This window comes from Streptomyces sp. NBC_01635 (assembly GCF_045209715.1).
Lineage (GTDB): Bacteria > Actinomycetota > Actinomycetes > Streptomycetales > Streptomycetaceae > Streptomyces > Streptomyces hirsutus.
Map to the genome: position 1 here is coordinate 5,809,236 of NZ_CP109277.1, position 57,671 is coordinate 5,866,906.

General features: G+C 70.4%; 47 protein-coding genes and 2 pseudogenes (2 of these 49 cut by a window edge). 24 read left to right on the forward strand and 25 right to left on the reverse strand.

The annotated features are described in order from the left end of the window. The 3 genes from OHB56_RS27130 to OHB56_RS27140 all read left to right on the forward strand — a co-directional run. Positions 1-177: the 3' end of a hypothetical protein gene (locus OHB56_RS27130; protein WP_406356136.1), read on the forward strand. It extends 498 nt beyond the left edge of the window; 177 of the gene's 675 nt are visible here — the last part of the coding sequence; its start codon lies off the left edge, out of view; it ends in the stop codon at positions 175-177. Positions 178-187: 10 nt separating this feature from the next. Then, complete coding sequence (locus OHB56_RS27135) at positions 188-1,075, forward strand: LLM class flavin-dependent oxidoreductase (RefSeq protein WP_406356138.1); 888 nt, start codon at positions 188-190, stop codon at positions 1,073-1,075. Positions 1,076-1,260: 185 nt separating this feature from the next. Continuing rightward, positions 1,261-2,040, forward strand: a complete 780-nt coding sequence (locus tag OHB56_RS27140) for a class I SAM-dependent methyltransferase (protein WP_406356140.1) — start codon at positions 1,261-1,263, stop codon at positions 2,038-2,040. 18 nt (positions 2,041-2,058) lie between these two features. Here the strand turns inward: OHB56_RS27140 and OHB56_RS27145 are convergent. Next, a pseudogene (locus tag OHB56_RS27145) lies at positions 2,059-2,292 on the reverse strand (DNA glycosylase AlkZ-like family protein); the annotation flags it as partial. Between the two features lie 977 nt (positions 2,293-3,269). Here OHB56_RS27145 and OHB56_RS27150 point away from each other — a divergent pair. The 4 genes from OHB56_RS27150 to OHB56_RS27165 all read left to right on the forward strand — a co-directional run bounded on the left by OHB56_RS27150 (position 3,270) and on the right by OHB56_RS27165 (position 8,494). Beyond that, positions 3,270-4,043, forward strand: a complete 774-nt coding sequence (locus OHB56_RS27150) for an isoprenyl transferase (protein WP_326757156.1) — start codon at positions 3,270-3,272, stop codon at positions 4,041-4,043. A 354-nt stretch (positions 4,044-4,397) separates the two neighbouring features. Next, the gene (locus OHB56_RS27155; protein ID WP_406356142.1) at positions 4,398-5,723 is read left to right on the forward strand and encodes a PhoH family protein; all 1,326 of its coding nucleotides are present in this window, start codon (positions 4,398-4,400) and stop codon (positions 5,721-5,723) included. Positions 5,724-6,108: 385 nt separating this feature from the next. Then, positions 6,109-6,852, forward strand: a complete 744-nt coding sequence (locus OHB56_RS27160; RefSeq protein ID WP_406356144.1) for a transglycosylase SLT domain-containing protein — start codon at positions 6,109-6,111, stop codon at positions 6,850-6,852. A gap of 145 nt (positions 6,853-6,997) precedes the next feature. Next, positions 6,998-8,494 (forward strand): AI-2E family transporter, encoded by a 1,497-nt coding sequence (locus OHB56_RS27165; RefSeq protein ID WP_406356146.1) that lies wholly within the window; start codon positions 6,998-7,000, stop codon positions 8,492-8,494. Positions 8,495-8,575: 81 nt separating this feature from the next. Here the strand turns inward: OHB56_RS27165 and OHB56_RS27170 are convergent, their stop codons facing one another. The 6 genes from OHB56_RS27170 to OHB56_RS27195 form a co-directional block, all read right to left on the reverse strand. Beyond that, on the reverse strand, positions 8,576-9,124 hold the full coding sequence (locus OHB56_RS27170; protein ID WP_406356148.1) for a carboxymuconolactone decarboxylase family protein: 549 nt from the start codon (positions 9,122-9,124) through the stop codon (positions 8,576-8,578). Positions 9,125-9,303: 179 nt separating this feature from the next. Beyond that, positions 9,304-11,622, reverse strand: coding sequence for an ABC transporter permease (locus tag OHB56_RS27175; RefSeq protein ID WP_406359227.1), 2,319 nt, complete (start codon positions 11,620-11,622; stop codon positions 9,304-9,306). 98 nt (positions 11,623-11,720) lie between these two features. Continuing rightward, on the reverse strand, positions 11,721-12,410 hold the full coding sequence (locus OHB56_RS27180) for an ABC transporter ATP-binding protein (protein ID WP_326754518.1): 690 nt from the start codon (positions 12,408-12,410) through the stop codon (positions 11,721-11,723). Then, a complete protein-coding gene (locus tag OHB56_RS27185) occupies positions 12,407-12,931 on the reverse strand; it encodes a PadR family transcriptional regulator (RefSeq protein WP_055606373.1) in 525 nt (174 codons plus the stop codon). The genes OHB56_RS27180 and OHB56_RS27185 overlap by 4 nt, the downstream gene beginning before the upstream one ends. Positions 12,932-13,240: 309 nt before the next feature. Continuing rightward, positions 13,241-13,576 carry a hypothetical protein gene (locus OHB56_RS27190; protein ID WP_406356151.1) on the reverse strand — a complete coding sequence of 112 codons (336 nt, stop codon included), beginning with the start codon at positions 13,574-13,576 and terminating at the stop codon, positions 13,241-13,243. Continuing rightward, positions 13,573-14,517, reverse strand: coding sequence for an SPFH domain-containing protein (locus OHB56_RS27195; protein ID WP_326754520.1), 945 nt, complete (start codon positions 14,515-14,517; stop codon positions 13,573-13,575). The genes OHB56_RS27190 and OHB56_RS27195 overlap by 4 nt, the downstream gene beginning before the upstream one ends. 291 nt (positions 14,518-14,808) lie before the next feature. Here OHB56_RS27195 and OHB56_RS27200 point away from each other — a divergent pair, with 291 nt between their 5' ends. Further along, positions 14,809-17,106 carry a transglycosylase domain-containing protein gene (locus tag OHB56_RS27200; RefSeq protein WP_406356153.1) on the forward strand — a complete coding sequence of 766 codons (2,298 nt, stop codon included), beginning with the start codon at positions 14,809-14,811 and terminating at the stop codon, positions 17,104-17,106. A gap of 110 nt (positions 17,107-17,216) precedes the next feature. Here OHB56_RS27200 and OHB56_RS27205 read toward each other — a convergent pair whose 3' ends face one another. From OHB56_RS27205 to OHB56_RS27215, 3 genes are all read right to left on the reverse strand, one after another. Further along, complete coding sequence (locus OHB56_RS27205; RefSeq protein WP_406356154.1) at positions 17,217-19,448, reverse strand: SpoIIE family protein phosphatase; 2,232 nt, start codon at positions 19,446-19,448, stop codon at positions 17,217-17,219. A gap of 330 nt (positions 19,449-19,778) precedes the next feature. Further along, positions 19,779-20,534, reverse strand: a complete 756-nt coding sequence (locus OHB56_RS27210) for a DUF402 domain-containing protein (RefSeq protein ID WP_406356156.1) — start codon at positions 20,532-20,534, stop codon at positions 19,779-19,781. Between the two features lie 175 nt (positions 20,535-20,709). Further along, positions 20,710-22,113, reverse strand: a complete 1,404-nt coding sequence (locus tag OHB56_RS27215; RefSeq protein ID WP_406356158.1) for a class II fumarate hydratase — start codon at positions 22,111-22,113, stop codon at positions 20,710-20,712. Between the two features lie 481 nt (positions 22,114-22,594). Here OHB56_RS27215 and OHB56_RS27220 point away from each other — a divergent pair, with 481 nt between their 5' ends. After that, on the forward strand, positions 22,595-23,848 hold the full coding sequence (locus OHB56_RS27220) for an RNA-guided endonuclease InsQ/TnpB family protein (RefSeq protein ID WP_406356160.1): 1,254 nt from the start codon (positions 22,595-22,597) through the stop codon (positions 23,846-23,848). On the opposite strand, the gene OHB56_RS27225 is transcribed toward OHB56_RS27220, so the two are convergent. Then, positions 23,831-24,814, reverse strand: a complete 984-nt coding sequence (locus OHB56_RS27225) for a M28 family metallopeptidase (RefSeq protein ID WP_326754526.1) — start codon at positions 24,812-24,814, stop codon at positions 23,831-23,833. The two genes, OHB56_RS27220 and OHB56_RS27225, sit on opposite strands and share 18 nt — an antisense overlap. A 399-nt stretch (positions 24,815-25,213) precedes the next feature. Next, positions 25,214-26,884 carry a fumarate hydratase gene (locus tag OHB56_RS27230; protein ID WP_326754527.1) on the reverse strand — a complete coding sequence of 557 codons (1,671 nt, stop codon included), beginning with the start codon at positions 26,882-26,884 and terminating at the stop codon, positions 25,214-25,216. Positions 26,885-27,181: 297 nt separating this feature from the next. Between OHB56_RS27230 and OHB56_RS27235 the strand changes: the two genes are divergently transcribed. Together OHB56_RS27235 and OHB56_RS27240 are read left to right on the forward strand one after the other, a co-directional pair. Continuing rightward, on the forward strand, positions 27,182-27,877 hold the full coding sequence (locus tag OHB56_RS27235) for a DUF1707 domain-containing protein (RefSeq protein ID WP_326754528.1): 696 nt from the start codon (positions 27,182-27,184) through the stop codon (positions 27,875-27,877). A gap of 181 nt (positions 27,878-28,058) precedes the next feature. After that, positions 28,059-28,436 carry a WhiB family transcriptional regulator gene (locus tag OHB56_RS27240; RefSeq protein WP_055596343.1) on the forward strand — a complete coding sequence of 126 codons (378 nt, stop codon included), beginning with the start codon at positions 28,059-28,061 and terminating at the stop codon, positions 28,434-28,436. A 171-nt stretch (positions 28,437-28,607) separates the two neighbouring features. On the opposite strand, the gene glpX is transcribed toward OHB56_RS27240, so the two are convergent. Beyond that, on the reverse strand, positions 28,608-29,642 hold the full coding sequence (glpX, locus tag OHB56_RS27245) for a class II fructose-bisphosphatase (RefSeq protein ID WP_055596342.1): 1,035 nt from the start codon (positions 29,640-29,642) through the stop codon (positions 28,608-28,610). A 125-nt stretch (positions 29,643-29,767) separates the two neighbouring features. Here glpX and OHB56_RS27250 point away from each other — a divergent pair, with 125 nt between their 5' ends. Then, on the forward strand, positions 29,768-30,295 hold the full coding sequence (locus OHB56_RS27250) for a DUF4245 domain-containing protein (RefSeq protein ID WP_388284056.1): 528 nt from the start codon (positions 29,768-29,770) through the stop codon (positions 30,293-30,295). Positions 30,296-30,402: 107 nt separating this feature from the next. Here OHB56_RS27250 and OHB56_RS27255 read toward each other — a convergent pair whose 3' ends face one another. Continuing rightward, positions 30,403-30,993 carry a malonic semialdehyde reductase gene (locus tag OHB56_RS27255; RefSeq protein ID WP_326754530.1) on the reverse strand — a complete coding sequence of 197 codons (591 nt, stop codon included), beginning with the start codon at positions 30,991-30,993 and terminating at the stop codon, positions 30,403-30,405. A gap of 236 nt (positions 30,994-31,229) precedes the next feature. Between OHB56_RS27255 and OHB56_RS27260 the strand changes: the two genes are divergently transcribed. Further along, positions 31,230-31,442 (forward strand): DUF4287 domain-containing protein, encoded by a 213-nt coding sequence (locus OHB56_RS27260; RefSeq protein WP_406356164.1) that lies wholly within the window; start codon positions 31,230-31,232, stop codon positions 31,440-31,442. A 59-nt stretch (positions 31,443-31,501) separates the two neighbouring features. On the opposite strand, the gene OHB56_RS27265 is transcribed toward OHB56_RS27260, so the two are convergent. Next, complete coding sequence (locus OHB56_RS27265) at positions 31,502-31,792, reverse strand: exodeoxyribonuclease VII small subunit (protein WP_406356166.1); 291 nt, start codon at positions 31,790-31,792, stop codon at positions 31,502-31,504. Between the two features lie 9 nt (positions 31,793-31,801). Then, positions 31,802-33,010, reverse strand: a complete 1,209-nt coding sequence (xseA, locus tag OHB56_RS27270) for an exodeoxyribonuclease VII large subunit (RefSeq protein WP_326754533.1) — start codon at positions 33,008-33,010, stop codon at positions 31,802-31,804. A 231-nt stretch (positions 33,011-33,241) separates the two neighbouring features. On the opposite strand from xseA, the gene OHB56_RS27275 reads away from it, so the two are divergent. Beyond that, positions 33,242-34,270, forward strand: coding sequence for a 4-hydroxy-3-methylbut-2-enyl diphosphate reductase (locus OHB56_RS27275; protein ID WP_326754534.1), 1,029 nt, complete (start codon positions 33,242-33,244; stop codon positions 34,268-34,270). 122 nt (positions 34,271-34,392) lie between these two features. Further along, a complete protein-coding gene (ppgK, locus tag OHB56_RS27280) occupies positions 34,393-35,139 on the forward strand; it encodes a polyphosphate--glucose phosphotransferase (RefSeq protein WP_326754535.1) in 747 nt (248 codons plus the stop codon). Positions 35,140-35,188: 49 nt separating this feature from the next. Here the strand turns inward: ppgK and OHB56_RS27285 are convergent, their stop codons facing one another. Next, positions 35,189-35,794, reverse strand: coding sequence for a DUF6542 domain-containing protein (locus OHB56_RS27285; protein WP_406356169.1), 606 nt, complete (start codon positions 35,792-35,794; stop codon positions 35,189-35,191). 182 nt (positions 35,795-35,976) lie between these two features. Here OHB56_RS27285 and ychF point away from each other — a divergent pair, with 182 nt between their 5' ends. Then, entirely contained in the window at positions 35,977-37,065 is a 1,089-nt protein-coding gene (gene ychF, locus OHB56_RS27290) for a redox-regulated ATPase YchF (RefSeq protein ID WP_055597478.1), read from the forward strand. Positions 37,066-37,173: 108 nt separating this feature from the next. Here the strand turns inward: ychF and OHB56_RS27295 are convergent, their stop codons facing one another. Beyond that, entirely contained in the window at positions 37,174-38,292 is a 1,119-nt protein-coding gene (locus OHB56_RS27295; RefSeq protein WP_406356171.1) for a tyrosine-type recombinase/integrase, read from the reverse strand. A gap of 24 nt (positions 38,293-38,316) precedes the next feature. After that, positions 38,317-38,817, reverse strand: coding sequence for a helix-turn-helix transcriptional regulator (locus tag OHB56_RS27300; protein WP_406356173.1), 501 nt, complete (start codon positions 38,815-38,817; stop codon positions 38,317-38,319). A 121-nt stretch (positions 38,818-38,938) separates the two neighbouring features. On the opposite strand from OHB56_RS27300, the gene OHB56_RS27305 reads away from it, so the two are divergent. The 4 genes from OHB56_RS27305 to OHB56_RS27320 all read left to right on the forward strand — a co-directional run bounded on the left by OHB56_RS27305 (position 38,939) and on the right by OHB56_RS27320 (position 43,473). After that, complete coding sequence (locus OHB56_RS27305) at positions 38,939-39,133, forward strand: helix-turn-helix transcriptional regulator (RefSeq protein ID WP_406356175.1); 195 nt, start codon at positions 38,939-38,941, stop codon at positions 39,131-39,133. Between the two features lie 508 nt (positions 39,134-39,641). Then, positions 39,642-40,895: a DUF3631 domain-containing protein gene (locus tag OHB56_RS27310; RefSeq protein WP_406356176.1), complete on the forward strand. Its 1,254-nt coding sequence runs from the start codon at positions 39,642-39,644 to the stop codon at positions 40,893-40,895. A gap of 315 nt (positions 40,896-41,210) precedes the next feature. Further along, positions 41,211-41,786, forward strand: coding sequence for a hypothetical protein (locus OHB56_RS27315; protein WP_406359228.1), 576 nt, complete (start codon positions 41,211-41,213; stop codon positions 41,784-41,786). Continuing rightward, on the forward strand, positions 41,776-43,473 hold the full coding sequence (locus tag OHB56_RS27320) for a relaxase/mobilization nuclease domain-containing protein (protein ID WP_406356178.1): 1,698 nt from the start codon (positions 41,776-41,778) through the stop codon (positions 43,471-43,473). The genes OHB56_RS27315 and OHB56_RS27320 overlap by 11 nt, the downstream gene beginning before the upstream one ends. Before the next feature lie 113 nt (positions 43,474-43,586). Here OHB56_RS27320 and OHB56_RS27325 read toward each other — a convergent pair whose 3' ends face one another. From OHB56_RS27325 to OHB56_RS27345, 5 genes are all read right to left on the reverse strand, one after another. Further along, positions 43,587-44,882 (reverse strand): hypothetical protein, encoded by a 1,296-nt coding sequence (locus tag OHB56_RS27325; RefSeq protein ID WP_406356180.1) that lies wholly within the window; start codon positions 44,880-44,882, stop codon positions 43,587-43,589. Between the two features lie 249 nt (positions 44,883-45,131). Next, entirely contained in the window at positions 45,132-45,677 is a 546-nt protein-coding gene (locus OHB56_RS27330) for an HAD domain-containing protein (RefSeq protein WP_406356182.1), read from the reverse strand. 34 nt (positions 45,678-45,711) lie between these two features. After that, positions 45,712-46,443: a class I SAM-dependent methyltransferase gene (locus tag OHB56_RS27335; protein WP_406356184.1), complete on the reverse strand. Its 732-nt coding sequence runs from the start codon at positions 46,441-46,443 to the stop codon at positions 45,712-45,714. A gap of 1 nt (position 46,444) precedes the next feature. After that, positions 46,445-47,356 (reverse strand): phosphotransferase family protein, encoded by a 912-nt coding sequence (locus OHB56_RS27340; RefSeq protein WP_406356186.1) that lies wholly within the window; start codon positions 47,354-47,356, stop codon positions 46,445-46,447. A 75-nt stretch (positions 47,357-47,431) separates the two neighbouring features. Continuing rightward, a complete protein-coding gene (locus OHB56_RS27345) occupies positions 47,432-48,181 on the reverse strand; it encodes a hypothetical protein (RefSeq protein ID WP_406356188.1) in 750 nt (249 codons plus the stop codon). 223 nt (positions 48,182-48,404) lie between these two features. Here OHB56_RS27345 and OHB56_RS27350 point away from each other — a divergent pair, with 223 nt between their 5' ends. The 4 genes from OHB56_RS27350 (at position 48,405) to OHB56_RS27365 (ending at position 56,209) form a co-directional block, all read left to right on the forward strand. After that, a complete protein-coding gene (locus tag OHB56_RS27350) occupies positions 48,405-49,760 on the forward strand; it encodes a tetratricopeptide repeat protein (protein WP_406356190.1) in 1,356 nt (451 codons plus the stop codon). A 1-nt stretch (position 49,761) separates the two neighbouring features. Next, complete coding sequence (locus OHB56_RS27355) at positions 49,762-50,292, forward strand: NUDIX domain-containing protein (RefSeq protein ID WP_406356192.1); 531 nt, start codon at positions 49,762-49,764, stop codon at positions 50,290-50,292. A 221-nt stretch (positions 50,293-50,513) separates the two neighbouring features. Then, positions 50,514-50,876, forward strand: a complete 363-nt coding sequence (locus OHB56_RS27360) for an effector-associated constant component EACC1 (protein WP_406356194.1) — start codon at positions 50,514-50,516, stop codon at positions 50,874-50,876. Then, the gene (locus OHB56_RS27365) at positions 50,873-56,209 is read left to right on the forward strand and encodes a caspase, EACC1-associated type (protein ID WP_406356196.1); all 5,337 of its coding nucleotides are present in this window, start codon (positions 50,873-50,875) and stop codon (positions 56,207-56,209) included. Before OHB56_RS27360 ends, OHB56_RS27365 begins: the two co-directional genes overlap by 4 nt. A gap of 727 nt (positions 56,210-56,936) precedes the next feature. On the opposite strand, the pseudogene OHB56_RS27370 reads toward OHB56_RS27365, so the two are convergent. Then, positions 56,937-57,671 (reverse strand): annotated as a pseudogene (locus OHB56_RS27370) (transposase family protein); it runs 30 nt beyond the window's last position.

Below are 57,671 nucleotides of genomic sequence, written 5' to 3' on the forward strand. Positions count from 1 at the left end.
AGCGGGAGTGGTCTGCCGCAGCGCTCGCTTCTCCAGCTGCACGCCCATCTTCCCCACCCGGACTGCCGGCGGCTCGCTGTCCTCACGCTCACCACCACGGCCCCGGCCCGGCGCGAGGAGTACCGGGCGATCCTGCGGGCGATCGCCGGGAGCGTCAGCTTCGAGAGCCCCGGGTAGGTACGTCGCCATGACCACACTTGGTGCCGTGTTCCGGCCGCAGCTTGCTCCCGAGCGTCTTCGTGCCGTTGTCCGCAGTGCGGAGGACGCCGGGCTGGATGAGCTGTGGGTGTGGGAGGACTGTTTCCGGGAAGGCGGGATCTCCACGGCCGCCGCCGCGCTGGCCTGGACGGAGCGGGTACGGATCGGGGTCGGACTGCTCCCCGTGCCGTTGCGGAACGTTGCCGTCACGGCCATGGAGGCCGCCACGCTGCACCGGATGTTCCCCGGACGGGCCGTCCTCGGTGTCGGGCACGGTGTGCAGGACTGGATGGGGCAGGTCGGGGCCCGGGTCGAGTCGCCGGTGACGCTGTTGCGGGAGCATCTCGTCGCGTTGCGCGCCCTGCTGCGCGGGGAGCGGCTCACCGTCGACGGACGGTACGTCACCCTCGATGACGTCGCCCTCGACTGGCCGCCCGAGGGGGAGGTCGAGGTATTCGCCGGCGCTACCGGGCCGCGTACCCTGCGGCTCACCGGCGAGGTCGCCGACGGCACCGTTCTCACGGCGTCCACCTCACCCGAGGGTGTTCGGCGTGCCCGGCGTCTCATCGAGGAGGGGCGTGCGGCGGCCGGGCGTGAGGCTACGGCGCACACAGTCGTCGTCTATCTCCTCACCGCCACCGGACCCGGCGCCGACGAGCGGCTCCGCGCCGAGCTGATCGCCGAGGGCGTCGGCTCCGAACCCGATCTCGGAGTGGCCGGGGACGCCGGTGCCGTCGCCGAGGCGGTCCACCGGCTGGCCGACGCCGGGGCCGACTCCGTGATCCTTCAGCCGACGGGGGACGAGCCGGACCCCGAGGGGTTCGTGCGGTTCGCCGCGGAGGAAGTGGCCCGGCGGGTGGGGGCCGCGGTGGTGTAGGACAGGCTGCGGGCTGGGGGCCGTGGACTGCGGACCGCGACCGTCTGACCCGGGAAAACCCGGGAGCGGGTTCCGTCGACTTCTGTGAGCATCGAGTGATGTCGTACGGACGTCGCTCGGACTGTTCCTCTTCCTCACCCCCTTCCCCTTCCCTTTCCTCCCCTTCCTCCTTTTCTTTTGACGAGTTGCTGGCCGAAGGCGTGGCCGTTCCCACCGAGGGGTGGGACTTCTCCTGGTTCGCCGGGCGGGCCACCGAGGGTCGGCCCTCGTGGGGATACGCGCGGGCCATGGCCGGGCGGTTGGGCGGGCAGCAGGGCAGGGCGGTCGGGGCCGTGCTCGATGTGCAGACCGGGGGAGGGGAGGTGCTGAGCTTCGCCCTCGACGAAGCCGGACGTGCCGCCCCCGGGAGTCGTCGGCCCGCGCTTGTCGTCGCCACCGAGGGGTGGGCGCCCAACGTCGTCAAGGCCGCCGGGCTCCTCCGGGAGCGGGGCGGCTTCGTCGTCGCCTCCGCGGACGGGCCGTTGCCCTTCGCCGACGGGGTCTTCGATCTCGTCGTCAGCCGGCATCCGGTGAAGGCCCACTGGCGGGAGATCGCGCGGGTGCTGCGGCCCGGCGGCGGTTACTTCGCTCAGCACGTCGGGCCCCGCAGCGCCTACGAACTCGTCGAGCACTTCCTCGGGCCGCAGCCGGAGGAGCAGCTCGATGCCCGGCATCCCGAACGCGAACGCCGGGACGCCGAGGCCGCCGGGCTGGAGATCGTCGACCTGCGGGCCGAACGACTGCGCATGGAGTTCTACGACATCGCCGCCGTCGTGCACTTCCTGCGCAAGGTGATCTGGATGGTCCCGGACTTCACCGTCGAGGCGTATCTGCCCCAACTGCGCCGACTGCACGAACGGATCGAGACCGAGGGCGTGTTCGTCGCCCACAGCAGCCGCCACCTCTTCGACGTACGCAAGCCCTGACCGTCCTCGATCCGGCGCTTACGCGTGCGCGCCGACGGTCACCTTGCCCACGACCGACTCCGGCTTCGCTTCCAGTACTTCTCCCACCCGCTCCGCCTGTTCCGCCGGCTCCCTCCCCTGCCGCGCCGTCAGCGGCTTCAACGGCTCCACCGTGATCGTCGTACGGCGGCCGCTGCGGCGCTGGTGCCGTACGCCCGCCACCACGCCGTCGACGAGCAGCACCGGGTGGTTGCCGGCCTGTCCGCCCACCAGTTCCTGTGCCTGCCCCCTGGGCCCGTGCCCGTGCCTGTTCTCGGCCTCGTCATGTCTTCGACGGCAGAGGCGATCGAGGACAGATTCCGTCCGCAAGGGGTGACCCGGCCCGTGCTTCGGGCCATTCCCGGGCGTGGCTCGCTTTTCAGTCACCTGGCGGGCTCCGTTCAAGCCATGGTCATTCGCCCGAGCGAAGCTGCGCGGACGGCGTCGCGCAGTGGAGGGGACTGTGCGATGTCCGAGGTGTCGTGCCGTCGCCCGGCCCCGACCCATCGGTGGGTCAAGTGGGCGTTCCTCGCGGGATCACCCGTCGGAGGGACGGCCGAAAGGGTGGACATGGCGGGGTTCTGTGGAGGGTGCGCCGATCGCTGCGGGCGAGATGGCCCGCTATTGCCGGTTTCTTCCGGGGGAAACTGTCGCATTTCGGCCACAGGGACGCCCGGAATGTGTGCTTCCGTGACCGCCGGGGCGTTGCCGAGCGATTCCGGAGAGTAGTTGTGGCACGCCGATGTACGCAGCATCACTCACAAAGGGTTATGGTGGAACTCCCCCCCTCGGGCCGGTCCGTATCCCCCCCACGGACCGGCCCGTTTTTCTTTGCCCGCGCCCGGCGGTCCGGCCGAGGCTCCCGGTCCCGGCCTCAGGTGACCATCGGGCGGGTCGGATCCCGGCCCGGCGTGGGAGTCGCCGCTGCCTCCATCCGGGGTGATCCCCGCCTCCATCCGGGTGGACCCGCGGGCAGACTCACGGGCAGACCTCCGTGCGGGCCGCCCGGGCGCCCGGGCGGCCCGCACGGGCCTCCGGACCGTTCCCACCCCCGACGTTGAGGCCCTCTTCCCCCGCAGGGGTAGGCTTCGCCCCCGGGGACTGCCACAGGGAGACAGGGGCCGCCCGTGGCCGAGGAGTACCGGGCCGCATGGCGCGGACCGCGGCGGGTGCCGTCCCTGTCCGATCCGTACGGAGGGGCTGACGATCACGTGAACCTGCGCGACAAGCTGCGCGGCCTGCTGCTCAGGCTGTACACGCGCCGGGTGGGAGGCCGCCTGGACCACGCTCAGGTGCCGAAGCACATCGGCGTCATCATGGATGGCAACCGTCGTTGGGCGAAGGCCTCGGGTTCCAGTACCGTCCACGGCCACCGGGTCGGCGCGGACAAGATCGGTGAGTTCCTCGGCTGGTGCTCCGAGACGGATGTCGAGGTGGTCACCCTGTGGCTGCTGTCGACGGACAACTTCGACCGGCCGAAGGACGAACTCGTTCCGCTGCTCGGCATCATCGAGGACGTCGTCCGCAGTCTCGCGGCCGACGGCCGCTGGCGGGTGCACCACGTCGGTACCCCCGACCTGCTGCCTGCCGGGATGCAGACCACCCTCAAGGAGGCCGAGACGGCCACCGCGCAGGTCGACGGCATAGTGGTCAACGTCGCCATCGGGTACGGCGGTCGCCAGGAGATCGCCGACGCGGTGCGCTCCATGATCCTCGACGCCCACGAGAAGGGCACCTCGATGGAGGCGCTCGCCGAGGCCGTCGACGTCGACATGATCGGACGTCATCTCTACACCCGCGCTCAGCCCGACCCGGACCTTGTCATCCGAACGAGTGGCGAGCAGCGGTTGTCCGGATTCATGCTGTGGCAGACCGCGCACTCGGAGTACTACTTCTGCGAGGTCTTCTGGCCGGCCTTCCGCAAGGTCGACTTCCTGCGCGCCCTGCGCGACTACGCGGCCCGCCACCGGCGTTACGGCGGCTGAGGCCACGGCCTGCGGCACCGTCCGGCGGCCGAGGGGGCCCCGGGTGGGGTCGGTCAGCCGTTCGGAGGAACGGACGTAACGAGGAGTTCACCGGGGTGCCACCGGGTGCTCGGGCATGGGCGCGATGGTTCGAGGGCATAAGTCAGACAGGTCGACACCCGAACCACGGGCGTCGGATCTCAGCGGGCGGCCCGGGGTCGTCCGCCCGGGAGGCCCTTTGCACCAGCCCGACCGTGCGGTCACGGCACGGACGAAGCAGCGGAGGGCCGGTTCTCGGCCCGTGCATCGGCGCCGTCAACCGGTCCAGCTCCGCTCCGTCGCTCCCCGACCTCTTCCGAGGGGGTACGTCCTTCCGTGGTGACCAGCACAAAGCGCCACAAGCCCGACCGGCGCACCTACGTCATCGACACCAGCGTCCTGCTGGCCGATCCCAACGCCCTGAGCCGCTTCGACGAGCACGAGGTCGTGCTTCCCGTCGTCGTGGTGACGGAGTTGGAGGCCAAGCGGCACCATCCCGAACTCGGCTACTTCGCCCGGCAGGCGCTGCGCCTGCTCGACGAGTTCCGGGTGCGGTACGGCCGCCTCGATGCTCCCCTCCCGATCGGGGACCTCGGCGGAACCCTGCGTGTCGAACTCAACCACTCGGACCCCGGCCTGCTGCCCAGCGGCTACCGCCTGGGGGACAACGACTCCCGCATCCTCGCGGTCGCCCGCAACCTGCAGGCCGAGGGATTCGACGTCACCGTCGTGTCGAAGGATCTCCCGCTCAGGATCAAGGCGTCCTCCGTGGGGCTCCTCGCCGAGGAGTACCGCGCCGAGCTCGCCGTCACGGACACCTCCGGCTGGACCGGAATGTCCGAACTGACCCTGCCCGGCGAGCAGGTGGACGTCCTCTTCGAGGAGGGGCACGTCTACGTGCCCGAAGCGGCCGACCTGCCCGTGCACACGGGGCTGACCATTCAGTCGGAGCGCGGCAAGGCGCTCGGCCGGGTCACCCCCGAGGGCAACGTCCGGCTGGTGCGCGGCGACCGGGAGGCGTTCGGCATCAAGGGCCGGAGCGCCGAGCAGCGGATCGCGCTCGACCTGCTGCTCGACCCCGAGGTGGGAATCCTCTCCCTCGGCGGCCGGGCCGGCACCGGCAAGTCGGCGCTGGCGCTGTGCGCGGGTCTGGAAGCGGTGCTCGAGCGCCGTCAGCACCAGAAGGTGATGGTCTTCCGCCCGCTGTACGCGGTGGGCGGACAGGAGCTCGGCTATCTTCCCGGCAGCGAGGCCGAGAAGATGAGCCCCTGGGCGCAGGCCGTCTTCGACACGCTGTCGGCGGTCACCAGCCGCGAGGTCATCGAGGAGGTCACCGCGCGCGGCATGCTGGAGGTCCTGCCGCTCACGCACATCCGGGGCCGCTCGCTGCACGACGCGTTCGTGATCGTGGACGAGGCCCAGTCGCTGGAACGGAACGTACTGCTGACCGTCCTGTCCCGGATCGGCGCCAATTCGCGGGTCGTCCTGACCCACGACGTCGCCCAGCGGGACAACCTCAGGGTGGGCCGGTACGACGGAGTGGTCGCTGTCGTCGAGAAACTGAAGGGCCATCCGCTCTTCGCCCACGTGACCCTGAACCGGTCCGAGAGGTCCCGGATCGCCGCCCTTGTGACCGAAATGCTGGAGGACGGGCAGATCTGAGCGGTCTGTGAGGTCTGATGGTCGGCGCCGTCCGGAAAGGCCGAAGAGCCTAACCGGGCGGCGTCGGCGTGCGTGGGGCTTTCCGGTAATCGCCTGAGCCAAACGGGATGTGAGCTTTCACACCCGCGAGGGAATTGCCTCCCGGCTCCGTATTACGGCAGAGTCTCACTCCTGTCAGGCCCCGCATACGACGCAGCCTTACCCCCAGCGGTAGAGCGCCACACGAGTACCAGCATCAACTGCATAGCGTTGTCGTATGCCGCCCGAGCATCACGCGGCGCTCCCGTTCGGGAGTTGCCCACCGGGCCCGTGCCTCCCGTGACCCGAGTGGGGGAGGCCAGCGTCGGGGGCACGATTGCGTCCGCGAGGGTCACCGAAGCGGTCGATGCTGGAAGGAAACCGTGTGAGCCGGATCTCGGTCCGGGGATTCGCAGTGGCTTCGGCCACGGCGGTCACCGCTGTCGGAAGCGTCGTCGGTGTTGCGTCGGGCAGTACTGCGCAGACCAACAACGACCTCGAGGCGACGGCAGCCGGCACCACGCTGCTTGCGGACATCCCCGCGGGTCAGCAGGTCGAGGTGCAGACCGCGTCCCTGACGCAGCAGGCCGAAACGATGGCCATCGCCGCGGACACGAGCGCCAAGAAGGACGCGGAGGAAACGGCCCGCAAGGCCGCCGCCGAGACCGCGATCGCCAAGAAGAAGGAAGCCGCCGAGCAGGCGGCCAAGGAAGAGAAGGCGGCCGAGGAGGCCAAGGAGCGCGAGGAGGCCGAGAAGGCCGCCAGCCGTTCCAAGACGGTCGCCGCGTCCGCCTCCGACTTCGCGGTCCAGAGCTCGTACAGCGTCGCCGAGGTCCAGGCGATGGCCCGGCAGATGATTCCGGCCGCCCAGTTCCAGTGCTTCAGCAACATCGTGGACCACGAGTCCACCTGGAACTACAAGGCCGTGAACCCTTCCTCCGGCGCCTACGGTCTCGTCCAGGCACTGCCGGGAACCAAGATGGCATCGGCCGGCGCCGACTGGCAGACCAACCCGGCCACCCAGATCAAGTGGGGCCTCGGCTACATGAACGAACGCTACGGCAGCCCCTGCGGCGCCTGGGACTTCTGGCAGGCCAACAACTGGTACTAGAGCCCTGCTCGGTACCAGCCCCGCTCAACCTCGGCAGAGCCCCGCACCGTCCTACGGTGCGGGGCTTTCGCCCTGTACGGTCTGATCGACGCCCCCGGGGGAAGCAGGGGGAGTGATGAGGAGAACCGGGGGAAAAGGACGCACCATGTCGCACGTGCCAGGATGGCTCGGCCGGATCGGAGCCGGACTGACCGAGGTGAGCAGGCGGTTGGAGGAACGCCGCGCCGCGATGGAACGGGAGAGCCGGGACGGCCCCGGACCCGGCGTGACGCTCGCCCCGGACACCGGACCCGGCGCGCCCGATGCCTCCGCCGCTTCCACCCCCTCCGCCGAGCCCGCCGACCGGGTGCCCGTGCCGCCGGGCGACCACGCCCCCGCAGCCGAACCCGCCCCCGCGACGGCCTTCGGCACCGCACCCGCCCCGGTCACCGTCGCCCCCTCCCGCCCCGACCCCGCGCAGGCCGTGCCCTGGGGAGTACGGGTCGCCGCCGAGGCCGGCTGGCGCCTGCTGGTGCTCGCGGGCACGGTCTGGGTGCTCATGCGGGTCATCGGCGCCGTGCAACTGGTGGTGCTGGCCTTCGCCTCCGCGCTGCTGATCACAGCGCTGCTCCAGCCGACGGTGGCCCGGCTGCGGAAGATGGGGTTGCCGCGCGGGCCGGCCACGGCGCTGACCGCGCTGTTCGGGTTCGTCGTCATCGGTCTCATCGGCTGGTTCGTGACCTGGCAGGTCATGGAGAACATCGACACCCTCTCCGACCAGATCCAGGACGGCATCGACGAGCTGCGCATCTGGCTGCTCAACAGCCCCTTCCACGTCACCGACCACCAGATCAACGACATAGCCAAGAACCTGCGTGAGGCGGTCGGCGCCAACACCGAGCAGATCACCTCGGCGGGACTCGAGGGCGTGACGGTCGTCGTCGAGGCACTCACCGGCATCCTGCTCGCGGTCTTCTCGACGCTGTTCCTGCTCTACGACGGCAAGCGCATCTGGGAGTGGACGCTGAAGCTGGTGCCCGCCGCCGCCCGTCCGGGGGTCGCAGGCGCCGGACCGGCCGCGTGGCGGACGCTGACGGCGTACGTGCGCGGCACGGTGATAGTGGCCCTGATCGACGCGGTCTTCATCGGCCTCGGCATCTACTTCCTGGACGTGCCGATGGCGGTGCCGCTCGCCGTCTTCATCTTCCTGTTCGCCTTCATCCCGCTCGTCGGCGCGGTGGTGTCCGGGGCACTCGCGGTGGTCGTCGGGCTGGTCACCCAGGGCGTGTTCACGGCGGTCATGACGCTGGTGGTGGTCCTGGCGGTGCAGCAGATCGAGGGCCACATCCTCCAGCCGTTCATCCTCGGCCGCGCGGTCCGCGTCCACCCGCTCGCGGTGGTGCTGGCGGTCGCCACCGGCGGCATGGTGGCGGGGATCGGCGGTGCGGTGGTCGCCGTACCACTGGTCGCGGTCACCAACACCGTCGTGGTGTACCTCCGCGCGTACGCCCAGGAGCCGGCCGCGCGTTTCGCCCCCAAGCCGCGGGGCGCCACGGCGGCGTCGGCGGCCACGGGCCACCCCGGGCGGCAGGCTCCGCCCGTTGTGTCGGTTCCACCCGCACTGCCGATCCCGCCGGTCCCGCAGGCCCCGCCGGTGGAGTGAAGGGCGAAGGACGCGGGGGCGATCGCCGGTGGAACGGCGCGCGCGGAGTCGCTCGGGAACTGCTCGTGAGCTGCTCGGGAGTCACTCCGCGAGGGCGGCCTCCGCGAGGATCTCCTCCGCTTCCAGGGTGGCGGCGACGGCCTGGATCACCGCGGCGATCTTGTACGCCTCCTGGACGACCTCGCGTGCGACGCCCGCCCTGCGCAGGACCGTTTCGTGCGCGTCGAGGCACAGCCCGCAGCCGTTGACCGCGGAGACCGCGAACGCCCAGAACTCGAAGTCGACCCGGTCGACGCCCGGGTCGCCGAGGACGTTCATCCGCAGGCCCGCGCGCAGGCTGCCGTACTCCTTGTCCGACAGCAGGTGGCGGGTCCGGAAGAAGACGTTGTTCAGCGCCATCACCGAGGCGGTGGTCTTCGCCGCCCGGTACGCCTCGGGCGACAGGAGTGCCTTCGCCTCCGGCGCCAGCTCGCGCAGCACGACGGCCGAGCGCGAGGCGATCGCCGTCGACAGCACCGTGCCCCACAGCCGCTGGACCGGCAGGCCCGAGCCGCCGATGGCCGCGTCCAGATTGCGCGTCAGGTCCCGCGCGTAGTCGGGGATGCGGGACTTGAGGGACTCGAACGACATGGCGGACACGCTCCTTTTGCCGGGGAAGGTTCCCGGACCGCCAGGGCTTCCGGATCACAAGGTCCTGCCGAGCTTCCCGGGGCCTCCCGCGGGCCGGACGCGGTCCATGCTGCCAGGGTGGGCGGCCGGGCGGCCGGTCCCGGGCGCCCCGTGCCGCCCGGGGCCGGCCGCCGCGCCGGTCACTCCGTGCGGAGGCCGTCCGGGCGCATCATGCGCAGGAGGGGCGGCAGGCTCAGCAGCGTCACCACCACGACGACACCCGCACCGAAACCGGTCATCTGCAACAGGCTCGTCCAGTCCACCCGTACCGGTGTCGACGTCATCCGCAGCAGGACCGTGCCCAGCGTGACCCCCACCAGCGAGGCCAGCAGCAGCCCCAGCCCGATCGGGACGGCCGTCTGCCACAGCACCGACAGGCTCAGGGTGCGCCGCCGGGTACCGAAGGCGACCAGGGCCGACAGCAGCTTGCGGCGTTCGCGCAGCTGCTCCAGCTGGGAGACCAGCAGGCTCGCCCCGATCAGTGCCAGGACACAGGCCGCGCCGACGAACAGACCGGTACGGATCGAGTCATAGGTCTCGGAACGCTTGGTGGCGTTCCACTGGGCCATGTACGTCAGCGGATCGATCGCGGCGGCCGTGTTCCGCGCGTGCTCCATGGCGTACGGCACCGAGTCGTCGACCTCGAGGTAGATCTGGCTGGAGAGCGTGTCGGCCATCCCCGCCGTCACCGCGCCCGGGGTCAGCAGGAAGCCGCCGCGCTGGTGGCCCGCCGGGTCCGGAATCGACCGGGCCTGCTTGACTCCCGCGGGAACCGTCCAGGTGACGGCCTCGCCGTGGCCGGAGGGGTCCGAGAGGTCGGCCACCTCGAGGTGGAGCTCATTGCCCGGTTTGTTCAGCACCGGGGTGCCGGTGTCGTACTCGGCACCGGAGACCGCGAACACGTCGCCGTCCCGGCACGAGGGGAGCTCGGCCGCCGTGCGCAGGGTCGCGCAGTCGGCGACGGCCAGCGCGGCGGTGTTCTCCGGCTCCTGCTGCCAGGGCTTCTCGGCAAGGTAGCCGTAGGACATCGCGTAGACCTCGCTCACCCCCTTGGTGGCCGCCAGCTTCTCGACGGCGGGGGCGAGCGCGTGGCCGCCCGGCAGCTCCACCTGCGCCTGGGCCAGCGACACGTCGAGCCCGGTGTCCTCGGTGTAGTCGCCCTCGACGCCGACGAACAGCATCTGGAGCGCGATCGCGCCGGCCACGGCCACCGCGATCCCGTTGACCATCCGGGCCGCCGCGCCGCTGCTGAGCTGAAGCCGGCGCACCGCCAGCTGCCACGACAGACCGCCCTTGCCGAGCCGGGAGACGACCGTCTCCACGAACCACGGCAGCAGTGCGGTGATGCCGACGAGCAGCAGCAGGACACCGCCGACGACCAGGTACTCGTTGAAGTCCCCGTTCTCGCGGCCCTGCCCGACCATCGGATAGAGCATCACGAGGCCGGCCAGCGGCGGCAGCAGCCGCCACCACAGCCGCCGCCGGGGCGGACGCACCGTACGGACCACGCCCAGCGGCTCGATGACGACCCCGCGCAGCGCGAGCAGCGTCACCAGTACCGCGGCCGCCGGGACCGCGACCGCGACCAGGAGGGCCAGCAGCGGCGACGGGTTCAGGTAGCTCGGGAACACGCTGACGCCGAACACCTCGACGGAGGCGGCGATCTGGCGGCCGATCAGGAAGAAGCCGGTGCCGAGGACCAGCCCGAGCAGTGAGCCGGCCAGTGCCTCGCCCCCCGCGATGCGGCGGGTGGCCGCCGCGTCGGAGCCGACCAGCCGCAGCGCCGCGAGCCGGCGGTCGCGCCGCTCGCCGCCGAACCGCACGGCGGTGGCGATGAACACGGCGACCGGTGTCAGCAGCACCACGAAGACGACCAGGACCAGCAGCATGATCACCGGGTCGTTCTCTTCCTTGGACGTGAACTCGGGAGGCGTGCCGAAGCGGTCGAGGCGCACCGCCGTGTGGCCGTCGATCCTCTGGGCGAGTCCCTCGGCGCCCGTGTAGTAGGCGAGTTCCTGCGAGCCGACGAGGCCCGGCTCGCCGATCGTCCCCGTGACGTCGTACGGCAGCCGCTCGCGCAGCAGTCCCGTGCCGTCCGACGCGAGCAGCTCTTTCAGGGCGGGGGAGACGACCATCTCGCCGGCCGCCGGGAACTCGCTCAGACCCGGCGGCAGGGGGGCGTTCGGGCCCTCCGGCTCCATCCGGCGGCCGCGGACGTGCTTGTCCCGGAAATCGGTGTCGGTACGCGCGACGACCAGGGTGTCGTCGGCCTTCGGCACGGCCTCCATGCTGAAGGGCCAGTCGAGCCGTGCCTCCTCCCGCCGGTCCCGTTCCGACAGCACGCCGGGCAGGGCGGCGCAGAGCAGCAGCAGCGCCACGCCGAGGCCGACGCCGACACCGGTGAGCAGGGCCCTGATCCAGCCCTCGCGCCCGCCGGCCAGGGCGAACCGGACACCCATGCCCAGGTCCCGGACCACCGCCCGGACCTTCGACTCCGTGCGGGTGCCGGGGGCTTCCGGGGCGGAGGAAGCGGTGCGGTCCCGCTCCTTGGTCCCGCTCATACGGCGTGCTCCATGTCCCGGGACTTCCCGTCGCGCACGACGATCTCGCGGTCGGAGTACGCGGCCACCCGCGCCTCGTGCGTGACGAGGACGACGGCGGCGTTGGTGGACCGGGCGGCCTCGGTGAGCAGTTCCATCACGCGCTCGCCGTTGAGCGAGTCCAGCGCGCCGGTCGGCTCGTCGGCGAACAGGACCCGCGGGCCGGTCACCAGCGACCGGGCCACGGCGACCCGCTGCCCCTGGCCGCCGGAGACCTCGCCGGGCCGCTTCGCCCGGACGTCGTCGACCTCCAGGCGCTCGAGCCAGGCCAGGGCGGCGCGCTCGGCCTCCTTGCGGGGCGTGCCGTTCAGCCGCATGGGCAGGGCGACGTTCTCCACGCAGGTCAGCTCCGGCACGAGCTGCCCGAACTGGAAGACGAAGCCGAACTCCGAGCGCCTGAGCCTGCTGCGCTCGGAGTCGTTCATCGCGGTCAGTTCGCGCCCGTTGTACGTGATCGAGCCGGAGTCGGGTGTGACGATCCCGGCGAGGCAGTGCAGCAGGGTCGACTTGCCCGACCCGGAGGGGCCCATCACGGCGACGACCTCGCCGGGGTGGATGGAGAACGCGGCGCCGTCGAGCGCCGGGGTCGGCCCGTACGCCTTGCGCAGGTCCTGGGCGGTGAGCAGGGATCCGGCGGGGATCGTCATCGGGAGACCGCCTCACGGAGTCTGTCGAGGCGCGCGGCGGTGAGCTCCAGCCAGCGCAGATCGGCCTCGAGGTGGAACAGGGCGTGGTCGCAGATGAGCTGGTCGGCCAGGTCGCCCCGGCGCTTGCGCTCGGTGAGGGCGCGCATGCCGCGCAGGTGCTCGGAGCGCTGGGTGTCGAGGATGTCGGCGGCGTCGCGGCTGGTGAGCAGCGCGAGGACGACCTTGGTGTAGAGCGTCGACTGGAGGTACGGCTCCGGCTTCTCCGGCGTGGCGAGCCAGCGGGCGACGTCGGTGACGCCGGCCTCCGTGATCGCGTACCGCTTGCGCTCGGGGCCGTCGCCCGCCTCGATGCCGTCGACCTCGACGAGCCCGTTCTTCAGCAGGCGGGACATCGTCGAGTAGACCTGGCCGTAGTGCAGCGGCCGGTCGTGACCGAACTTCGCGTCGAAGGCCCGCTTCAGGTCGTAACCATGGCGCGGGCCGGACTCCAGGAGTCCCAGAAGGGTGTGACCGATGGACATGGCGAGCACTCTACACAGCGTGTATACGCGCCGTGTATACATCGCGTGTGCAGGTCGCCGAGCGAGGTGCGGGAGCCCAGGTGGGGGCCGATTGTCACGGTTCTGTCACCGGGAGGGGAGTGAGGCCGGGAGCGGGGTGGAGAGGGTGCTCGGAGCCAGGGGCCCTCGTCGGGAGCGGGCCGGGGCGAGCCGGATCGGGCCGGGGCGGAAGCGGGCCCGGCCCGATCCGGACGAAAGAGCCCGAGGGCTGGAGGAGGCAGGGTCGGGAGGGTGTCACCGGGCCCTGGGCGGTCGTCCGGTCCGCGAAGGTCACCGGGACTCGGGCGGGTGATCCTTGGGCGGCTGCGGCTGCGGCTGCGGCTGCGGCTGCGGCGGTTGGCCGGTCTGCGGCGGCTGCGTGGGCGGCTGCTGTACGGGCGGGCGCCCCCGGCGGGGCAGGGGGCCTGTCTCACCGGGGAGCCGTCCCGCTTCCGCGAGCGCCCGCCGCAGCAGGAACTCGATCTGGGCGTTCGCCGAGCGCAGCTCGTCGTTCGCCCATCGCGCCAGTGCCTCGTGCACCAGCGGGTCCAGCCGCAGCAGCACCTGCTTGCGCTGCTGCTGCGGCCTGCGCCGAGGGGTCTCCTCGGGGCCGGACGGGGCGGTCACTGGTAGAGGGTCCCGGTGTTGAGGACCGGCTGCGCGGCGCGGTCACCGCACAGGACCACCATCAGGTTGGACACCATCGCGGCCTTGCGCTCGGAGTCCAGTTCCACGATGCCCTGCTCGGCGATCCGGGCCAGTGCCGTCTCGACCATGCCCACGGCGCCCTCCACGATCAGCTGCCGGGCCGCCACGACCGCGCCCGCCTGCTGCCGCTGGAGCATCGCGGAGGCGATCTCGGGGGCGTAGGCGAGGTGGGTGAAGCGGGACTCGATGATCTCGACACCGGCCGCGTCCACCCGTGCGCGCAGCTCGACCGCGAGCTTCTCGGTGATCTCCTCGGCGTTGCCGCGCAGTGAGAGGCCGTCCTCCTCGTGGGCGTCGTACGGGTACTCGATGGCGATGTGCCGGACGGCGGCCTCGGTCTGGGTGGAGACGAACTCGATGTAGTCGTCCACCTCGAAGGTGGCCTGCGCGGTGTCCGCCACCCGCCACACCACGACCGAGGCCAGCTCGATCGGGTTGCCGTAGGCGTCGTTCACCTTGAGGACCGCGGTCTCGTGGTTGCGTACCCGGGTCGAGATCTTGGTGCGCGAGGTGAAGGGGTTCACCCAGCGCAGGCCGTCCTGCCGGATCGTGCCCCGGTAGCGCCCGAAGAGCTGGACCACCCGCGCCTCGCCCGGCGCCACCATGTTCAGTCCGCACATGGCGAGGAAGGCGGCCAGGGCGATCAGGATGCCGAAGACGATCAGCAGCGCCTTCGCGCCGGTCCCGGCGACGGCCGTGGCGCCGACCACCAGTCCGATGCCGAGCAGCAGTCCGGCCAGGCCGAGCGTCAGGGCGAGCCCGCCGCCGATGCTGTGCGCCGGCGTCTCCCGTACGCGCGGGGCCGGCATCTCGGGTACGTCGGCCGTGGCCGGTGCGGCCTCCGTGGCGTGTGTGGTCATGAGTGATCCCCCGTCTCTCGGGGCGCTGCCGCGCGTGCTGCGCACCGCTAGCGCCTGTCTATCTAAGTGATATCACTTTAGCGGTTCGCGGCAACCATGAACAGGTTTCGCACGTCGGTTCTGGTGAGGCGAATGGCGGTTCCGGTGGGACGGGTGCTGATTGTCACGCCCGTAAAGGCCGGATCGACTGCTGTTTGTCATAGCTTCCGGTGTTAGCTTGCGGAGTTGACCTGATCGGCGAACCCGTGTGCCCGGTCGGCACACACGAGCGAAGCGGAGCAGAGCGGACCCATGGGACGAGCGGAAGAACGACGCGCACGACAGCGCGGTGGGCACCGTGCGGCATCCGGGGGCCGTTCGTCGGACGGGAACGGCCGGGGCCGGATACGCGGCCTCTTCACCTGGAAGAAGATCCTCGGCACGGCCTTCGGCCTCTGCCTGCTCGGCATGGGCGCCTTCATCGTGCTGTACATGGTGATCGACATCCCCGAGGGGAACGCCGACGCCCAGCAGCAGAGCAACGTCTACAAGTACAGCGACGGCGCGATCATGGCCCGCGACGGCGAGGTCAACCGTGAGGTCGTCAACCTGGCGCAGGTTCCCAAGCCGGTCCAGCGGGCGTTCGTCGCCGCCGAGAACAAGACGTTCTACAAGGACGCCGGCGTCGATCTCAAGGGCACGGCGCGCGGTCTGCTCAACACCGCTTCCGGCAAGGGCGCGCAGGGCGGTTCGACGATCACCCAGCAGTACGTGAAGAACTACTACCTGACCCAGGAGCAGACGGTCTCGCGCAAGCTCAAGGAGCTCGTCATCTCCCTGAAGCTGGACCGGGAGAAGTCCAAGGACTACATCCTCGCCGGCTACATGAACACCAGCTACTACGGCCGCGGTGCCTACGGCGTCCAGGCCGCCGCCCAGGCCTACTACCGCGTCGACGCCGAGGAACTCAGCGTCGAGCAGGGCGCCTATCTCGCCGCGCTCCTGCAAGCGCCGAGCCAGTACGACTGGGCGGTGGCCTCGGACACCAGCAAGGAGCTCGTCAAGAACCGCTGGAACTACGTCCTCGACAACATGGTCGGGCAGAAGTGGCTGGACGCCGCCGAGCGGTCCGGCATGAAGTTCCCGGTGCCGAAGGACCCCAGGGGCAACCCCGGCCAGGCCGGCCAGGTCGGCTACCTGGTGAACGCTGCCAACGCCGCGCTGAAGCGCCGACTGGTCGACGAGGGCACTGCCGCGGACGCCAAGGAGGCCGACGCCCTGGTCGACCTCGGCGGATGGACCGTCACCCTCAACATCGACAAGAAGAAGCAGAAGGCGCTGGAGAAGGCGGTCAAGACCCAGCTGACCGACAAGCTGGACCCGAAGGCACGCAAGGTCGACGCCGACGTCCAGGCCGGCGCCGTGTCCGTGGACCCGAAGACGGGCGCGGTCGTGGCGATGTACGGGGGTGTGGACTACCTCAAGCACTACTGGAACAACGCCACCCGCGTCGACTACCAGCCCGCCTCCACCTTCAAGCCGGTGATCCTGGCGGCCGCCGTCGAGGAACAGGCCGAGACGCAGGACGGTCAGCCGATCGCGGCCAACACCGTCTACGACGGCACCAGCAAGCGCCCGGTCATGGAGAACGGCGCCGAGGTCGGCTTCTCCCCGGAGAACCAGGGCGACGTGGACCACGGCGACATCACCGTCCAGACGGCGATGAACAAGTCCGTCAACTCCGTCTTCGCGCAGATGGGCGTCGACATCGGCATGCCGAAGGTGATGGAGACCGCGGGCAAGCTCGGCATGGACGTCGAGGACCTGGAGGCGGTGCCCGCCCAGACCCTGGGCTCCATGGGCGCGAGCCCGATGGACATGGCCGCCGTCTACGCCACCCTCGACAACCACGGCAAGCGGACCACCCCGACGATCCTCAAGTCGGCCGAGCACCTCAACCGCACCGTCACCGTCCCGGAAGCCGTCGGCGACCAGGTCATCAGCCGCGAGGCCGCCGACACGGTGACCTCGATCCTGACCGGCGTGGTCGACGACGGCACCGCCCGCACGGCGGTCCGGGACAACCCGCTGCGCGACGGCCAGCAGGTCGCCGGCAAGACGGGCACCTCCGACAACAACAAGTCGGCCTGGTTCGCCGGTTACACCCCCGACCTGGTCACGACCGTCGGCCTGTTCGGCGAGGACGACAAACCCCCGCACCCGCAGGTCGAGATGTACGGCGCGGGCGGCGAGACCCGCGTCAACGGCGGTGGCTTCCCGGCGCAGATCTGGGCCGCGTACACCTTCGGCGTGATGGAGAAGACCAGCAAGTTCGACCTGGAGACCGACCAGGGTGCGGCCGTCACACCGCCCCCGTCCTCGTCGGCACCCGCGTCGCCGTCGGAGTCACCGACCGAGGAGCCGACGACCGAGGAACCGACCACACAGGCTCCGACCACCGAGGAACCGGCCGAGGAACCGACGACGACCGAGTCCACCACCGAGGAACCGACGACCACCCCGCCGACGGGCCCGACCTTCACCCCGCCCACCATCGAGGTCCCGCCCGACCCGGACGAGACGGGGGACGAGGAGCGGCAGAAGCAGTAGAGGGGGAGCGGACGAGGTGAGGGGCGCCCGGTGACAGGACCGGGCGCCCCTCGTGCCGTCGGCATCCTTTGGGCGCCGTGGCGCAGGCGCTGTCACGCAGGCGCCGTGGTTCAGTTCCCGTGGTTCAGCTCGAACCACACCACCTTGCCCGTGCTCAGCCGGGTCGCGCCCCAGCGCCGGGCCAGCCGGTTGACCAGGTACAGCCCGCGGCCTCCCTCGTCCGTGGCGCGGGCCTGGCGCAGCCGCGGGAGCTGGGGCACGTCGTCACCGACCTCGCAGCGCAGGACGTCCGTGCGCAGCAGCCGCAGGGTGACCGGGCGGGAGGCGTACCGGACCGCGTTGGTGACCACCTCGCTGACCAGCAGCTCCACCGAGTCGGTCAGCTCCTCCATGCCCCATCGGGACAGCGCCTTGCGGGCCAGCCGGCGGGCCCGGCCGGGAGCGGCGTCCTCCGGCTCGAGGAACCAGTACGCCACGTCGTTCGGCGCGATCCCGTCGAAGCGGGCGGCGAGCAGCGCGATGTCGTCGTCCCGGTCGCCCGGACCGAGCATGTCGAGCACCTCGTCGCAGAGCGCCTCCAGCGGCGGCGGATGGTCCGGGCCGGTCAGCTGCGCGGTCGCGGCGAGCTTGTCGCGCAGCTGGTCGATGCCGGTCCACACGTCCCGCAGCCGGGACTCGACCAGGCCGTCCGTGTAGAGCAGCAGCGTCGCCCCGGCGGGCGCGTCCAGCTCGACCGCCTCGAAGTCCACACCGCCGACGCCGATCGGGGCGCCCGCGGGTACCCGCAGCACCTCGGCCCGCCCGCCCAGGAGCAGCAGAATGGGCGGCGGATGACCGGCGTTGGCGATGGTGATGCGGTGCGCGACCGGGTCGTACACCGCGTACAGGCAGGTCGCCATCCGGTCCGCGCCGAGCCGCTGCGCCTGCTCGTCCAGGTGGTGCAGCACCTCCTGCGGCGGCAGGTCGAGACCGGCCAGGGTCTGGGCGGTGGTGCGCAGTTGGCCCATGATCGCGGCGGAGGTCATGGAATGGCCCATGACGTCGCCGACGACCAGCGCGACCCTGCTGCCGGGCAGCGGGATGGCGTCGTACCAGTCGCCGCCCACGCGCGCGGTCTCGGCGGCCGGCAGATAGCGGGAGGCCAGCCGCACGCCGGTGCAGCGCGGCAGGTTCTCCGGCAGCATGGTCCGCTGCAACTCGTCCGCGATGTACGCCTCCCGCCCGTACAGCACCGCCTTGTCGATGCCGAGGGCGCTGTGCGTGGCGAGCTGGGCGGCGACCAGCAGGTCGTCGGCCTCGAAGGCGATGCGCTCGGGGCCGCGCAGGAACAGGGCCGCGCCGATCACCCGGCGCCGGCCGCGCAGCGGCGCGAGGATCGCCCGCTGACCGTCGGGGACGGCCGCCTCGGCGTCCTCGCCGAGGAGTTCGGGCAGTGCGGCGCGCGCGGCGGGCGCGTCCGTGAACACCGGCCGTACGCCGCGCAGCACTTCGGCGAGCGCGCTGCCGTACCGTACCGTGCACCGCTCCGAGCCGATGGAGTCCAGCTCGGAGCGCGCGGGCGCGGCGGCCGGCACGAAACCGCCCTCGGTGTCGCGCTCGGCCGGGATCCGGTCGCTGCGCCGCAACCGCAGCACCAGCGGGCCGGTGGGCCGCTCGTCACCGACCGGCAGCGGTTCGCGCAGATAGACCAGGATGGTGTCGGCGAAGGTGGGCACGGTGGCCCGGCACAGGCCCATCACGATCTCTTCGAGATCGATGCCGCGGGCGATCCGCCGGGTCGCGGCGCCGACGAACCTCAGCCGGTCCCCGTCCCGCCGCATCGGGGTGGGCTTCCCGGGCGGGGTGATCTGACCGGTGCGGCGCTCGAGGCCGTCGGGGACGGGCGCGGAGCCGTCCTGGGGCGCCGGTTCCCGGGACCCGCGGTCCTGGTCCCCCCGCTTCTGGCCCTCTTGCTCCTCGGGCGCACCGCGGGGGGCCGGAGGAGCCGCTGGCGGGTGGTCCGCTGCCGGGTGGTCGTGCACGTCGGGTTTCTGTCCTCCGGCCGGCTGGAGCGGTATGCCCTCGGAAGCGGGCCGAGGTCGATGGGTGTCGGGTCCGGATTCCTGCCCGGCGTGCGGCTGGGAGTGCTCGGCGTCGGGTCCGGCCGGCCCCGACGACGCCAAGGACGCAGCCGAAGCCGGAGACGTGGGCACGGACGACGGCGGCGATGACGACGATGTCGAGCCGGGCCCGTGTGCCGGTGCCGAGGCAGGCAGGAACGCCCCGTGGGCATCCGCGGGGGTGGCGCCCGGATCCGGGCGCTCGTAGGAGGTCGGCTGCTCCGTCACGCGTGTCGAGTCCATCCGTCCGGGGCCACGGCCCGTTCCTCACATTCCCGCCTGCCCCGTGAACGTGAGGCCGGGGACGCACACCGTGCACACCGTACGTCCCGCCGGAACTCCGATACCCCGAATGCACGTCCCCGGAACGGAATCCCCGCGTGGTGAGCGCTTGTTCCTGCGCCGCCTGCCGACCGTCCCCGGCCCGCACCGGTAGTGCCGTACCCCTCGCTCACGTCCTGCCGCCCCTCGGTGACGTTCGGTCAAGCCCAGCGCGCGCTCCGGGAGTTGCTGTCGCCCGGTGCCTTGCGGAGGACGATCCTACGTTTCCTGACCCGGGGTGCATCAAGAGTCTCATGACGACAGATGCGCGGGCGTGCGGTCCCAGTCCGGTGGCAGTGAAGGTACCGCCCAGGACGGATCCGGGCGCCAGTTCTGCCAGTCGTCCGAGAACGGGGCGCCCCACCGGGAGATCACGGCCACCGCCTCCCGGCCCGCTTCCCGCACCCGGCGGGCCAGCGCGGCGTCCACCAGCCCGTCCCGCTGGGCCTGCGCGAACTCGTCCTCGTCCCGCCAGTGCCAACTGCGGTCCGGGTGCACGGAGATGTCCAGAAAATGATCCTCGGAGTCCACTCCACCGGCCCAACGGGCCAGCGGCTCCTCCAGGTTCACGTACCAGTTCTTGAACCGCCAGTCCTGGTCCCAGAACAGCCACACCGACCAGGGCTCACCGGGCCGGGCCAGTTTCAGCACACCGGTCCCGGTCCAGCGGCCGCGCTGGACCGTACGGGGCTTGATGTACCGGGTCCGGAGGGGCTCCCGGTGCACGGGAGTGCCGTCGGCGAGCACCGGCTTCACGCACTCGGTGCCGGGCGCCATCCACACGGCGAGCAACTCCGGATCGTCGTGTACGACCGTGACGGGGCGCGCGATGTGGAAGCGCGCGCCGCCGTTCTCCCGGTAGCGCCACAGCACCTGCGTCCCGGGCGCCCAGCGGCCGTCCGGACCGCCCGCCGTCCCCTGCCCCGGTCCGCCCGTCGCCGTCGTGTCGCGCCGGTCCCGGCGTGGGCCGCCCTCTTCCCCGTGTCCTGTCGCTCCGCCCTCTGCCATGGGCAGATATTAGGTGCCACGGGCACAGACCGCTGCGGTCCCCGTCACGCTTCACCCGTGCGGTACACCGGTGACACGGCGGGGTCACGGAGGAGACCCGACGGGGGCGTGGCCGGGAGACCCGCCGGGAGACCCGCCGGGGGCGCGCCGGGGGCGCGCCTCAGCCGTGCCGCTTTCACGGGCGCGTCATCCGCAGGACGTCCAGGGCCTCGTCGAGCTGCTCCACGGTGAGGTCGCCGCGCTCGACGTACCCGCTCTCCAGGACCACCTGGCGGATGGTCCTCCGCTCCGCCAGCGCCTTCTTGGCGACCTTCGCGGCCTCCTCGTAGCCGATGTACTTGTTGAGCGGGGTGACCACGGACGGCGAGGACTCGGCGTACTCGCGGGCGCGCTCGCGGTCGGCCACGATCCCGTCGACCGTGCGATCGGCGAGCAGCCGGGAGGCGTTCGCGAGCAGCCGGATCGACTCCAGGACGTTCTTCGCGATGACGGGCAGCATCACGTTGAGCTCGAAGTTGCCGGACGCGCCCGCGGTGGCTACCGCCGCGTCGTTGCCCATGACCTGCGCGCAGACCATGAGCACGGCCTCCGGGACGACCGGGTTGACCTTGCCCGGCATGATCGAGGAGCCGGGCTGGAGGTCGGGCAGGGTGATCTCGGCGAGGCCGGTGCGGGGCCCCGAGGCCATCCACCGCAGATCGTTGGCGATCTTCGTCAGTCCGACCGCGATCGTCCGCAGCTGACCGCTGGTCTCCACGATGCCGTCCCGGGCGCCCTGCGCCTCGAAGTGGTCGCGGGCCTCGGTCAGCGGCAGCCCGGTGACCTCGGCGATCTCCTCGATGACGGCGGCGGAGAACCCGGGCGGAGTGTTGATGCCGGTGCCGACGGCGGTCCCGCCGAGGGGCAGCTCGGCCAGCCGCGGCAGGGAGGCGTGCAGCCGCTCGACCCCGTACCGCACCTGGGCCGCGTACCCGCCGAACTCCTGCCCGAGGGTGACGGGCGTGGCGTCCATCAGGTGGGTACGCCCCGACTTCACCACGTCGGCGAACTCCTCGGCCTTGCGCTCCAGCGAGGCCGCGAGGTGCTCCAGGGCCGGTACGAGGTCCCGGGTGACGGCGGCGGTGGCGGCGATGTGGATCGAGGACGGGAAGACGTCGTTGGACGACTGGGAGGCGTTGACGTGGTCGTTGGGATGCACGGGGCGCCCGAGCCGCTCGGTCGCCAGGGTGGCGATGACCTCGTTGGTGTTCATGTTGGACGAGGTGCCCGACCCCGTCTGGAACACGTCGACGGGGAAGTGCTCGTCCCACTTCCCCCCGGCGACCTCTCCGGCCGCCTCGCCGATCGCCTCGGCGATGTCCCCGTCCAGCACACCGAGGCGCGCGTTCACCTTCGCCGCGGCGCCCTTGATCCGGGCGAGGGCCTCGATGTGGGCGCGTTCGATGCGCTGCCCCGAGACCGGGAAGTTCTCCACGGCCCGCTGCGTCTGCGCCCGCCACTTGGCGTCGGCGGGTACCTTCACCTCCCCCATGGAGTCGTGCTCGACGCGGTAGTGCCGGTTGTCGTCCGTGGTCGTCATCGTCGTACCTCCGAAGATCACAGCAGTGGCGCGGGCCGGGGGTATTCCCGTCGGCCCCCTGCCAGCATTCCGCGCGGGTACCCGGAACGGGCTCCGCCCCGCCGCGAGGGAGCGGCGGGGCGGAGTGCCGCATGGAGACCGGCGCCGACCGCGGGTGCCCCGGAGGCACGCGCCGTCGGCCGGGAGGCCCGTCCGCGGGGACGTGCTCTCACCGGCCGCGGGGAGACGGCCGCCCGGCGGTCTCCCGGCTTCAGTTTGTTCTTGCGAGGAACCCCGGGGCTTCAGTCCCGGGGGGAGACACATTCTCGTGCATCGCGGTGCGGAGCGCCGGGATGCCGCTGTGTCCGTCCGGTCACGGAGTGGCTGGCTTCCGCTCACGGGGCAGGGCGAGGCGGACCCCGTAGTGCCGGGTTTCACTCGATGGGGTGGCCGGTGGGGAACGCGTGGTGCGGCGTCGTGCGGGTGTCTACGATCGGTGATCGTGAAGCTGGTGGTGCAGGTCAGGCTGCTGCCGACGCCCGTGCAGGCGGCGGCGCTGGGGGCGACCCTGCGCGCCTGCAACGAGGCCGCCACCTGGGTCAGCGAGGTCGCCTTCGAGAGCGGGGAGTTCAAGAACTTCGCGCTGCGCAGGCTCACCTACGGGCAGGTCAGGTCGCGGTGGAACCTGGGCGCCCAGGCGGCCCAGCACACGATCAAGAAGACCTGCGACGCCTACGCCACCCTGCGGGCGAACCTGACGGCGGGCTGCTTCGGACCTCCCGGCTCGGTCCGCCACCGCCGGGCCACCCAGAAGCCCGTTGTCTTCCGTCCCCTGGGCGCCCAGCCTTTCGACGACCGGATGCTCTCGTGGCAGCTCGCCGGGCGGACGGTGTCGGTGTGGACCACCGGCGGGCGGATGAAGGACGTGGCGTTCACCGCCGCGCCGGAGCAGCTGGCCACGCTCGCCCGGTACCGCAGGGGCGAGTCCGATCTCATCTGCCGGGACGGCATGTGGTTCCTGAACGCCACCTGCGAGGTCCCCGAGGCGCCGCTGAACACCGATCCGGTGGACTTCCTCGGCATCGACCTGGGCATCGTGAACATCGCCACCACCTCCGACGGCAAGATCATGGCCGGGCGGGAACTCAACCGGATCCGGGCCCGCGAGCGCGGCCTGCGCACCAAGCTGCAGCAGAAGAACACCCCGTCCGCCCGGCGGCGGCTGAAGAGACGCCGCCGCAAGGAGGCCCGGCGGGCCAGGGACATCAACCACAAGATCGCGAAACATGTGGTGGCCGAGGCAGAACGCACCTCGCGCGGGATCGCCCTGGAAGACCTCACGGGCATCCGGCAGAGGGTACGGCTTCGCAAGCCCCAACGGGCCACCCACTCCAGCTGGTCCTTTGCTCAGCTGGGGCAGTTCATCGCGTACAAGGCCCGCCGGGCGGGGGTGCCGGTGGTATACGTCGATCCGGCGTACACCTCCCGCACCTGCGCCGAGTGCGGGCACATCGACCAGGCGAACCGGGTGAGTCAGGCCCGGTTCGTGTGCCGGTCCTGCGGATTCGTTGATCACGCGGACCGGAACAGCTCCCGCAACATCCGCGCTCGTGCGCGGGAGTTGCGGCGATGCGGGGTCACGTCAACGGCCCCTGCCCCGCCTCCGCGTCCGCGGGGCGGGGCTGGACGCAAACGCAGCATCACCGCCAGTGGTGCCCGTTGTGCAAGCCCGGGACTTTTAGTCCCGGGTCGTTGACGAGACGGCCTGCTGCCAGAGGGTGTGGGCGATGCCGTCGGCCGCGCGGTTCAGGCCGGTGGTGTTGATGTTGGTGAGGGTGTCGCAGGACCGGTGGTAGCAGGGGTCGTAGGCGGAACCGGCCGTGCCGCCCCACTTTGCGGCCTGTGCGGACGTCTTGCGGGCACTGGCGCCCATCGCGTAACCGGAGGTGGGGATGCCGGCCTGCTGGAAGGGGTAGTCGTCGCTGCGCCCGGCGCCCTCGGTGTTCTCCTCGGGCTGCAGGCCCAGCGAGTCCCAGTACGCCTTCATCGGCGCGGCGGCCGACGTGGTGATGCGGTTGATGAAGTAGCCGCCGTTGGTCGAGGAGACCATGTCGAAGTTGTAGTACGCCCGGATCCTGGAGCGCTGGGTGGAGGACAGCGAACGGACGTAGAACTCCGAGCCGTTGAGGCCCTGCTCCTCGTCGGTCCACCAGGCGAAGCGGACCCGGTTGCGCATGGCCGGGTTCTGCTGGGCCAGGGTCAGGGCGTTCTCCAGGAGGGCGGCCGAGCCGGAGCCGTTGTCGTTCATGCCGGGACCCGCCGAGACGCCGTCGAGGTGGGCGCCGAACATGTACACGTTGTTCGCGTCGCCCTGCGGCCACTCGGCGATCAGGTTGGGACCCGCTCCGCTGGTGCAGCCGGAGGTGCAGGGCTGCTCGGTGACGGTGTAACCGGCCGCCTGCAGCTTGCCCTTCACGTAGGCGACCGAGTCGCGGTACCCCTGGGTGGTGGAGCGGCGGTTGCCGCCGTTGCGGCCGGCGATGGCGCTGAGCTCGCTCAGGTGCGCCCGCACCTTCGTCACGTCGACGTCGGGCGCGGCGAGCGCGTTCACGGCGAGGGCGGACCGGGCCGTGTCCGCGGGAGCGGCGGCCGCGGCGGGGAGTGTTCCGCAGCCGAGCGCGACGGCGAGGGAGAAGCTCGCCACGGCGAATCGTCGTCTCACACTGTCTCCTTCGGGAGGTGGCCGTGGGGTGGGCCACAGGGAGCCTGACATATCGTGTGCATGTCAAGATGGCGAGAAGACTCACAGCGAAGGTTGGGGGAGTCAACGGAAACGGGGCCCGTGCGGGCAGGTTGTCCAAAAAGGGAACACCGCGTCCGCTATCCGGGCGTGCGGGCCCCCGCGGCGGCCCCACGGGCGGTTCCCGGACCTGTCGTGACGGCGCGTCGGTGGCGAGCCGGCCCAGTCGGTCGAGGGCGAACTGCGGAGGCGGGCCCCGCCCGTCCGGCGTCCGAGGAGGAGGCCCGTTCGGGGCCGAAGGGGGTTCGGGGCGCGGCCCGGGGGTGGAAGGAAAAGGGGCGGCGGGAGGCCGAAACCCTCAACCGCCGCCCCCGGGAGGCACTACGCCAGCCCCGGCCCCCGCACCGGAATCGACGTGAACGTCGGCTGCTGCGGCGAAGGATCCTGGAAGAAGTCGTTGCCCTTGTCGTCGACGACGACGAACGCCGGGAAGTCCTCGACCTCGATCTTCCAGACCGCCTCCATGCCGAGCTCCTCGTACTCCAGGACCTCGACCTTCTTGATGCAGTCCTGGGCGAGCCGGGCGGCCGGCCCGCCGATCGAGCCGAGGTAGAAGCCGCCGTGCGCGTCGCACGCGTCGGTGACCTGCTTGCTGCGGTTGCCCTTGGCGAGCATCACCTTGGAGCCGCCGGCCGCCTGGAACTGCTCGACGTAGGAGTCCATACGGCCGGCCGTCGTCGGGCCGAAGGAGCCGGACGCGTAACCCTCGGGGGTCTTGGCCGGACCGGCGTAGTACACCGGGTGGTCCTTGAGGTACTGCGGCATCCCCTCGCCCGCGTCCAGCCGCTCCTTGATCTTGGCGTGCGCGATGTCGCGGGCCACGACCAGCGGACCGGTGAGGGAGAGGCGGGTCTTCACCGGGTACTTGGTGAGTTCCGCGAGGATGGCGTCCATCGGCTGGTTCAGGTCGATCTGAACGACGTCGCCGTCGGACTCGAGGTGCTCGTCCGTCGTCTCCGGGAGGAACCGCGCGGGGTCCCGCTCCAGCTGCTCGAGGAAGACGCCCTCGGCGGTGATCTTCGCGACGGCCTGGCGGTCGGCGGAGCAGGAGACCGCGATCGCGACCGGGCAGGACGCGCCGTGCCGCGGCAGCCGGACCACGCGGACGTCGTGGCAGAAGTACTTGCCGCCGAACTGCGCGCCGATGCCGATCTTCTGGGTCAGCTCGAAGACCTTGTCCTCCAGCTCCTTGTCGCGGAAGCCGTGCCCCAGCGGGGAACCCTCGGTCGGGATCTCGTCGAGGTAGTGCGCCGAGGCGTACTTCGCGGTCTTCAGCGCGTACTCGGCCGACGTGCCGCCGACGACGATCGCCAGGTGGTACGGCGGGCAGGCGGCCGTGCCGAGCGAACGGATCTTCTCCTCCAGGAACTTCATCATGGAGGACTCGTTCAGGACGGCCTTGGTCTCCTGGTAGAGGAAGCTCTTGTTGGCGGAGCCGCCGCCCTTGGCCATGAACAGGAACTTGTAGGCGCCGCCGTCGGTGGCGTACAGCTCGATCTGGGCGGGGAGGTTGGTGCCGGTGTTCTTCTCCTCCCACATGGTCAGGGGGGCCATCTGGGAGTAGCGCAGGTTGAGGTTCCGGTACGCGTCGTAGACGCCCCGGGACAGGGCCTCCTCGTCGCCGCCCTCGGTGAGCACGTTCTGGCCGCGCTTGCCCATGACGATCGCGGTGCCGGTGTCCTGGCACATGGGGAGCACGCCGGCCGCCGCGATGTTGGCGTTCTTCAGCAGGTCCAGGGCGACGAACTTGTCGTTGGACGACGCCTCGGGGTCGTCGATGATGCGGCGCAGCTGGGTGAGGTGGGCGGGGCGCAGGTAGTGCTGGATGTCGCGGATGGCCTCTTCGGCGAGCTTGCGCAGCGCCTGAGGCTCCACCTTGAGGAAGGTCCGTCCGTCGGCCTCGAAGGTGGAGACACCTTCGGAGGTCACCAGCCGGTAGGGGGTGGTGTCCTCTCCCATGGGGAGCAGATCGGCGTACTCGAACTCAGGCATCGCGCCCATTCCTCACTCGACAGGTGGCCGCCCGCCGACGTCGGCGGGCGCCCACCAGCGTAGGACCTGCCGCCGGGAACGAGCCTGTGAGGTTGTCCTCAGTAGCGGTCGGTCACCACCTCATGGCTTCCCGTCGGGTCGGTGGGCCAGGTGGGGCCAGGTGGCGCCCGGTGGGGTCCGGTGGGGTCGGCCGGTCCGGTGGGGGCCGTCCGGTCGGTCCGGCGGTTCCCGAGTCGTTCACGAGGAGTTGGCGACGGGGGCTAGTCGCGATCTATCGCGTTTGGGTAAGGTGCTGCCGTGGACCTTCAGAAGCACGCCCAGCCGCAGGACAGCGCACCGCGGGCCGCCGAGCTGCGCGTCTCGGACGCCGACCGCGACCGTGTCGCCGACCTTCTGCGCGAGGCCCTCGCCGAGGGCAGGCTGTCCCCCGAGGAGCACGCCGAGCGCGTCGAGGGCGTGCTGGCCGCCAAGACCGCCGGAGAGCTCGAGGTGTTCGTCCGGGACCTGCCGGGCGCCCACCAGCGACGCGCGGTCCATGCCTCGGTGCCCAGCCGGCCCACCGCGGGCGCCATCCCGATGGACCCCGACGACAACGTGGTGGCGGTCTTCAGCGCCGCCACCCGCAAGGGCCGCTGGCGGGCCGGCCGCCGCATCCATGTGTACGCGGTCTTCGGCAATGTCGAGATAGACCTCAGCGAGGCGGTCTTCGAGCACCAGCAGGTCGTGATCAAGGCCTTCTCGGTCTTCGGCAACGTCGAGGTCCGCGTCCCGGAGAACGTGTCGCTGCGCGGCATGGGCGGTGGCGTCCTCGGCAACTTCGAGGTGTCCTCGCTGGACTCCGAGGACCCCGAGGCCCCGGTGGTCTACGTGGACGGCTGGGCGGTGCTGGGCAATATCGAGGCGCGGCCCAAGCGGGGCAAGCTGGTGGCGGACATCCTCGACCGGGTGCAGCGCTCGGTGGACAAGGGTGTGCGCAAGCGCCAGGACCGTTGACGACCGTGAAGCGGGGCGGACGGAGACGCTGAGGCGTTCCGTCCGTGCGGCGCGGAGGCGGCGTGGGCCGAATTCCGTTGCCGGAAGCGGCGGTTCGGGACTCAGTGCATAGGCGCACGCACAGCGGGTAAGCCTTGCTGCATCGTCTCTCGCTCGCGAAGCCGTCGTCAGGAGTAGACCCGTGCCGCAACCGCCGCATTCGTCCCTGCAGGTAGCTGCCGTTCCGGCCCAGCGGGTGCCGACGCGAGACAGGGATCAGGACGCGCCCTGGCACACCGAGGCGGTGTGCCGGCGCGACGAGGCAGGACTGTTCTTCGCTCCGTCGAAGGAACCCACGGCCGCCAGGCTCTCCCGCGAGGAGGCCGCCAAGCGGGTCTGCGCCCGCTGTCCGGTGATGGTCGAGTGCAGGGAGCACGCCCTGCTCCAGCCCGAGCCCTACGGTGTCTGGGGCGGCCTGACCGCCGCCGAGCGCCGTGTGGTCCTGGCCCGGCGCCGCCGCCGGGACGTGGAACTCCAGAAGGCGGCCCGCACCGGCGGTCCCATAGCGGCAGCAGGCTGACCGGCCCCGGAACCCGGCGCGAGGAGTGTTCCCGCCCCCGGGACGACCCACCGGGGCGCGGGGAACCACGCGACCGGCCACAGCGGACCGCACCGTTCGACGAGGCTCCCGGCGACCCACGGACCGCACACCCGTGGGCCGCCCGCACGGCCTCCGTCGAACCCGGCGGAGCTACTTCGCCCGGTCGAAATCCACCGCACTGTACGCGCGCAGCTTGCTCAGCCGGTGCTCGGAGTCGATCCGCCGCACCGTGCCCGACTTGGACCGCATCACGATGGAGTCGGTCGTGGCGGTCTCGGACCGGTACCGCACCCCGCGCAGCAGCTCGCCGTCGGTGATGCCGGTGGCCACGAAGAACACGTTGTCGCCGGTGACGAGGTCGGCGTCGGTCAGCACCCGGTCGAGATCGTGCCCCGCGTCGATCGCGCGCTGCCGCTCCGCGTCGTCCTGCGGCCACAGTTTGCCCTGGAGGGTGCCGCCGAGGCACTTCACGGCACAGGCCGAGATGATGCCCTCGGGGGTGCCGCCGATGCCGAGCAGCAGGTCGATGCCGGTGCCCTCGCGCAGGGCGAGGATCGAGCCGGCCACGTCACCGTCGGAGATCAGCTTGATGCGCGCCCCGGTCTCCCGGATCTCCTTGATGATGCCCTCGTGCCGGGGCCGGTCGAGGATCACCACCGTGACGTCCTCGGGGGTGACCCGCTTGGCCTTGGCGACCCGGCGGATGTTCACGGCCACCGGTGCGTCGATGTCGACGAAGTCGGCGGCCTCGGGCCCCGTGACCAGCTTGTCCATGTAGAACACGGCCGAGGGGTCGAACATCGAGCCGCGTTCGGCGGCGGCCAGTACGGCGATCGCGTTGGTCATGCCCTTGGCGGTCAGCGTGGTGCCGTCGATGGGGTCGACGGCGATGTCGCACTCGGGCCCGGTCCCGTCGCCCACGCGCTCCCCGTTGAAGAGCATCGGGGCCTCGTCCTTCTCGCCCTCACCGATGACGACGACGCCGTTCATCGAGACGGTGGAGACGAGGGTGCGCATGGCGCGTACCGCGGCACCGTCGGCGCCGTTCTTGTCGCCGCGCCCGACCCAGCGCCCGGCGGCCATCGCGGCGGCCTCGGTGACCCGCACGAGTTCCAGGGCGAGGTTGCGGTCGGGAGCTTCGGAGGGCACATCGAGTTCGGACGGCAATTGATGGTGTTCGGTCATCGGAGCGCACCTTTCTGTACGACGACGGCCGGATGAGGGTGTTGCGCCTGACTCTAGCGCCGGACTGACAAAATGAGCAGGGGCCCCCACGGATGAGCGGACCGGGCACCTGCGACGATAGGGGCGTGGCAGGAACGAACAGCATGCAGAAGTCGGCTCGGGACATGATCCTTTCCCTGAGTCTCATCTTGCTCGCCGCGGGAGTGATCTGGCTGTTCATCCCGCACGACGACGGCGAGCCCGACCTCAAGCGGGTCGACTACCGCGTCGACCTGCTCACCGCGCGCCGCGCCGCCACCTATCCGGTGGCCGCGCCCGAGGGTCTGTCCGAGGCATGGAAGCCCACCTCCGTCCGTTTCCAGGGCGAGGAGTTCGATTCCTGGCACCTCGGCTACCGAGCCCCCGACGGGGAGTACGTGGCGGTCGAGCAGTCGACTCAGAAGTCGGTGGTCTTCATCGAGGGCGAGACCCAGGGCGCGGAGAAGACCGGGAAGACGCAGCAGATCGACGGAAAGACCTGGACCCGGTACGAGGGCGATCGGTACGACGCGCTGGTGCTCGAGGAGGAGGGTTCGACCACCGTGGTGACGGGCACGGCGTCCTTCGCCCGGCTGACGGAGATGGCCGAGGCTCTGCGCACCGCATCCGACTGACCGGGTGCGCGAGGACCGGGGACGCGAGGACCGGCATACGGCAGGCATGCGGCAGGGCCCCCGACACCAAGGTGTCGGGGGCCCTGCCGCATGCCGCGAAGCGACGCTCAGACGGTGGTGACGACCTGGCCGTACTCCAGGCGCGGGCCGCGCGGGAACCAGGCGTCCGGGCCGGGGCGGCCGATGTTGACGACCACCAGCGGCGTGTGGTCGTCGTCGAGGAACTCCTTGCGGATGCCCTCGAAGTCGCAGCCGGTCATCGGGCCGGCGGCCAGACCCGCGGCACGCACGCCGATGATGAAGTACGCGGCCTGCAGGGCGGCGTTCAGGGAAGCCTGGCCCTCGCGCATCGAGCGGTCGCCGGCGAACATGTCCTTGGCCCCGGGGAAGTGCGGGAAGAGCTGCGGCAGCTCCTCGTGGAACTCGTTGTCCGCGGAGAGGATCGCGACCAGCGGGGCGGTGGCCGTCTTGGCCGCGTTGCCCTCCGCCATGTGCTGGACGAGGCGCTCGCGGGCCTCGGGGGAGCGGACCAGGGTGACGCGCAGCGGCGAGTTGTTCATGGAGGTCGGGCCGTACTTGACCAGGTCGTAGATGGCCTGCACCTGCTCGTCGGTCACCGGCTCGTCGGTGAACGTGTTGGCGGTGCGCGCCTCACGGAAGAGCAGGTCCTGGGCGGCGGAGTCAAGAACGAGAGACATGCGTGAACTTTCTAGGGGAAGCATCGGTCCCGCGCGGTCGGCGCGAAACCCTTGATGAGGAAAACGGTACGACAGGGAAGTTCAAAGTTCAACAAAAAGCGGAATGCGGTGACCTGCTTCACAAGGAAACCCTTCCGGGGTGATGCACGCCACAGCGACACGGCGAACACTTCGCCGGCCGTCCGCGGTCTTGGAGGGCAGTACGCCGTCGTTCACCTGAGATGGGACCAACTGATATGACCGACACCCTCAAGGGCCCCGCCAGCTACTTTCCGTCGATCGAGAAGAAGTACGGCCGTCCGATCGCGGAGTGGAAGGAGCTGATCCGCTCATCGCCGCTCGTCCAGCACATGGAACTGGTCGCCTGGCTCAAGACCGAGCACGGCCTGGGCCACGGTCATGCGAACGCCCTCGTCGCCCACACGCTGGCCGAGGACAACGCGAAGTAGCCGGGTCCGCCAGGGCGGCCCCGCCCCGGCGGGCCCGGCGCGGGTGGGCCGGGCCCGGGCTACGGCTTCCCGCCCCCGCCCTCCGCCCGTCCCGCTCCAGCGGTCTCCTCCGCGAGCGCCGCGTCCAGCCGGGCCCGTGCCCCGTCCAGCCGGCTCCGGCACACCTTGGCCAGTTCCTCGCCCCGCTCCCACAGCGCGAGCGACTCCTCCAGCGTCGTACCGCCCGTCTCCAGGCGGCGTACGACCTCGATCAGCTCGTCCCGCGCCTGCTCGTACCCGAGAGCCTCGGCCGCGGCCTCCGCCTGCCCCGCCTGCCCCGCCTGCCCCGTCTGCTCCGTCTTGCTGGTCATCCGCCCACCCTACGTATCGACTCGGACACTGAACTCACCCTCGGACACCCGTGCCCGCAATGCCTCACCGGCCTCCACCTCGCCCGGATCGCGCACGGCGTGTCCGTCGGCCCGCTGCAGTACGGCATACCCCCGCTTGAGCGTCGCGGCGGGGGAGAGGGCCACCACGCGCGCGTGCGTGTGCGTCAGCTCGGAGTCGGTCCGGTCCAGCTGGTGCCGCAGGGAGCGCCGGGCCCGGTCGAGTAGCGCGGTGACCTCCTCGGCCCGTCCGTCGATCATCCGGTGCGGAGCCTCCATCGAAGGCCGGGCCAGCGCCTGCGCCAGCCCCCGCTCCTCCCGGTCGACGAACGCCTGGACGCAGCGCCGCGCACGGTCGCGCAGCAGCCGCACCCGCTCGTACTCCTCGCCCACGTCCGGGACGACCCTTTTGGCGGCGTCCGTCGGGGTGGAGGCCCGCACGTCGGCGACATGATCCAGGAGCGGGTTGTCCGGCTCGTGCCCGATCGCGGAGACGACCGGCGTCCGGCAGTCCGCCACCGTCCGCACCAGCTGTTCGTCGGAGAACGGCAGCAGGTCCTCCACGCTGCCCCCGCCCCGGGCCACGACGATCACGTCCACCTCGTCGACCGCGTCCAACTCCTTCACGGCCTGGACGACCTGCGGCACCGCGTGCACGCCCTGCACGGCGACGTTGCGCACCTCGAAGCGGACGGCGGGCCAGCGGCGCCGGGCATTCTCCAGCACGTCCCGCTCGGCGGCCGAGGCACGTCCGCACACCAGCCCGATCAGCCGCGGCAGGAACGGCAGCGGCTTCTTCCGCTCGGGGGCGAAAAGGCCCTCCCGCGCGAGGGACTTCTTCAGCTGCTCAAGACGTGCGAGCAGCTCCCCGACCCCGACCGGCCTGATCTCGGCGGCCCGCAGCGACAGCTGCCCGCGCGGGGCGTACCACTCGGGCTTGCAGTGCACCACGACCCGCGCGCCCTCGCCGACGACGTCGGCGACGGCGTCGAACACCTGTCGGTAGCAGGTCACGCCGACGGAGATGTCGTACGAGGCGTCCCGCAGCGTCATGAACACCACCCCGGCGCCCGGCCGCCGCGACAGCTGGGTGATCTGCCCCTCGACCCACACCGCGCCGAGCCGGTCGATCCACCCCCCGATGAGCCGGGACACCTCACCGACCGGGATGGGCGCTTCCGCAGACGTGTTGACAGCCATGTCGCGAGACTAGTCCGAGCCGCCGACATCACAGGCCACCACCGGGCGGCCCCGTGCCCGTACGTCGCCGGCCCGTACGACCGCCCGCCCGCCCCCGTGCCCGTCCACCGCCCGTCCATGTGCCCGGTGCGCCGGTGCGCCCTGCCCGGCGCTCCCGTGCACCCGGAATCCGGACCGGCCCGGAGCCTCCCCCCGGACGCGATCACCGGGCTGTCGGGCAGGGCCCTTACGATGGGACGCATGACCGCTTCGCCTGGCCGCCGTGTCCTGCTCGCCGCCCCCCGGGGCTACTGCGCGGGCGTGGACCGCGCCGTGATCGCCGTCGAGAAGGCCCTGGAGCAGTACGGGGCCCCCGTCTACGTCCGGCACGAGATCGTGCACAACAAATACGTCGTGCAGACCCTGGAGAAGAAGGGCGCCGTCTTCGTCGAACGGACGGAGGAGGTCCCGCCGGGCAACATCGTCATGTTCTCCGCGCACGGCGTGGCCCCCGTCGTCCACGAGGAGGCCGCGCGCGGCCGGCTCGCCACCATCGACGCGACCTGCCCGCTGGTCACCAAGGTGCACAAGGAAGCGGTCCGGTTCGCGAGCGAGGACTACGACATCCTCCTGATCGGGCACGAGGGCCACGAAGAGGTCATCGGCACCTCCGGCGAGGCCCCCGACCACATCCAGCTCGTCGACGGCCCCGAGGACGTCGCCAAGGTCGAGGTCCGTGACCCGTCGAAGGTCGTCTGGCTCTCCCAGACCACCCTCTCGGTGGACGAGACGATGGAGACCGTCGACGCCCTCAAGGACAAGTTCCCCCAGCTGATCTCCCCGCCCAGCGACGACATCTGCTACGCCACGCAGAACCGCCAGTTGGCGGTCAAGCAGATGGGCGCCGAGGCGGACCTGGTGATCGTGGTCGGCTCGCGGAACTCCTCCAACTCCGTGCGGCTCGTCGAGGTCGCTAAGATCGCGGGCGCCCGTGACGCCCACCTGGTGGACTTCGCCGACGAGATCGACGAGGCCTGGCTGGAGGGCGTCTCCACGGTCGGCGTCACCTCGGGCGCCTCGGTGCCGGAGGTGCTGGTCGAGCAGGTCCTGGAATGGCTCGCGCAGCGCGGCTTCGAGGATGTCGAGATCGTCAAGGCCGCCGAGGAGTCCATCATCTTCTCGCTGCCGAAGGAGCTGCGCCGCGACCTGCGCGAGGAGGCGGCGACGCTGGTGGCGGAGCGCGGTGGCACCGGGCCGGGAGGGGCCCCGGCGTCGGCCTAGTGCGCCGACGGACGGAGGTCCGGGGGGATGTGGCGGCGTCACATCCCCAATCCTCCCCCTGTGTCCGATTGGGGGCGGCGTTCGGTTCGGTGGCCGTTCACGGCCCGGCTTAACGTAGTCCCATGCAGATTTTCGGTGTGGACATCGGCGGGTCCGGGATCAAGGGTGCCCCGGTCGACCTGGACAAGGGGGACCTGGCGCAGGAGCGCTGCAAGGTCCTCACCCCTCACCCCTCCACACCGGACGCGGTGGCCGACGGGGTCAAGGAGGTCGTCGACCACTTCGGCTGGACCGGTCCGGTCGGGGTCACCTTCCCGGGCGTGGTCACCGACGGCACCACGATCCGTTCGGCGGCCAACGTCGACAAGAGCTGGGTCGACACCGACGCGCGGGTCCTGCTCGGCGACCGCCTCGGCGGTCTGCCCGTGACCGTGGTCAACGACGCGGATGCGGCGGGCGTCGCCGAGATGCACTTCGGCGCCGCGAAGGGCCGCCGGGGCACGGTCGTCCTGCTGACGTTCGGTACGGGCATCGGCAGCGCCGTGTTCGTGGACGGCGTCCTGGTCCCGAACACGGAGCTCGGCCACCTGGAGCTGCACGGCCACGAGGCGGAGAAGCGGGCCTCCAGCAAGGCCCGGGAGGACCACGAGCTGACGTGGGAGCACTGGGCGCACCGGGTGCAGAAGTACCTGGCCCACGTGGAGATGCTGTTCTCGCCGGAGCTGTTCGTGATCGGCGGCGGCGTCAGCCGCAAGTCCGAGAAGTTCCTGCCCCACATCCAGGGCATCAAGGCCGAGATCGTCCCGGCGCAGCTGCAGAACAACGCGGGCATCGTGGGAGCGGCGATGAGGGCGGCCACGGGCGCCTAGGCACCGGGACGCCCGGGGACCCTTCCCGGAGAGGCCCGGCACCCGGACGTCAGGCCTGGGCCCGGCTCCGGGCGGCGGCCCGCCGGTTGATCGTACGGATCATGCGCATCCGCCGGCCGAGCACGATCGCGCAGGCGAGCAGGGTCCCCCCGTACAGCCAGCCGGCCTGGGTGGCGAGTCCCGTCACCATGCCCATGAGCCGGGCGCCGGTCCCGCCGTCGCCCTCGTCGGCGACCGGGACCAGGCCCAGGGCGAAGGCGACCGGGACGACCACGGGCGCGGTGAGCAGGTCCCCCTCGCGCACCCACAGCGCGGTCAGCACGCACACCGGCAGGAACAGCACGCCGTACACGGTCGGGGACATCCCGAACAGCAGCGCGACGAGGAACCCGAGCGTCAGCATCACGAACCCGCAGAAGAGACCTCCGCCGAGCCCGGTGAGCCGGGGATTCGGCAGCCGCCGGGCCGCAGGGGCGGGAACGGGCCGAGGGGCCGGCGCGGGTCTGCGCTGCGCCGGGCGGACGGGCCGGGCGGAGCGCGCGACACCGCCCCCGGGCGTCCGCCCCGCCTGAGGAGGCAGCGGCGGCCGAGGCGGCCGGGCCGGCCGGTCACGTCGCGGTCCGTACTGAGCAGGTCGCGTGCTGTGTTGCTCCACTGGACCAACTTAGGTCTGTTTATGTGCCGAATGGGCCGTCGGACACGCCGAGGATCTAGGGCTGTCCATGCGTTCGATTTACCGACGGGGCGTGGAGCGGGTACGCCGTAGACTGGTGGATCGGCCCACGCGCCCAGTCGGCCGGTCCTCGTCCCCCATCCTCACGTACGGGAAGTCGCAACGTGTCGCTCACGATCGGAATCGTCGGTCTGCCGAATGTCGGCAAGTCGACCCTGTTCAACGCCCTGACCAAGAACGACGTGCTGGCGGCCAACTACCCGTTCGCCACCATCGAGCCGAACGTGGGCGTGGTCGGTGTCCCCGACGCCCGGCTGGCGAAGCTCGCGGAGATCTTCGGCTCCCAGCGGATCCTCCCGGCCACGGTCGACTTCGTCGACATCGCGGGCATCGTCCGCGGCGCCAGCGAGGGCGAGGGCCTCGGCAACAAGTTCCTGGCGAACATCCGCGAGTCCGACGCGATCTGCCAGGTCATCCGCGCCTTCCAGGACGAGAACGTCGTCCACGTCGACGGCAAGGTCTCGCCGAAGGGCGACATCGAGACGATCAACACCGAGCTGATCCTCGCCGACCTGCAGACCATCGAGAAGGTCCTGCCGCGCCTGCAGAAGGAGTCGCGGATCAAGAAGGACATCGCGCCCAAGGTCAAGGCGGTCGAGGAGGCCAAGGAGATCCTGGAGAAGGGCGACCCGCTCTTCACGCACGGCATCGTCCAGGGCAGCGAGCGGGCCGAGCCCCTGCACGACCTGCACCTGCTCACCACCAAGCCGTTCCTCTACGTCTTCAACGTCGACGAGGACGAGCTGACCGACGAGGACTTCAAGAACGAGCAGCGCGCCCTGGTCGCCCCCGCCGAGGCGATCTTCCTCAACGCCAAGCTGGAGGCGGACCTCGCCGAGCTGGACGAGGAGGACGCCATGGAGCTCCTGGAGTCGGTCGGCGCCGAGGAGCCCGGCCTCGCCATCCTCGCCCGCGTCGGCTTCAACACCCTCGGCCTGCAGACGTACCTGACCGCGGGCCCGAAGGAGTCCCGCGCCTGGACCATCAAGCGCGGCGCCACCGCCCCCGAGGCCGCCGGAGTCATCCACACCGACTTCCAGAAGGGCTTCATCAAGGCCGAGGTCATCTCCTTCGAGGACCTGGTCGAGACCGGCTCGGTCGCCGAGGCCCGCGCCAAGGGCAAGGCCCGCATGGAGGGCAAGGACTACGTCATGCGCGACGGCGACGTGGTGGAGTTCCGCTTCAACGTCTAATGCGTTCGGCGAAAGGCCGTCTGACCTGCGGCGGAGCGGGTTGGGCGGCCTTTGCGGTCCGCACAGAGTCCGCAGCGTGCTGACTTCGGTCAGCGCGCGGGGCAGCGGCTACGCTGCTTCGTCGACCTGCGGCTGGGCATCGGCGGACTGGTCCGCGTACGCCTTGTCGACGGCGGCCCGGGTCCGCTCCTCGGAGTCGGGCCACAGGTGGGTGTAGATGTTCAGCGTCATGGCCGCGTTGGTGTGGCCGAGGCGCTCGGAGACCGTCTTCACGGACTCGCCGTGCTTGATCAGCAGGCTGGCGTAGTGATGCCGGAGGGCGTGGGGTCCGGTGCCCTTCGGTATGTCGGCGTTCGCGCAGGCGGGCCGCCAGGAGCCGTCCATGAAGTGCGTGTAGACCACGGGCCCGCCTTGCGGAGCCGTGAAGATCCAGCTCTCGGGCCCATCGGCGGGGAAGTCCCGCAGGTGGGCCTTCATCGCATCCACCGCCATGCGGGGGAGCGGGACCGTGCGATGCGAGCGAGCGGTCTTGGGCGGGCAGACGTACACGCCGTGCTTGGCGGTCTGCTGGATCTGCTGCTCGACCGAGACGGTCGCGTGCAGCAGGTCCACGTGCCGGAGCTGGAGACCGAAGAGCTCGCCGGGGCGGAGCCCGGTGGCCGCGCCGAGCAGCACGAGGCCCTTGTATCGGGCGGGTATCTCCTCGGACAGCGTCCGCACCTGCTCGACGGCCAGTGGCACGATCTTCTTCCGCGGTACCGAGGGCAGCTTCGCCTCGGCGCACGGGTTGTGAGGGATCATCCGGTCACGGACGGCCGCCCGGAAGACGGCGTTGACCGTGTTGAAGACCGTCCGTGAGGTACTGGCGGCCAGCCCGTGCGTGGTGGTCAGGCTGGTGACCCAGCTCTGTACGTCGCCAGGCTTGATGGCGCCGAGTGCTCGCTTCTCCCAGGCCGGGTAGACGTAGCAGCGCAGGTGCTGGGCCACGGCCTTGGCCGTGGAAGGCCGGTGGGGCTGGATGGCCCGCCATTCCTCCGCGTACTCCTTGAAGGGCTTCTTCGCCGACCGCGGGTCGACGTACTGACCGGTGACCAGGCTGGCCGTGACCTCGTCGATCCACCGTTGGGCGTCGATCTTGCGGTCGAAGTGGCGGGCGTGCTCCTTGCCGTCGAGGTCGCGGTAGCGGGCCCGCCATTTGCCGTTGGGGCGCTTCTGGATGTTGGCCAAGTGGCCTCTCCTTCGTGTCGGTTGTCAGTAGTGGCCGCCGTCCTCGATGTCGCTGCTGAGGGTGCGAGCGTCCCGCTCGTCGCCCATGAGGCGGAGGCACTGCTCGTGGATCGCCCGCGAGCTGTCGGGATGGGCCTTGATGTGGTCAGCGATGGCGACCACGGCGTGGTGGAGGCGGTCGCGCGCGTCTCGGGCCTCGTAGAACGCTTCGACGGCCTCTTGGACGAGGCGCCGGCTGTTGATGTCGAGCCCCTCCAGGGGCGGGGACATCAGTTCTTCGAGGGGGAGCTCGAAGACGCGGGAGAAGGCGAGGGCCTCGTCGAGGTTGATGCGTCGGCGAGGGGTGCCGTTCTCGATGCGCCAGACCGCTGTCTGGTTCATCTTGATGCCGGCTCTGGTCACCCGCTCGGCCAGCTCGGTCGTGCTCCACCCTCTGACCTCGCGCTCCAGCGCCACGCGCGCGGCCACGTTTCCCTCGCTGTAGAGCAGCGGCACCTCGCCGCCCTCGGGCCTGTCGCCTGCCATCGAACCTCCATCGCCACCATCGCTATCCCAATTGAAACATGAGCTTCCCGATTTGGGTAACCGGCGATCCTGGGGTACAGCTCTATGCGGATCGAATCACCGCCTAGCCGAATGGGAATGCATGCGATACCTGACCACCGCCGAGGTTGCTGAGCGCTACCGCACAGCCGAGAGCACCGTCCGCTACTGGCGCCACATCAAGAAGGGGCCGCGCGGCATCAAGGTCGGCAAGCGGGTGCTCTACCCCGAGGCCGAGCTGCTGCGCTACGAGCGCACGCTGATCGCAGGCCAGGAGGAATGGGGCCTGGCCTCGTGAGCCACCGACAGGCCCAGACACAGCAACGGCCCCCGGCGCGCCAACGCCGAGGGCCGGAGATTCCCCTGCACGTCGCCCATCCCTGAACGAACGAACCGGTGAGGGGCGGGACCTTGCCCGTCCCGTCCCTCATCTGAGAGGAACGTCTATGGAGGACTCTACGTCCCCCGCCACCTCGAACACATCCCACAAGGTCGTCTGGCCTGCCGCTGCGGTCCCCGGCCAGGGCATCCCGTGGCGTGATGGGGACCGAACGGAGTCACGGTCCCCTGTTGCACGCTCCACCGACGATGCTTCGGCGGGTGTTCCGGTCGGGGACCGAAGCACCTCCAGTGCGGAGCATGCGCAGGTCAGTGCCCTGGGGACCGGTCCCGCCGAACCGGACGCCGGGGACCAGACAGAGACTTCCGGTCCGCCGGTCCCCGAACCTGGTCCCCGAATCCCGGGCGAGCGCGGCGCGCCCCGAGCCGATGGTGAGAGCCACGGTCCCCACGCATCTGCGGGGACCGTGGTCCCCGACGGCGGATCGGGGACCGGGGACCGTGCCGGTGCGAGCGGCGAGACGGCCGACGAGGGAGCCGCGCTGCTGGACGACCTGCGCGCCGCGCTCGGCCGCTACGTGGTGCTGCCGAGCGAGGAGGCCCTGACCGCGGTCACCCTGTGGGTGGCGGCCTCCCATATCCAGCCCGCACTCCAGCACGCGCCGCGCCTGGCGGTGGTGGGGCCGACCAAGGGGTGCGGCAAGTCCCGGGTCTTGGACGTGCTCCACGAGACCGTGTGCCGGCCGATGATGACGGTGAACACCTCGCCGGCGGTGGTCTTCCGGATCATTGGCGAGGACCCGCCGACGCTGCTGGTGGACGAGGCAGACACCATCTTCGGCCCGAAGGCGGGCGACAAGGAGGACCTGCGTGGCCTGCTGAATGCCGGACACCAGCGCAACCGCCCCGCCTGGCGGATATCCGGCCCGGAGCACAAGCCGACCGCGTTCCCGACCTTCGCGATGGCCGCGCTGGCAGGCATCGGCGACCTGCCGGACACGATCATGGACCGCGCGGTCGTGCTCCGCATGCAGAAGCGCAAGCCCGGCGAGAAGGTCGCTCCCTTCCGCTCCCGGCACTCCGTCCCGGAACTGAACGCGCTGCGCGACCGGCTGACCGCATGGCTGACCCCACTGCGCGGGACAGCGCACCGGCTGGTGCCACCGATGCCGGTCGAAGACCGGGCCGCAGACACCTGGGAGCCTCTGGTCATCGTCGCCGACCTGGCTGGCGGCCACTGGCCCGCCCAGGCCCGTGCCGCCTGCCTGGCGATGACCCGGAACGAAGTGGTCCAGGACGAGCAGACGACGCTGAAGACCCGGTTGCTCCGGGACATCCGCCGAGTCTTCGAGCACCAGGGCGACAAGGAGGCGCTGCGCAGCCACGACTTGCTCGCCGCCCTCATCCAGGACGCCGAAGCGCCGTGGGCCGAGTACGGGACGAAGGGCCTGAACGCCTACCACCTGGCCAACCTGCTGCGCGACTTCGGCATCAGCCCGGCCAACCACCGCTTTGAGAACGGCAGGCAGGCCAAGGCGTACGCCCGTAACCAGTTCCTCGACGCCTGGGCCCGCTACTGCCCCGACCCTGCCCAGCCGACCCGCGCAGCCAGCGAGACCGTGGTCGCACGTCGAGCCCAGGGCAAGCCACCGGCTCCTCCGTCGGGGACGCTGCCCATCGGCCCGCCCGGCGGGCCTGCCGGCCCCAGGCCCACTCGCTGACACCAGCTCCGTATCCATCCGTCGCATCCGTCCCCGCGCAGGTCAGCGCGGGGACGGAGTTCCTCGCCGATACGGATCACTCCGTACCTGAGACCGCCTCCGTACCTACCCTGACCAGCTACGGGACGGGTGCAACGGACGTGACGAAGCCCCACCCCACACGACTACCGGAGCACCACCATGCCCGAAACGAGCACCGACAGCGCCCCCACCCGCCGCCTCAAAGGATTCTTCGGCCTGACCCGCCGATCAGCAGCAAGCTGGAGCGAACGAGCCTCTAACGAGGCTTCGTCCGCGCTTGCCCCCGCCCCAGGGGTGGCGGAGGAGAAGGCCGAGCGCCAGGGGGCGCCCGAGCCGGAGAAGGGTGCAGCCGAGACCAGCTCTCAGCCCGCAGCCGACTCCGTCGCCCCGAGCACTCAGCCGCCGACCGATATCCCGCCGCCCGCCGAGCAGCCCTCCTGGCGGGATCTCGACGCCCCCGTTCTGCCCGCGCTGATGAACCGCAAGCGCACGGTGGAGAAGCGCGATCAGGAGAAGACCATCCGCTTCACGCGGACTGCTGTGAGCGTGATCAGCGCCGCCGCTCACCAGCGCGGCCAGAAGTTCGCCGGATTCGTCGGCGACGCCGCCCTCGCCGTCGCGCTAGGCAAGGCGGGGCTGGTCGGCAGCCCGGAGGACGACCCGGTCCGCCCGCTGATCGAGGCCGTCGAGGCACACACGGTCGCGCTGAACCGCATCGGCGGCAACCTCAACCAGATCACCGTAGCCATCCACCGAGGAACAGTGCCCGAGCGTGCCGAGGCGGTGCTGGACCGCGTTGAGCAAGTAGCCGAGAGCAGCTACCGACTGATCGACCAGCTCCTGACGGAAGGCACCGCGCATGGTTCCTGACGTCTCCACCGGCTCCGACACCCGTGGACTGATCGTCTACCTCTTCGGCCCCGGCCGCCGCGACGAACACACCGACCCTCACATCGTCGCCGCCTGGGACATGGCCGGCGCCCCTGACCCCGGCCGCGACCTGGCAGCCACCTACTCCCAGCTCGCCAAGCGCCTCGACCACCATGTCGACCTGCGCACCCGCGAGCTGGGCGGCAAGAAGCCGCCGCAGCAGGTCTGGCACTGCCCGGTCCGTACCGCGCCCGGCGACCGCTACCTCACCGACGCCGAGTGGGCCGAGGTAGCCCGCCGCATCGTGCACGCCACCGGCATCGCCCCCGAAGGTGACGACAAGGCATGCCGGTGGATCGCCGTGCGCCACGCCGACGACCACATCCACATCATGGCCACCACCGTCCGCGCCGACGGGCGCCGCCCGCGCACCCGCCGCGACGGACAGCGGGCCCAGGCGGAGTGCCGCAAGATCGAGGCCGAGTTCGGCCTGCGCCGCCTGAAGTCCGGCGACCTCACCGCGCCCCGCACTCCCACCGGCGCCGAACGCGCCAAGGCGGAGCGCCAGGGCCAGACGGTCACAGCACGGCACTGGCTGCGCGAGCAGGCGTACGCGGTCGCCGCCGCCGTAGGCAACGAAGCTGACTACTTCACCGTGCTGCAGTCCCTCGGCATCAAGGTCAAAACCCGCATCGGCCCCGAGACCGGCGACGTGATCGGCTACAGCCTCGCCGCCCCCGGCGACACCAACGCGGCCGGCGAGCCCGTCTGGTACGGAGGCTCGAAACTCGCCCCCGACCTCTCCATCAACCGCCTACGCGAACGCCTCCCCGACCAGGAGATGGCCGACCGCCCCCGGTACGTGGCGGACCCCGCCGGCCCATGGCGACACACCACCACCGCCATACACGCGGCACGCACCGTACTCGACTCCGATGACGATGCCGCCGCTCAGGGCCACCTGGCCGCCTTCGGCGACGCCCTGTACAACATCGCCAGCGCCACGACCGGCCCTCACCAGTCGGAACTACGAACGGCGGCGATGGCGTTCAACCGCGCCCGCCGCTCCGCCACCCGCGCCGACCACCAGGCCGCCACCGCCCTGCGCAAGGCCGCCAAGGAACTCGCCTACGCCTCCAGTGAGCCCGGCGGACTCGCCATCGCCCTGCTCTTCGCCACCGTGCACCTGGCCCGCGCCGCCGCCAAGTGGCACGAACAGCGCGGCCACGAACAGCAGGCCGCTGCGGCCGAAGACGCCTTCCGCCACCTCCAGGCGGGCTACCAGCAGGCCGCCGCACCCGTCCTGGCGGACTTGGCCCGCCGCGCACCACGAGCCGGAACCGCCAGCCGGTTCGAGCAGGACGTTCGCGCGGTCCTCCCCGACCACGCCGACCGGATCCTCGCCGACCCCACTTGGACCGTCTTGACCACCACCCTCGCCCAGGCCGAGACCGCTGGCCACAACCCCCGACGGCTCTTGGCCGAAGTGGGCGCCCAGAGGGACCTCGACAGCGCCGAGCACCCCGCCGAGGTCCTCAACTGGCGCGTCACCGCTCAGCCGAACCTGCGGGCGCAAGCAGCTCGCAGGCAAAGCACCATCAGCGGCACCTCGGCCATGTCCGCCACGCCACATCCTCCGGTCACACCAGTGGCCACGAGGCTCGAAGAGCGCAGTCGACACCACTGACCACGTTGATTCCCCGCCCGGCCGGTGGTCTACGCCCCCGATATCGCTCGAGTGGACGAGATGTCGCTTCGGTCGGCCTCGTACTCAGGTGAGGCCGACCGGCGAGCCACGCTTTAGGAGCAGTTCCACTCCTCGCTGGGCAGCGCGTGCCACAGGTCGAGCCAGTCGTGGAGCAGGAAGAGGGGGCGGGTCAGGACGACGTCGCCGGCCCGCTGGGAGCGGATCGCCAGGCCGAGGTCGGCGAAGACCGGATCGCCGGCGACGCTGTACGCCAGGCTGCCGGGCCGTGTTGTGCGGTGGACGAGCCAGTCCTCTACCTGGGAAGGCGCGCAGCCGGTCAGCGGGGCTGCGTCCAGTCTCACCTGGGGGCCGGTGAGGGCGTCTGCGGCGACGCACCCCAGGCGTCCGTCGTGGAAGAGGGCCCTGATCCCGCTCTCAATGAAGTCGGTGTAGTTGAGCTGCTGGTCTTCGCCGTGGTGGGAGTAGGACGAGACGGCCGGTCCTTCACCGAGAACGCGGATGATCTCCTCCAAGGTCATCCCGAAGTGCAGGGGGCCGACTCCTACGTACGGCGTGAACGTCCACTCGGCGCGCTCCTCCTCCCGAGCGATCCGCCACGGGCCGCGGTGCCCCGCCTCGCTTCCTGGGGCGGCCACGGGCGGCTCGGGTGCAGGTTTGTGCGGGGCAGCCGGTCTGGGCCCGGTCCGGTCCTCACGACGGCGGCCCAGTCGTTCCGGAGCCGCGGTGTCCTTGGGTTGCTCTTCCAGCCAGCGGATCGCCTGCTCCTGCTCCTCCCCGAACGGGTCCTCCGCCAACTCGCCTGCCCGGTCCAGGGCTGCGCGGCGCTCCTCCTCAGGGACGAGACCGGTGACATCCTCCCCCCAGGCAGCCAGCCGTTCCCGGGCGATCCACCGGTAGTACGAGTCCGCGCTCACGGCCAGGACCTCGCGAACGGCGGGCGCGTACCGGGGTACGGACGAGGCGAGGGCGGGGTCGGCCTGGAGCAGGGCGGTGGCCGCGAGCGCGGCCTCCCTCACCAGTGGATCGTCGTCGTCGCAGAAGTCAGTGATGCGGTCGTGGAGCGCTGGCCGTGCCGCACGGGCCGCGGCCAGATCCTGCGCCGTGCCGACGCCGTCCTCGACGTCCAGGCGGGCGATGTCGGCGAACGAAGCCAGCCAGTTCAGCAGTTCGGCGCGCAGCGGCCGCCGACCGGCCCTGCGCTCCCACCGGTCTTCGGCGAGGGTGCGCGGATCGTCGAGAAGACAGGCCAGGACCAAGGCCGCCGGAGTGGTCGCCGGAAACACCTGCTCCTGATTGAGGAGCAGCCGATACAGATCGCCCACCGCCCGTACTCGGCGGGTCGGGTCGGCGGCGAGCACAGCGCCGAGGATGTCCGGTGTGTCAGGCACACCGTGCCGGCCCGTACAGACGTGCGGCAGCTCCTCCCAGGCGGTGCCGGCGAGCTCTGCCTGTGCTCTGTGTGGCAGGGAGCCAGCGGGAGCATCAGGAAGGTCTGGGGTCATCTCGTTGATCACGGCCGCAGTGTTCCAGCCGACTCCGACACCAGCGGCGCCGATACGTGCCACAGACCGCAGACGGCTCACGCTCGAGCAACACTCTGATGCCCTCGCTGCTGGTGGCAGCGCGGGCATCAGTCGTCAGACGGCGCGGGCTGTGGGTAACTGAGATGCCCATGTCGTGAGCTCGGTCAGGTGCTCGGGCTGCAGCCCGAGGTGCGGGTTGGGCTGCACGATGAGGGTCGGTGTTCCCCTGGCGGTGCGCTCCGCCGCCCAGGCGTGGTCGAGGCCGGTGAAGTCGTCGTCGATCCACACAACGGGGGCGTCGCCCAGCCATGCGTCGACGTGGTCACGTTTCCATAGGTAGCCGTTGGGGTGGCTGGTGGTGATCTGCGGACGCGGGAGGTCGACGTGCGGCAGAGACGGGAGGCCGAGGAGCGGTCCGATCAGGGCAGTGGCATCCTGCCGCCAACTGGTGCACCAGACGGGGGCGACCAAGTCGGCACGGATCACGTCCATGAGCATGGGGCCGTGGTCCGGGTTGAGCCAGACGGTGACCGGGTTGTCGGCGCTCCGGCCGGTGGGGACGACGTCGTGGCGGGCGTGGGTGGCCGGGGTCGAGCCGTCCGCGTCGGGGAAAGGTATGAGGACGCCATCGATGTCGAGGAGCAGGTAGGGCGGGCGCATCGTTCCTCCAGGGGAATCCGGGGCGAATGGCTGGTCAGAGCTTGCGGGCGCGGATCAGCAGGGTGGTGGGCCAGTGGCCCATGCGGGGGCCGTGGAACTCCTGGGCCGAAGTGAGCCAAAAACCCGCCTGGCTGAGGCGCTTCTCCCACCGGTCCGTGGAGAACTCCCAGCGGGCAATGGGGAGCCGGGTGCGGTCGGGAAGGGTGACGAAGTCGCGGCGGGGCTGATCGTCACCCGAAGGGCTTCGGCCACCACGCTGCGGGTGCGGAACGGAGAAGGCGAGCACCCGGCCGGGCGTAAGTCGCTGGGCGATGGCCGGCAGCAGGAGCTCGGGGGCGACAAGGCCGATGGCTCCGAAGACGGAGTAGATCGCGTCGAACTGCTCGTCGGAGGCTTGCAGGTAGTGCAGAGCGTGGCCAGCCACGAAGGTGAGGTTGTTCAGTCGCCCGTAGTGGGAGCGGGCGCGGCGGACCTGGAGGCCGACCAGGTCGACGCCGGTGACGTGGGCGCCGATAGGGGCCTCCCCTGCTCGAGCGGAGCCGAGAGCTTGGGGAAGGGTTGCGAGGTGGGCGGCGTTGTGGCCGGGGCCGCAGCCGAGTTCCAGGAGTCGCTTGCCGCTCAGGTCGGGGCCGAGGACGTCGGCTCCGGGCCCTTGGCCGGGTCTCGTGGTCCATTCCATCCGGGTGGGTACGGAAAGGGGTTCGGCGAGTCCGGCGGCGGTGCGCTGGAGGGCGTGGGCGTGCCAGGGGGATGCCTGGGCGAGCACGTCAGATCTCCAGGAGGCGGAAGACGTTGGCGAGGTGACGGCGGACGGCCTTGATGTAGGCGGGGTCGGTGGCCGGGTCGTTGATCCAGCGGATGGACTGCTCCATGAACCACTCGACGGCCCACATGCGGTGCCAGCCGAGGGCCCAGTTTTCGGCAGTGAGCCCGCCGCGCGGGGCGAGAGCGTCGGGGGTACCGCCGGCGGTGACGTACTGCTCCAGGAAGACGCGCAGGCGTACGGGGTGCGGGGATTCGATGGTGCCGTGCCAGCTGGCGAGGTCGAGCAAGCCGGGGCCGGTGAAAGCACGGGCGAAGTCGAGCAGCCTCCAGCCGCGTTCCCCGATGTGGAGGCTGGTGGGGTGGAACTCGGAGTGCACCCAGCCGAACGGTTCCAGCGTTGCTCCGGCCGAGCGTGCCTCGGCGGCCTGGGCGATCCGGTCGAGCGCGTCCTCGACGTCGTCGGCGTCCTGCCACCGGTCGGCCTTGCGCAGTCGGCCGAGGTGCTCCAGCGCCCGGGTCGGCAGCGTCCGCAGCCGGTCCTGGTCGAGGACGGGCAAGGGAGGAGCTGTACGGGTGCCGTGCAGAACCACGGTCGCGGCGACGCCATCGAGGTCGTCGGCCTCGCGGACAGACGGTCCGAGGTCCTCCATGAGCATGCCGAGCCAGCCGTCCAGGACGGCGGAGGCGTGGACCTGGGGGACGGGTACGCCGAGAGTGTGGGCCAGGCGGAGGGCCTGGTCCTCGCTGTCGAACGGCTTCTTGGCGTACTTGAAGATGGCCGTGGCACCATCGGGGAAGGTCACGCGCTCGACTCCGGACATGGACCACACGCGTACCTCCTCCCGTACGGCGGTGGTCTGGCCGGTCGCGGTGAGCAGGTTGTCGAGGAGTTCGGCGCTGGGGTTCGTGGTCATGTGAGGGCTCCGGGGGATGGTGGCGTCCGGGGCGGGCGAGGGATGCCGGCCCGCCCCGGAGCCTGATCGTGTGGGTTACGCGGCAGGGTTCACGCGCTGGGCGTAGACCTGCTCGATCCAGCCCGCCTTGAACGCGGCGAGGTCGTCACGGAAGTTCGCCATCGAGGCACCGTAGGGTGCGACCACGCCGCCGGACTGGTCCGGCACGGACTGGCAGCCGTGCACGAGCCGGCCACCGAGGGCAGCGTGGGCCTTGATGGACTCGATCCGGCGGTGCTCGTTGAACCAGCCGCCGTGGTAGACCTCGTCGAGCATGCCGCCCGTCTCGTCGTCCAGGTCGAAGACGACGGAGGTGGCGGCGGGGAAGAACCAGCACGGGCCGACGTTGGCGATGTGCCCGTCCAGCTCGACCTTGTTGAGCGCCATGAGCGTGGCCGCCTCGCGGAGCATGCGCAGGTGCTCGGCGGTGATCTGCGGCAGGCCGAGGCCGGTCAGGTGCTCGTCGCGGAAGAGGTAGGCGTACACCTCGTACGCGATGGCCAGGACGCGGGCCGCGTCGGGGGTCGACTCACCGTGGTGCTTGATGAAGTTGAGCGCGAGCTGCTCGACCGCACTCTCGGTCGTCTCGTCCACTTCCAGGAGCTGGGACTTGACCAGCTCCCAGTCGGCGACGAGCCAGGTGTTCGACTCGAAGCGGAAGAAGTACTCGGCCGGGTCGATCGTGATGCGCCGGCCGTCGACCTGGATGCCGGGCAGGCGGCTCCAGCGCGGGTCGAACGCCTCGGGCAGCTCGACCGTGATGGCCGTGGTGTCGATGGTGGTCACTGTGTCTCCGTCTCTGATCGGCCAGGTTCGGGCACAGGAATGCCCGAGCCTGGTGTGGGCGTACGGAACTTCGGGGTGCCGCCCGGACCAAGGGGGAGCCTGGATCACGGTTGTGCCGTTCCGGGCGGCTGCTGATAAGTGAACCGTTGGTCACGCTCAGTGGGTACGGTGGAAGGCAGTTGAAGCGGTATACGCGGTTTACAGCTCCGGAGTGGAGGCGATCGTGGCGGCGCAGAGAGACCCCAACTCCCGTCTGCGCGACGTCATCGACGCGGCCGACTGCACCTACGAGGCCCTCGCCCGGGACGTGCGGCGTATCGCCGCCGAGAACGGCGAGATCCTCCAGACCAACAAGTCGGCCATCTCGCACTGGGTGAACGGCACCCGTGCCCCTTCGGGCCGGGTAGGTCAGTACCTGGCCGAGGCGCTGTCCCGCCGAGCGGGGCGCACGGTCACCCAGACCGAGATCGGCCTCCAGGCCGGTGACGACGAAGAGTCGGCGGAATCCGACCCCGTCCTCGCGGCTACCGACCTGGGCCGGGCCGACGTCGAGCGCCGCCGCTTCCTCGCCATCGCGGCCTTCACCACAGCCGGCGTCGCCATGCCGCTCGGCTACGACCACGAGGCCACCGCCCGCATGCTCCGTGCCCGCATCGGCACGTCCCCCGTCGGCGCGGAGGACGTGGACGTCGTACGCCAGATCACCACGGCCTTCAGCGTCGCTGACGAGCGCCTCGGCGGCGGGCACGGCCTGACCACCGTCACCGCCTACCTCGCCGACACCGCCGCCCCCATGCTGCGCGGACGCTTCCCCAGCCAAGCCTTACGCCGGGCCGCCTTCGGCGCCGTCGCCGAACTCGCCTACCTCGCAGGCTGGAAACACCACGACCTCGGCCAGGAAGGCGCCGCCCAGCGCTACTACCAGGTCGGCTACAAGCTGGCCTGCGAAGCAGACCCCCACGGCCACGCCGCCTGGATGATGCGCGCCCTCGCCCACCAGGCCCTGAGCCTCAAACAGCCCCACCACTGCGTCGACCTCGTCGAAGGCGCCCTGCGACGCGGCCTCGGCCACGTCGACGGCCAGACCGAGGCTCTCCTCCACATCACCCACGCCCGCGCCTACGCCGCCACCGACGAGAACTCCCTGGCCGCGCGCGCCCTACTTTCTGCCGAAGATGCCCTCCTCCGAGACGACGGCCCCCAGCCCAGTTACTCCCGCGTCAGCGGCCCCGCCGCTGGCACCGTGGCCAGCCACACCGCCCGTACCTTGACCGACCTCGCCGACCACATCGGCACCGAACAGCAGCACCGAGACGCCCTCACCCGCTGGGACCCCAAGAAGTACAAGCGCGTCCATGCCCTCACCCACGCAGACCTCGGCGACAGCCTCGCCGCCCAGGCCCGTGCCGATGAGGCCGTCGCAGCCTGGACCCAGGCCCTGGTCCTCATGGAGGGCATGACCTCCGACCGCACCCGCAAGGCGATCAGCTCAATCCGCTCTACCCTCGCGGTCTACCAGCGGCGCAGGGTACCCGGTGCCGCCGATCTCGCCCGCCGCGCCCGCGAGGCCCTCGCCTAATATGCCCGACAACCCGTCCGACGAAGGGAACCCCGTGGCCCAGCAGACCGACGACCAGCCGAAGGCCCTCAAGCCGGCGCTCGAATCGATGACCCTGCTGGTCGCGGCCGTCATCGTCCACGACAAGGCCACCAACCGCGTCGTCCTCCTCCAGCGCAGCGAGAACGCGAAGTTCGCCCAGGGGATGTGGGACCTGCCCGTCGGCAAGAGCGAACCGGGCGAGCCCATCACGGAGACCGCGGTGCGCGAGCTCTACGAGGAGACGGGCCTCACCGTGAAGCCCGAGTGTCTCAAGGTCGCCCACATCATCCACGGCGCTTGGGGCGTCGAAGCCCCCAACGGCTTCCTCACCGTCGTCTTCGCCGCCCACGACTGGACCGGCGAACCCGAAAACCGCGAACCCCGAAAGCACTCCCAGGTTCGCTGGATTGACGCCGACGCTGTCCCCGAAGCCTTCGTCGACACAACCGCCGACGCTCTTCGCCACTACCTGACCAAGGGTGCGGACGTCTCCCTGGACGGCTGGCGGTAGCGCGAGGACACTACCGTGCTCAGCGGAACGAGTTCTTCCGTGCGCGGCCGGCTAGTGAGGTCACCGAGTTCTTCTCAGTGGTGATCACTTCCAGGCGTTGTCGAAGGCGAGGGCGGCGTGGGTGATGTCACCTGTCCGTGCGGCAGTCCCGCGCTTTCGGTCAAGTGCTGGCTGGTCGGTCCCCTAATATCGACGTCTGTTCACACAAGAACGAGGGGGCCATGATGCGCGTTCGCATCGAAAGTGATGGCGAGAAGCTGGCTTTGACGGAGCTTCAGGGCTGGCTGGCTCGTGATCCGAAGGCGCGGACGCTGCCCGTGACACCCGTCTCCATGCCAGGCCCCACCATGGGCGCGCTCGACGCTTTGGAAATCGTTCTTGGATCCGCCGGCGACATCGCGAACTTCGCCGTGGGCTACGCCGGCTGGCGGCTCGCACGCGCTGGCGGCCGGATCCGGGGCGCGCGCACGCTGACCTTCGGGGGCACGACGGTCGACATCAGCCATCTCGATCCGGAGCAGCTGGCGGATCTGCTGCGCCGCCTGGAGACCGGGGACGCGAACGACGACGCCGCCCAATCATGACCGACCGGTCGGTCCCGCGGTCCCGGGCAGTCTTCTTAGGCATCCACGACTACGAGACGCTTCCCAAGCTCGAAGGCGTCGCCAAGAACATTCCTGCACTGCTCGACCAGCTGACCGATCCCGAACTGGAAGCGCTCGGCAGGGGGGACTGCAACGTCCTCTCTGCCGACAGCACGCGGAACGATTTTTTCGAGGCCGTCTGCGCCGCCGCCGATGAGGCATCCGACCTGCTTCTCATCTACTTCGCCGGGCACGGTCACTACTCCCGGGACGGGCAGGACCTGCTCCTTGCCACGAAGAAGTCCAGCCATCGGCATGCCTATCACTCGATCGAGTACAAAGAGCTGAAGGCGAACGTCGAGGCCTCTCAGGCACGGCACAAGGTCGTCATCATCGACTGCTGCCACAGCGGGCTCGCCGTACGGATGGGCGGTGCGGCTCCTGCGCAGGAGGACGAGACTTTTGCCATCGACGGTGCCTGCGTTCTCACCTCGGCCGCTGAGACCGAGGAGTCGATCTGCCTCCCGAACGGCAGCGTGTTCACCCTCGCGCTGGTGTCCGTGCTCCAAGAGGGCATCACGGGGCCTCTGGACAACAAGGGGCGCAGGGGCGAGGAACAGAGGTACCTCCTGACCGGTGATGTCCTGAAGGTCCTCAAAAAACAGCTGAAGGGCCGGGTGGAGGCCGGTAAGGCGGTACCGGAGCCCCGCATCGCCTGCCGCGGCGAGGGCGAGCAGATCCCGCTCGCCCGCAACCGGGCCTATACCGGCGAGAAGCCTGCCACCGCGTCGGCGGGCGGGATCCATGAGCCGCCGCCACTCGGTCCCGACCCACTGCCCTCGGTGATCGCCCAGGAGCGTTACGTCAGGGGACTCGGTGGATTCGAGCGGAATCTCACCCCCGAATGCCTTCCCTACGTGTCCCCAGGGCAGGACCACGAGACCGAGCGGTCCCAATTGTTCCGCCGCCTTCGCGAGGCGGACGACCGGAATGTGCTGCTCATCGGTGCGGCCGGCACCGGTAAGACCCGTACGGTCCTGGAGGTAGGGCGGCTGGCGCTGGACGAGGGGTGGCGTGTGCTGCATCTGCGTCCCAGCGGGAAGGAGGACGTCACCACAGAGATCATCCACCAGGTGTTGGCGAGGGACACTCCTGTCCTGGTGGTCTTGGACTACCTCAACCACTACTTTAGGAAGAACGACGACAATCCGCGGCTCGACCTGACCACACTCCGCCATCAGCTCCTGCCGGAGGCACGTCGCAAGGAGATTAAGGTCGCCTTCCTCGCCACAGCACGTCCTGGGTGGTTGCGCAAAACGAACGAGATCCACCTGTACGAGCTCTTCGACGAGGTCGATCTGCGGCAGGACGAGGAATTCCAGCGGCAGGTGGCGGAGCAGGCGCTGGCCAGGATGGCGCCCACGGCTATCGACCGGTTCGGCATGGACCGGATGTGGGAGATCTGCGGCCACCGGCCCATCATCGCGCTGCTGGTCGCCCGTGAGGTGGAGCGGCGAGTCGCGGCCGGCAGCCTGCGGGACCTGTCCGGTCTGAGGGCGAGTGGCGAGCTGTCCTCCTGGCTCAGGAGCCGACTGGAGGAGGACGATCTCGCCGTCATGCGGCGCGAGGAGACCCGCCATGGGGGGACTGCCTTCCAACGGGTCTCGGCCTCCGAGCTGCTGGTGGCCGCCGCGGCCGCAGCGGCCGCCTGTCCGCAGGAGTACGCCGAGGTGGTCGCGACCGCCAAGGCGGCGCTGCCTCGGGAGTCCGAGGACACGCCGGAGGCGGAGGAGGTGGTGGAAACCCTGCTCGACCTGGGCTGGCTGCAGCGCGAAGGTCCGGGCGACATGCTGGCCACCGCCCACGACATCGTCTGTGACCACCTCATGGAGTCTGTGATCCTCCCACCCGGTTCCCGCCGCCCGGACCGGCAGAGCACCTTGTCGCTGTTAAGCGGCTCTCTCATCGGCCCCCGGACGCTCGGGCGCTACGCGACGAACCTCGCCCGGTTGATGAACGACCTGGCGGTTCAGCCACGGGACTCCGTGTCGGAGCTGCTCGACCGCTGGTTTGCGGACAACTCCTCCACCATCGGCGACGTCATGCGTCGTGACGCGGACGCGGGCAGCTACGCCCTCGGGGCGCTCGTCTACGGGCCGCCCTGGTCGCAGGCCGCTGTACGGGACTGGCAGCACATCGCCGGTCCCTGGCTGGAGAAGTACGGCGACCAGGTCGTTGCCCGTCACCTGCTTCACAGCGGCCTGTCGCGGCTTCCTGCCGACAGCGCGGCTCAGCTCGTCCCGGCGGCACTGCTCTGGCTTGAGAAGTACGGCTGGCGGCAGGAAGCCAGTTACGTCCTGGGTCCGCTTCTCAGTAGGACGGAACTCCCGGCCGAGCTGAGCCCGTCCCTCGAGAACGCGGTCGGCTGGCTGAATCTCCACCGCGACTCCCCAGGAGCCCACTTCGTCCTGAGCGCCCTGCTCGCCCGCAGTGACCTCACGCCCCACCAGTTGAGGAAAGCTGTCTCGGCGGCCATGCGGTGGTGCGAAGCTTCAATGGCCGCACGGCAGACCGGAGTGGTTCTCCAATCCCTCCTGGGCCGGGCAGACCTGACCGAGGCCGAAGTGCGCCGCGCGATCGCGGGGACCTACATCTGGGTGGGCCACAACATCACCCTTGAGCACTCGTCGAAGGTCTTGACCGTGCTACTGAACTACGCCAACCTTCCACGCGAGGAATTCCGTTACGCTGCCCTGCTGGCGCTCAGATGGCTGGAACACCACGGGGACACCCGGCGAGCCAACTGGGTCCTGCGGCCAGTGTTGGACATGCAGAGAGCGGGCAGGCCGCAGATCCAGCAGGCTGTCTCCTACGCGGTCGGGTGGTTGAGGGCTCACGCCTCGGAGAAGGATGCCGACTTCCTGATCGGCCGATTGCTCGACCGCGACGACCTTGCCCCCGAGGAACGAGAGCTCGTGGTCAGGTCCGCAGGACTGTGGCTGGAGGTCCATGCCTCGGAGAAGGATGCCGACTTCCTGATCGGCCGGATGCTCGAGTGCGACGGCCTCACTCCCGAGGAACGAGAGCTCGTGACGGGACATGCCAGCCTATGGCTGGATGCCCACGCGACCCAGGTTGCCGCCAGCTTCACCTTGTCCAAGATGCTTACCCGTCGTGGCCTCACCGACGAGCAGGCTCGACTGGCCGTAGGACAGGCGATGTCCTGGCTGGAACTCCACGGACGCGAGAAGACAGCGGGGTTCGTACTGCAGCACCTGCTCAAGCGTGAAGCCATACCCGCCTACGAGATCCGCCGCGTCATCACATTCGCCAACGACTGGTTGTCGCGGTATGGGGAGTCCACGGACGCCAGCTTTGTCTTACCTGCCCTGCTGGCCCGGCCGGACCTCACCGACGAGCAGGCGGACCAAGCGGTTGTCTCGGCGATGTCCTGGCTGCGCGTACACGGTTCCCTGGGCACGGCGGATCACGTCTTGCAGTCACTTCTTCTCCGTGGCGATCTCCCGTCCGCCCGTGTGCGGTCCACCGTCTTCCTGACGGCCCAATGGCTTGGAAGCTACCGGGAAGAGAAGAGCGCAGGCTACCTCCTCGGTGCGCTGCTCACGCGCGACGACCTCACGGCGGACGAGGCCGCGACCGGCGTGCGGGAGGCCCTGAGGTGGCTTGAGCGGAAGTGCCCCGAGGCTGGGACCCATCGCCTCCTTCCGGAGCTGCTGGGGCGGCCCGAACTCTCCTCCGAGCAGCGTGCCCGGGCCACCAGGTTCTCCGAGATGTTGGAGCAGCGGAACACCGGCACCTGGATGGGGGCCCAGAAATTCCGGAGGTTGTTCCGGGAACGCACGGCGCGCACGGACGAAGAAGAGTTGCGGCAGCTGGTCTCCGGGGTGGAGTGGCTTGAGGGAAACGCCATGCATGCGGAGGCGCTCCCTTTGCTGATCGACGTGCTGGACCACCCCATGCTGCAGCATTCCGAGCCGGTGGGGGAACTCACCGGTAGAGCCGTCGCCTCGGCCCTTGCCTGGCTGGAGGCGCACTGGGCGGATGTCACCGCCACGCGCTTGATCCAGTCGCTGCTCAGGGCGCCCGAGATGACGGACAGGCACCTCGGCGACGTGGTGGCGTACAGCCTGCAGTGGCTCGTGAGACATGAGGGTCATGCCCGTAGTCGGTATCTGCTGCAATCGCTCCTTTCCCACGCCGGTTTGGATGACGACCAGTTCGATGCCGCAGCCCTTCTGACCATCGGCTGGCTGCGGGACCGGGGAACAGGGCCCAAAGCGTATTTCCTTCTGGAGAAACTGCTGGAGTACTCCGGGCTCGTGGAGGAGCGGGTGCGTGACACTGTCGCGTTCGCCCGAACGTGGCTCACCCGTTACCGTTCGATGTCGGAGGCGGGGTTCGTCCTCAAGCCCTTGCTCGTCAGGAACGATCTGACGGACGATGAGTGGGAGTGGACGCTTTCGGAGGCGATGGGCTGGCTGAGAGATCACAGGAACAGCCGTGCGGCGCGGCGCGTCATGACCGCGCTCGCCGAACACCACCGGATCGGGGCGGCCATCCGCGACGAATTGGTGAACACGGGTATCGCCTGGCTAGAAAGCCATAGCCATTCACCGCAGTCGCCCCAAACACTGCGGTCGTTGTTCGGTCCCACGAACCTGAGTGAGGCCCAGACCAGGAGGCTGGTCGACTGTGGGTTACGGTGGATATCCCAGCAGAAGCTGGCAGACACCTGGCAAATGCTGGGCGTCCTCGCCGAGCGCTCGGACCTGCCAGCCGACCAGGCCGCAACGGTTGAATCTCTGGTGACCACCCGGATGTCGGCGGACCCCACCGCGCTCGACGTGAGCTTCGTGCTTGAGCCCCGCCTGGCGCGTACTGACATCACACTGGCGCAACGTACGAAGGCGATCTCATGGTCGTTCGCGTGGCTGGAGCGTCACATGCCGGACTGGCAGTCTCACTTGCTCCTCAGGTCCCTGCTCATGATGGAGGATCTCTCGGCGACCGAGACGGGTCGGGTTGTGGACTGGTCACTTGAGTGGCTGGAGCACCACACCGACGGCACCGCCGAGACGTTCACCGTCCAGGGCGCTGAAGCGGTCCTCGGCCCGCTTCTTTCGCTGGACCTCGACGAGGCGCATTTGCGGCGAATCGAGGTCTACCTCCCGCAGTGGGAGGCGTTCGGCGGGAGACCGTTGAGTGAGGTGCCTCCGGCGGTTTCGCCGGTGCCGGCGATTCCCACGTTGCGGACCTCGGGGGAGGCGGAGAGCCTCTCGGGTGTGGTTTCCGGCACGGGCGACGGTAACTGACACAGGTCCAGGTGCCCATCCCGGCGGCGCACTGGACACTCAATAGACGGTGTGCATCGTGAAGTCGCGGGTTAGGGGGTTGGTGTGCTTGGGGTTCCGGGCGCTCGTGCTGGTCATAAGCGGATGGGCAGAGATGGTCAGTCACCGAGAGACTTCGCGGTTCGTCAGGACCATCAGGCCCTGACCAGGGATGTCGCCCAAGCCGGGTTTCCGTGTGGTCTTGTAGCGGAGCGCCCGAGATCTCACAGTTCCAGCGTTAGCGAGGGCGCCCGGGCGCCCTCGGCGCGATCAGTGATCCCGGCTACGGCCGAGTGGCGAGGGAGTTGCTGCATGACGGCGAGCGCGGGGTCGCTCTGCTCTATCCCGTCATCGAACCGGAACAGTCGCTCTGGCAACCAGTAGCCCCCCGCGTCTCCGTCGCCTTCGCACTGCTGACTCCTGAGAGGAAGGACAGTGATGGATCCGGACCGGCTATCCGCTTCCAGGCCAGCGACGTATAGCGAGACAGCACCCCATCCATGCTTCACGGACGGACGAGGTCCGGCTCGTGCAATGTCCGGCTGGACTCGTGCCTGATTCGGCGACGGAGCGAGCTGTCCGCAGGATAACCCTAAGTGGCCGTCGGAGGTCAACGCATGCCAACGGAGAAACCCCTGGTCAGAGCCCTGGATGACGTTCCGCCGCAGGTCAGGATCGGGGCGCAGGCGTTCCGCTTCAATGAGCATTTTCAGCGCTGCCTCTCCAGGGTGAGGACGGCCTTGGCGACTGACGTCATGCGGTTGGGACTGATCCGGGACCTTCGGAAGATCCGCCAGGACTTCAGCCATGCCATGCCGCGTTCGACGGGCGCCCGGGACGTGGCCAGTGCCCGGTTGACCGTTCGCTAGGTCGGGGACAGCTGCCCGCCGGGCGGCCGTCTGCGCCCGGTGGTGACCCAGGGTCCGGCGCCCTGGTAGGCACGGTCGGCCAGGACGGGGACGCCCTGGCGTTCGCAGATCCGGATGATCCGGTGGGTGCGGGCTGGGGGTGCCCCCGGCCGAAGGCTGGGGGAGGTCAGGTCGTGGCACCGGCCCGGCAAAGCCGGCGAGATCCACAGCACCTGCCCGGCCGGGTCGGTCACGACCTGTACGTTCACGCCGTGGCGGCGGTGCTTGTGCGAGTAGTCGGCCCGGTCGTCGCCGACCCGGTCGCACTCGGCGAGCAGGACGTACTCCGGTTCGTGCTCGCGCAGCACCTTGAGCAGGCCGGGCGCCCGGGCGGCCAGGAGGTCGATCACCGCGGTGGTGTAGGCGTGGGCGGTGCCGACCGAGATGCCGAAGCCGGCGGAGATCTGGGCCAGGGGGTCGTGCTTGCGCAGGTACACCAGAGCGACGAGCGCGCGTTGATGCGGCGGAAGCTTGCAGCGGCGGTCACCCTCCCGGGTGACGATGAGCATGGTGACCCACTCGACCAGCGCATGGGG

Coding starts and splice junctions, on each gene's coding strand:
- ppgK (WP_326754535.1), top strand. CDS start 34,393: ATGCAGATTTTCGGTGTGGACATCGGCGGGTCCGGGATCAAGGGTGCC.
- OHB56_RS27355 (WP_406356192.1), top strand. CDS start 49,762: ATGCCCGACAACCCGTCCGACGAAGGGAACCCCGTGGCCCAGCAGACC.
- OHB56_RS27175 (WP_406359227.1), bottom strand. CDS start 11,622: ATGGGTGTCCGGTTCGCCCTGGCCGGCGGGCGCGAGGGCTGGATCAGG.
- OHB56_RS27260 (WP_406356164.1), top strand. CDS start 31,230: ATGACCGACACCCTCAAGGGCCCCGCCAGCTACTTTCCGTCGATCGAG.
- OHB56_RS27170 (WP_406356148.1), bottom strand. CDS start 9,124: ATGTCGTTCGAGTCCCTCAAGTCCCGCATCCCCGACTACGCGCGGGAC.
- OHB56_RS27135 (WP_406356138.1), top strand. CDS start 188: ATGACCACACTTGGTGCCGTGTTCCGGCCGCAGCTTGCTCCCGAGCGT.
- OHB56_RS27265 (WP_406356166.1), bottom strand. CDS start 31,792: ATGACCAGCAAGACGGAGCAGACGGGGCAGGCGGGGCAGGCGGGGCAG.
- OHB56_RS27305 (WP_406356175.1), top strand. CDS start 38,939: ATGCGATACCTGACCACCGCCGAGGTTGCTGAGCGCTACCGCACAGCC.
- OHB56_RS27205 (WP_406356154.1), bottom strand. CDS start 19,448: ATGGACTCGACACGCGTGACGGAGCAGCCGACCTCCTACGAGCGCCCG.
- OHB56_RS27360 (WP_406356194.1), top strand. CDS start 50,514: ATGATGCGCGTTCGCATCGAAAGTGATGGCGAGAAGCTGGCTTTGACG.
- OHB56_RS27255 (WP_326754530.1), bottom strand. CDS start 30,993: ATGTCTCTCGTTCTTGACTCCGCCGCCCAGGACCTGCTCTTCCGTGAG.
- OHB56_RS27320 (WP_406356178.1), top strand. CDS start 41,776: ATGGTTCCTGACGTCTCCACCGGCTCCGACACCCGTGGACTGATCGTC.
- OHB56_RS27200 (WP_406356153.1), top strand. CDS start 14,809: ATGGGACGAGCGGAAGAACGACGCGCACGACAGCGCGGTGGGCACCGT.
- OHB56_RS27210 (WP_406356156.1), bottom strand. CDS start 20,534: ATGGCAGAGGGCGGAGCGACAGGACACGGGGAAGAGGGCGGCCCACGC.
- OHB56_RS27300 (WP_406356173.1), bottom strand. CDS start 38,817: ATGGCAGGCGACAGGCCCGAGGGCGGCGAGGTGCCGCTGCTCTACAGC.
- OHB56_RS27160 (WP_406356144.1), top strand. CDS start 6,109: ATGCTGGAAGGAAACCGTGTGAGCCGGATCTCGGTCCGGGGATTCGCA.
- OHB56_RS27185 (WP_055606373.1), bottom strand. CDS start 12,931: ATGTCCATCGGTCACACCCTTCTGGGACTCCTGGAGTCCGGCCCGCGC.
- OHB56_RS27330 (WP_406356182.1), bottom strand. CDS start 45,677: ATGCGCCCGCCCTACCTGCTCCTCGACATCGATGGCGTCCTCATACCT.
- glpX (WP_055596342.1), bottom strand. CDS start 29,642: ATGACCGAACACCATCAATTGCCGTCCGAACTCGATGTGCCCTCCGAA.
- OHB56_RS27365 (WP_406356196.1), top strand. CDS start 50,873: ATGACCGACCGGTCGGTCCCGCGGTCCCGGGCAGTCTTCTTAGGCATC.
- OHB56_RS27230 (WP_326754527.1), bottom strand. CDS start 26,884: ATGCCTGAGTTCGAGTACGCCGATCTGCTCCCCATGGGAGAGGACACC.
- OHB56_RS27180 (WP_326754518.1), bottom strand. CDS start 12,410: ATGACGATCCCCGCCGGATCCCTGCTCACCGCCCAGGACCTGCGCAAG.
- OHB56_RS27275 (WP_326754534.1), top strand. CDS start 33,242: ATGGGACGCATGACCGCTTCGCCTGGCCGCCGTGTCCTGCTCGCCGCC.
- OHB56_RS27215 (WP_406356158.1), bottom strand. CDS start 22,113: ATGACGACCACGGACGACAACCGGCACTACCGCGTCGAGCACGACTCC.
- OHB56_RS27165 (WP_406356146.1), top strand. CDS start 6,998: ATGTCGCACGTGCCAGGATGGCTCGGCCGGATCGGAGCCGGACTGACC.
- xseA (WP_326754533.1), bottom strand. CDS start 33,010: ATGGCTGTCAACACGTCTGCGGAAGCGCCCATCCCGGTCGGTGAGGTG.
- OHB56_RS27340 (WP_406356186.1), bottom strand. CDS start 47,356: ATGACCACGAACCCCAGCGCCGAACTCCTCGACAACCTGCTCACCGCG.
- OHB56_RS27195 (WP_326754520.1), bottom strand. CDS start 14,517: ATGACCACACACGCCACGGAGGCCGCACCGGCCACGGCCGACGTACCC.